We start from the raw sequence: 57,671 nt of genomic DNA, 5'->3' as shown, positions 1-57,671 counted from the left end.
TGAGCTAGATCTATAATTTTGTTCTAATTTTATTACTGTAGCATTTGGAAAATCCTTTTCAAAACGTAATATATTACCGACTTCTGCACCCCGCCAACTATATATAGATTGATCATCATCACCAACACAGCAGATATTTTTTGAGCTATTTGCCAGCATCCTCGCCCAAAGATACTGAACAGCGTTAGTGTCTTGATACTCATCAATCAGAATATATTTATATTGTTCCTGATAATACTTTAATATTATAGGGTTTTTTATAAACAATTCATTATTGTAAAGTAGTAAATCCCCGAAATCTACTACATTAGATGCTAGTAAATTTTGCTGATATTCGTCATAGACAAATTTAGCCACTTTATGAATTGGTAGCTTAATATCAGATTCAGAAAGTTTATACGGCAATAATCCCTGATCTTTCCAACACGAAATAATAATATGTAAAAGTTTGGGGACATATTTTTTGGGATCTATATTTTTCTGCTTAACTATATCTTTAACCAATTTAAGCTGATCATCAGGGCTAATAATAGTAAACCTACTATTCAAGCTAAAATTCAAATGTTCTGCTTGCTGACGCAAAATTTTTGCCGCTATAGAATGAAATGTACCTATATTTAGCCCATAACAATCAATCATCTTGTTGATTCGATCTTGCATTTCTCTAGCAGCTTTATTAGTAAAAGTAACTGCTAGAATATTTTGAGGTAGAATTAACCCTTGCTGGATTATGTTGGCTATTCTAGTCGTTAGCACTTTAGTTTTACCAGTCCCTGCTCCAGCAAGCACAAGAATAGGACCATGTACATGTGACACTGCTAACAGTTGTTGAGGGTTTAATGAGTTTAGGAAACTTTGTTGTGTCATGATCTAGTACTACAGTTGTAGATTAGTGGAGTTATAGTCAGATAGTTTGATATTTTATACCCCAATTCGGGATAAGAATTAGTTAATTTTTATCCCGAATTGGCTTTAATATAAGGAAAAATGCATTCTTAAAGCGGTTTTGTGAATGCATTTTAAACTTTTCCAAAGCTAAAAACATGATTTTAATCTTTTAAAATCATGTTTTTAGCAAAATATTAATTTAACAATCAGATGCAGAGCCGTCTCAAATCTGATTGTTTCTATAATTTCACCGAATTCGGGATAAGAATTTGTCAATTCTTATCCCGAATTCGCATTTTATGGTTAATTAACCTAAATTTGATGTAACAAGTTATCAGTATCATTCCTGTTAGGGGTGACATCAAGCTTGTTCAAGTTGAGATTCATTAGCTATAAGAGTTAATTTTTGGATTTCCTCTATACTCAAACCAGTAGACTCAGCAATGACATCAATTGATAATCCAGCTTTAAGTAAATTTTTAGCTATAACAATTTTTTCTCTAGCTTCACCTCTAGCTTCAGCAGCTTGCAATTCATCTCTATCGTTATAAAGTTTTTTTTGGTAATAGGAGTAGTTTTCCCTCTCTTCTTTGGTCATTTTGAGAATGTTAAGCTTGTCCGCTACTTGGCTCATATAAGGCGAATGATAGTTTGGTGGTACTTCATCATATTTCATGACATGTAGCCAGTCATCAATCTCTTTCTCTAAACGATCATTAAATAAAGGCACTGATATATAAAAATACTCTGGTAGGATGTCAGTAGCATCAAAAACCTCAGAAGTCTCCATATTCTTAATATGCACATTTAATCTTTCATTAGTTTCTATCTCATGAATAATAGTTTTACCATGGTAAATAACTCCATTACCATTTCCTATAGGAAAATAGAGTAGGGATATATGAAATATCTTTATTATTTGGGTATAATCTTCCCTTTGGGCAAGGTTATCAACGATAAGTCTTGAGGTGTTAAAACAGGCCTTATGAATAAAAGAATCCTTAACATTACGCTCGATTTCAATAATATATTTATGGTGATCTTCGTCTTCTACAATTACATCAGCTAGACTTCTTTTACTTTTACTATCTTCTTTGTTACTCTCGGTCTCAAGTAAGGCTACTATTTTAACGTCCTTATAACCCTTGGTCTTAAGAAGAGCTGAGATAAAACCTTCTACTATAGCATAATCGCCTTTATCTTTCAGAAGGTACTTAATAGCATAGTCAAAGGAAATTAACGGTTTGTCGTTACTCATGATAATTATTTATGTTATTAGTAGTGATCAGTTATTAAAGCTAATATAGCATAAAATCAATAGTACTACTAGCTTCATAATTAAATTAACCAGTGTACGCGAATTTGGGATAAGAATTAGTTAATTCTTATCCCGAATGGGGGTAGTGTGGTTGAAGTTAAGTACTAAGATCTATAAATCTACATTGTAGTATTATGATTATCTTTTATAACTGTCAGCAAAGAGTTTTTTAAAGCAAGAGCTTTTTCATTATATTTTTTAATGAAGTCAGGTAGCTTAGAACAGATTATATCAATATTTTGTTGAACCTTTTCTACGGCATTAAATATAGTTAACGGACAGTCAACACGGTTAACCGTTAACATATCACGTAAAAATTCATCATCATAAATATCCGCTGTAGGACCAACTAAGCAAGGCACTCCTAAACCTAGACTTTCCAAAACTATCATAGGGGAACATTCCGAATTAGTAATGTATAAAGTTAAATTAGTATTTGCCATCAATTTTATTAATTCTTTATGTGGTAAATTCTCAGGAAAAACTTTAAGTTCTACATCTTCCATCATCCAAGAAGCATATTTATTGTTATCAAAAGAGAAATTAGTATAACAACAAACCCGATCTTTAAACATACTTATCGCCGCAAATTGAGGGTAGAGATTCTTGATCCATCTGTTTGATGTACTCCATATACCAATTTTAAATTTACCAGTTTCTATTAGAGGCATTTGAACTTCCCCGATTTCACCCTTGCTTCCTACAATGTCATTCCAGCAACGGCGGGAATCTAGAATGTCTAAAGCACCCTTTTGGTCTATGTCTTTAGATTCCCGCCTACGCGGGAATGACATTGGGAGAAGGGTGGATAACATCGTTTCATCGTATATGTCACCCTGCACAGACAGCGGATATAAATTCTTGCTTTCGCTGGAATGACATTGGGAAAAGCGGGAATGTAATGGTATGAAGTTTTGTAATAGATAAGATTGTACACCATTGGCTATAAGAAATTGTTCTAGACCAGTTTTCAGAGTGATAATGGATTTAATTTTATGCTGCTTATATAAATTCAACCATTTGTAAAAAGTTTGGCAATGACCAATACCTACCCATTGGGCAGGGGAACCATGCCATAAGTAGTAGATATTTAAACAATTATCCCCTTTCATTTCATGCAGCTTCTCTACTAATTGAATATGAACATCAAGCCCTCCAGATATAATTAAGTTTTTAATGCCTGTTTTTATAAGTAATTTTGCTATTGGAGTAATAACTTTGTCAGGTAAATACGAGTTAATATAACTTATCAAAACATTGAATTTCCCCATAGGAAAAGGAATTATTTTATCAAATAATCCTTTAGTGGAATTAGCAACTCCAGGAAAAATGCTAGGATAAATTACATAAATATCATCAATATCTTTTTGTCCTAGAGGCATTTGAACTTCTCCGATGTCATCCCTGCTTTCTTCAATGTTATTCCCGTATAGGCGGGAATAACATCGATCTTGTTTTTGTCCCTGATATTTGATTATAAAATTTTTAAAATTATCATAGTCATCTTTTGAAAAAAAAGAATAGAACATAGTAATTATTCGTCTAACAGACAACTTAATCCAAGAATATTTTAGAAGAAATCGTGCTATTTCTTTAAGAAATGGGAGAAAAAGGATTTTTGAGAGCAGTCTATACGTTACAAAGGAAGAATTCTTATTATTAACAAGCTCTATATTTCTTAAAATTTGTTGCTTTGTTTGTAATATCTGTTTTTTGGTATGATTGTTTACTGAATCTTCTATAAATGAATACCATAAGTTTTGCATTTGAGTTTTATTTGCAAAGATTTCCTGATAAGATAGACAGTTTTGTTGTTTAATCTTTGCTAATAGTTCCCTTTCAACATTTAATTTTTTTATTGCATTTATAAATCCTGTATGATTCCTGTTAATTATAAATTCATGTTGCACCTCAGGTAACACCTCCCTAGCAATACCTACATCCGTAGTGATAATTGCACAACCAAATGCCATAGCTTCAATGATGGTTAGCGGCGTTCCTTCTTGCACAGATGCTATTAGCAAAATGTCTGTTTTTTTTAAAATCTCCCAAATTTCTTGTTTAGAACGTATCCGCTCATTTTTATCCACTATACATCTTTTGATATGAATTCCATCTTTATCAAGCTGTTCTAGTGCTGGTATAATTACTGTTTTTAGACCTTTATAATCAGGAGTACTACTATGCCAACTTCCCCAAGAACTATTACCAATCCATGTTACAACTAAACTTGCATGATCTTCATCTTGACTTGATTCTGCATCCTGAATTAGTACATTATCATAAATTACTTGCCAAGGTTTTGGATAATCTATGATATTTGCATAAATATCATATAATCTTTTAGAAGTAGTGTAGTAGTTATCAATAAATTGGAAAGTTGGTAGATTTTTTAATATTTCACTTTCACTTTCAATAAATAGATGATCAGGTATGCTAGTGGTAATGGTAGTATTTAATAATATTCCTCCTGTAGCCTTACTATTACTAGAATTATCTGCTATGCTTCTTAGTAATTCTGTCAGATAGCCACGATAGAAAAAATGTATTAATTTAATAGAAGTATATTGGTTTAATTTGATTAAAAAATCCTTATATGTTTTGTAATCACAGCTGTAAATAATATGACAATCATATTGCTCGTTTAGCAAAGATTGAACATATTGAGCGACGTTATCAAAAGCCCATCCCCTAACATCAGATACTAAAATCAGGGTTTCTTTTGAATTCATAAATTTACACTAAATAACTCTAATAATCCATCTTCTAACTCATATACTGGTATATAATTTAAAAGCTGCTGAGCCAATTCTGTGCTGCCAACAGAACTATTTATACTCCCAGCCTGACTTGGTAGATATTTTATCCCTTTGACAATAGCAATCTTATTAATTAGTTGAATAAGTTCATTTATAGAGTAGGTACGTCCCGTACAAACATTTAGTACAGGGGCTGAGATACTCGCAATAGACAAGGCTCTAACGCACATATTGGTAACATCTGAAACATGTATAAAATCACGACTTTGATTACCATCACCAAAAACAACCAGTTCCTTACCCTCTTCTACTTTCTGTTTAAATATCGATATTACACCAGAGTAATCAGAACCTCTAAGTTGCCCTTTACCATAAACATTAAAAAGGCGTAAACCACAGGTTTTAAGAGATTTAAGCTCACCAAAAACCTTAGCTTGCAGTTCACAGGCTAATTTATCCACTGCATAAGGAGAAAGCGGGTTTACCTTACCATTCTCTTGTAAAGGAAAGTCACTTACTGTGCCATAAACGGCAGCAGATGATGCATATACAACTGGTATATTCTGTTTACTTGCCTGAAGGAATATATTAATAGTTCCCGTTAAATTCACTTGATGATTATGATACCAATTATCAATTGATTCCTGTACATTTGCTATCGCTGCAAGATGGAAGCAACCATCAATATTTCTAAATAGTTTTTCTAAAATATCTTGATCTAAGACATTCCCTTGAACAAATTCAACATTTTTATTAAACGAATTATTGAAATTACCTGTTGAAAGATCATCTAATATTACAACCTGACTGCCTTCTTTTACTAGTAAGTTAACAAGATGTGAACCGATGAAACCAGCACCTCCAGTAACTAAATAATTTGACATATGGTATTAGTGTAGTTAATTTTTATGATATAGTTAAGTGGGTATTTGCTATATGGTATTATTTATAGAATTATTATTAAGAAAAGCAAATGAAAAAAATTATCATTTTCACAAATACAGATTGGCACTTTTATGCCCATCTTCTGCCAATTGCTTTAACCGCTAAAATGCAAGGCTATGAAGTTAAAGTATTAACAAATATTAGTGAATTTAAAGATAAGATAGAACAGCATGGTTTACAAGTAATTCCAATTTCAATAAAGCGTGGAAGTATCAACCCTTTTACTGATTTAGTATTATTAAGCAAGTTAATTAGCATATTAAATAAGGAGAAACCGGATATATTGCATAATTTTACTATAAAACCAATTTTTTATGGGAGTATAACTGCCTTCTTGTGCAGTATATGCTTAAAAAAGAAGAGTTTACCGCAAGTTATTAACACTTTTGTTGGTATGGGTTTAATTTTTATAAGTAGCAATTTTTTGCTAAGATTAGTTAGAAGCATTATAGTTAGTATAATATCCATAATAGGATATTATAGAAGCATGTTATTTGTCGTACAAAATGATGATGATTTAGCCTTACTGGTAAAATTAGCTATAGCACCCAGAAATTTAATTGTTAAACAATGCAGCGTTGGTATAGAAACTGAAAAGTTTCTTTCTCTTCCAGAACCACTAGGTAGTAAAATAGTGGTGGCATTGATAGCTAGAATGATTATTGATAAAGGTATATATGAATTTATATATGCTGCAAAAATATTAAAACAAAAAGGTATAGATGCTGAGTTTTGGTTAGTTGGCGAACCTGATAAAGATAATAAGCAATCAATAGCACAATCAATATTAGAAGACTATCAAAATCTAGGATATATCAAATATCTTGGTTATCAGAAAAATATAGAAGAAATATGGAAAAAAGCACATATTGCAGTATTACCTTCCTACCGTGAAGGGCTAAGCCGTAGTCTTTTAGAGGCTGGGGCATATGGTAGAGCCATTATTACTACTGATGCCCCAGGTGGTAGAGAATTAATACAAGACCAAATAAACGGATTATTAGTTAAACCACAAAATACAGAAGATTTAGCAAGAGCTATGGAGCTATTAATCACTATGCCTCTACTTAGAAAACACCTAGGTAAAAAAATTCGACAAGATATTTTAGAAAAATATGATTGCCAATTAATATCCGAGAAGATGGTTAATTTTTACGACTAACCCGAATAAACCCCAATTCGGGATAAGAATTAGTTAATTCTTATCCCGAATTCGCGTAATAAGTATTTATACCAAACTTACGTCACTACGAAAAGCCTAAAGCAACAAAAGCAACCTAATGAATAGACTTCTTGCAAGACTCTACTTCTGCTGATAATTTCTTAGCATTACCCACAAATATTTTGTCAGCAAGAGTACCACCGTCATTGCGAGAAGCTGCGACGCAGCGACTAAGCAATCAAGAGATAGACATAGGCAAGCCAATCTATTGCCTTGATCCAAAATTAGTAATGACTATTTAACTTGATTATAAAGCATTTGTGATCTTGCGTAGTTAATTGGTTTATTTCTTGGAATTTCTAAAAAATATTCTAGTTGCCATGCTTGAGTTTTTTTAGCTTGCTTATTTATAACAATGTCCCAAGGTGGATATACCCTTATTGCTCTCTTACCACCTTGGTTATTATGCGAGACTATATCATATTTATACAAAACAGATTGTGGAAATATAAATTGACCAAATTTATCTCCTTTACGTGTTGCCACAATAAAAAGATCAATTGAATCTGCAATATCATATGGCTGAATTGATCCATTCCCAATTCTCTTCCATAGTGTTACAAATTGACCAATCTTTGTAGGAGTAATCTTAGCAACACGGAATCTAACATTCATAGAATTTAACTTAAACATGTAGGCCCCATATGCAATACTTTCACTTTCCATTACTGGTTCAGAACATATAAACTGACATGGATTATATATTAGATCTCTCGATGTAATAAGTTCCGAGTGGATTAAATCATTAGTACTCCAAGGTTTGCTGGTAGGATTACAAATAAGATTATTCATATAGTACCACAAATTTGTTAAAAGTTGAGAATAGCTTTTGAATTAGCACCCCTTTGCTCATAAATATCCAGCTATTCAACGAGAGGATATAATGAACAAAGAGTCATTACAACGAGTATTATACATAAAAGTAACCAAAAATAGATTGCTTCGTCGGTTTATGCCTTTTCGCTAATAGACGTAGTAATTTGCATAATTATTCCCATAATTAATTTCCATATTTATGGTCATCCACCCTTAGCCTGCCCTACTCCCTTTCCTCCACTACTAATTCGAAATGCCTCACTTTTATTTTTACCTAGAAAATCATTAAAATCTTCTTTTGTAAACTTAAATTCAGTAATATTCTTTGCTGGACTTTTACTTGTATCAAATCTCTGATCTTGTTTTTTATCAATAGCTAATAATTCTACAAAATCATTTTTAATTTTACTCGGTGTTGTTGGATTATTTAAGGTCTTAATCAGCGATTCTATAGACTTGGTATCATTTCTGACTTCATTATTGCGTGCAGTTGCTGCAACTATTACATACTCTTTTAATACAGTATTGTTATCTTTTCTCTGCCAGCGTTCTTCCGTACAAAAAGATAACAATGTGTCAGCTTTTTCTTGATGATTTCGCATAACATCACGATCTTGCCAAGAGTTTTTTTTCTTAGTTTCTTCCGGTGGGGCTATATGATCTAATAGCTTATTAAAAAAAGTTTTATTCAAATTTTCATTATCATAAACTTCATAAACATTTAGGAGAAATTTTTGTTGTTCAAACGCTTTATCTACCCCTTTACCAAGTTCAAAATTATCTAAATACTCCAAAGTCTGAAAACGACCTTTAATATGTAAGTAACCTGCATATTTTTCAGCATCATCAAAGCTGAGAGTAGATATACCTTGAGTATCTAATGTAACCGTATTTAATGCATTCTCACGTAAATCATCAAAAGTCTTTTCATTAGTTTTTGTGTATATAAAATTTCCACCAACTTTAGCTAGCATTTTATATACTACATCAAGTAAAAATTTCACTAGGACATTTGGACCTTCAAAATTCTTGGCACTATATATAGCAATATTTGCTGAATCATCCATGCCACTACCGAAGGCAAGAGCCAAAACCCTACCTTGCTTTTTTGCTAGGGTAACATTCTCAAAACCATCCAACTCTTCCGCAATATCGACTTTACTGTCATTTTCAGGGAAATAGCCTATAGGAGTATTGTCTCTATACCCCCCATCGACATATTCGACACCATCAATTTTCACAGGTTGAAAAACTAAAGGAAGAGAAGCGGAAGCATGGCAAGCTCTAGCAATTGGAACATTAGGAGTATTTTCAGCACTAAAAATTTGTAAAGTACTATCATCTCGCCTTACTGCAGTAATTAATAAGTCTTTAAATTGCACTGGATCAAGAAGTCTTAAAAGAGCTAAATCCTTAAAAAGGATTTCGCCACCCTTTTGACATTTGTCTGTTAATTCAATGAATTCTTTACCATTAGATTCTATTATAGCTTGAATTTTCTTGGATTGTTTTTTAAAATCTTGTTCCTGAAAATCTAAACCTCGAATATTTTCATTTATATCAGCAATCTGCTGACTATTATTATCATCTTGTTGTTTTAATGTTTCAATCGTATTTAAAAGATCTTGCCTTTTTTTGTCCAACTCTCCTAGTTCTTCTGAAATCCTTTCATGTCTCGCTGTAGCAAGCTCCCCAAAGTTCTTGCCCTTTAAAAAATTATAAGCACTTTTTCTTATAGTCTTATCTACAAGTTCGTATAATGGAGTACCATCTTTGCTAAGCGGCACCGGACCAATTGAAAATCCTTGAGTCCCAAGTAAATCTTTGAAGTTTGTATTTTTTGAAATAGCTTCATATTCTTTAGGTGGTGTACCAAATGCGGTCACTGCTGCAGCTATTGCACCTGCCGATGATCCTGCAACTGCTTCTACCCCTTCAATTACTTTAGATTCATTCAAGCCCTCATAAACACCAGAATATCCAGCACCCTTAGCTCCACCACCACTAAAAACCACATACTTAAAAGGACTTTGCTGCCTTTCTTGCATTTCTTTTTGTAATTTACTCATAATCTTTACTCAATTATTTGTATTAGATGTTAATTATATCTTATAGGGTATAATTTCACCTTCTAGTATAGTCTCTCCGCTTAGTAAATTTAGCAGAAGATAAGAATATTCCAGTTCCTATGCCTACCAATACTGAAACAGTGAAAATACTGGCAATCATAAAATGCCCCAACACAGCCAAAACTACAATAGTAATACAGACCATTATCATGAATATAATGCTACTTATTCTACCTTTTTTTGTTACGCTTTCATAAACCTCAATACTTTTAATATCCATCTGATGTCTATGTGCTTGCTCTTTTTCTGCCATGACCATTAGTTTTGTCAATGTTCCTGGATAAATATCTTCATATTCTGCCATTAAATCTATAGGTGGCAAAACATGTGCAAACTTCTTACTATAGAAGCTATTATCAGACTCCTTAGGATTACTAACTTTTAAATATCCTTTATTCAACCTATTGTTATTAGCAAAAAAACTTTTACTATCTTTCATATTCTTTTTTTATTTCTTGAAATGTTGAATTAATATCTTTTTCTATTTTAATAAAGTACTCAAGCAAATCTGTCTCTGGCTTTTTTCTTATTGTCGTTTGAGATATTTTAAATACACTAAAAAAGCCTATTAGGAAATGTCTTACAAATTCTTTATTCATTTATTCTCATATTAAATTATAAGATTTAAGTATACTAACCTCAACTATCGATGTAATAAATTAATAGTAGGCTCAAGTAATCATCGCCATTATGGGTTATGTCAACCCCTGCCGCCATTATGTCATCCCCGCTTCCCTTTATGTCATTCCCGCGTAGGCGGGAATCTAGAATATCTACACCCTTCCTATCTATTTCTTTAAATTCCTGCTTTCGTAGGAATGACATCGTTTCATCGTATATGTCATCCCAGCGAAAGCTGGGATATAAAACTATATAACATACCTTGTATGCTATTTTTTTAGACCCCGCTACCTTCGCAGGAATGACATCAACCCTCACGGGGATGATTACTTGAGCCTATTATTAACTTATTACTATCAAATTCAGGTTAATTAAGAGTGATTATAACAAAGCTTTAAGAAAAAGGGGAGAAATAATCTTTAGTTTTGATGAAAATTATTTTCTAACCTCAAGTATCGATGTAATAAATTAATAGTAGGCTTAAGTAATCATCGCCATTAGGGGTGATGTCACCCCTGCCGCCATTATATCATTCCTGCGAAAGCTGGGATATAGAAAATCAAGTAGTTAGCATTAATTATCGTAAGTAACCTAAATTCGATGTAACTTGTTACATCGAACTTTCGTGTTATATATAGAAACAATCAGGTTTGAAGAGGTTCTACACCTGATTGTTAAAATATAACACTCCATTCAATACACGTCAATTCGGGATAAGGATATTGAGAACATGTAGATTAAAATCAAATTTTGTTGAAGGTTTATTTTTCTTTAATGAATAAGCAACAAGAGTAGATAATATATGGACAAAGGCATTTATTGGTGATCTATGTCTAGTATGTTCAAGGTTCATTTTATTTTTTAGATAATCAAAAACTGTTTCAATTAAGTTACGCTTTCGAAGTAAGATTTTTTCTTTCAAATCCATTAATTTATTTTCCATATTCTTCTTAATTCCATGAATCATTTTTAAGCCTCTTTCATATAAATTTAAGAACAAATTTTGCTTAATATAACCTTTATCAGCTGCTATAATTCCAGTTAATCTTTTTGTTAACTCCGGTACTGGAACCCTATCATCTACATTGCCTTTGGTCACTTTTAATGCCATAAACTCCCCTTTATTATTGATTATTACATGTAATTTAAAACCATAAAAATACCCCATAGAGGATTTACTATGTTTGGCTAATCCTTTAAAAACTTTATTGCTATAACGCCTTTTATTGTGACAAGCTTTAATCGTTGTAGAGTCAATAAAATAAATACCTGTTTCTTCACCAAACAACAAATGAATCAACATATTTAGCGGTATGAATAATCGTGCCATTAATTCAACAAATCTATTATAACTCAAGGCTTTAGGGAAATCATCCTTATGCATGCACTCTATATAACTTTTATAGAAAAATTTAAAATTCTTAGCATAGGATGTATGAAACATAATTATTATTGTTAACATTTCACTTAAACTCATGCTACAACAGCGATTTCTCTGCTTATTTGATGGTAATAACTTTCTCTGTTCATACTCCAAATAAATTTTACAAAAATCATCTATAAAACTATATAATTCTGTGATATCTTTTTTCATGCCTGTAGTTTGTTTTTTTGTTTAAAAATATAAATACTGCAGGCACTCCTTTTTGACAATCCTTTTATCTATTACTATTTCATCTATATCTTATCCCGAACTGACGTTTATCCCGAATTAACGTCATATAGACTTAATGCTGATTATTTGATTTTTGAATATGCAGCATTAAAGTCAGATATTATGATAAAGAATATTTGGTTAAAGAAAGTATGGGAAATTTGCTGCCCATCAGAAAGATCAGCATTAAAAATCCAATGGAAACAAAATCAAATATTTAATATTAGACCAGCAACTTGGTATGCAAAGAATCCATCATATACACCTTTTAATAGTCGTCTTGAATTTGTAACTGCACTAAAAAAAGTTCTTGCTACTCACCCGGTAGGGGGTGAGTGGCGTAATAAATGGTTTCAGAATGTTTGTAATTTGTACAAAAAGCAAACAGGGGATGATTTATAAATATAGCCAACTAAAACCCCCGTATTCTCACTGTTGCTTTGTTAGATTGTTTCTTTATAAAATTCAAAAATTGGCTGACTGAATCAACTATGTCATCATTTTTGCAATGTGGAAAACTTAACAATTCGTTAAGTAGTGTAGTATTAAAAGCCGATTGTTTTGGTAAAACTACGGTTGAAGATTGGAATAAAGCTAAAACTGAGGAGAATCTAGTGATTTTATCAAGTTTTGGTTTTATGGCAACTATGTTAATAACTCCGTCTAATCTTAGATCTTGTATAACTTGCTGACCACTTGCTTTATCTTCAATTAATATATATTTAGGACAATATTTCTTGGCTAATTTCTCTACTTGACTCTTTAACTCTGGATAAGTAAGTTTTTGCCTGAACATTGATACAAGATAATATTTTTTATCTAAAATGCCCCAAGAGGTACAAACACTATAATCAGCATTTTCTGAAATTTTAATGGCAGTATCCCAGCTCTGCACGAAATAATCAAATTTCTCCGGCAATATTTCATAAAAGCTAATATCCTCCATATTCAATAATATACAATTATTAGCTATTGGTTCTTGCAAATATTGAGCAGCATAATTATGTATACCAATTTCCTGTTCTAATTTTATAAGATATTCAGGATTATCTCGAAAACCATGTAAAATATCACCTTTAACATATTGATATTTATAATTATTAATAGAATATACTTGATCTCGTTTGGCCATAGCTGGAATTTTCAAGTGATGCCAAGAATTGGAATTAAGAAGCAAATACCCACTTAAATCTTCTTCGTGTAATCTCTGCATAACTAATACTATTGCTCCTGTATTCTTATTGTTAAGTCTAGTGACAAAAGTTTGTTCAAACCATTCAACTACTCGCTTTCGCATTTTTGGTGAGTTGATTTGACTCGGGTTATGAGGATCATCTATAATAAGTATATCACCCCCCTCGCCTGTTGCTGAACCTCCAACTGACGTAGCAAATCTAAAACCATTATCCTTTGTCATAAACTTACTTTTTTGATTATGTTTTTTACTTAAAACGGTCTTAGGAAAAACTTGGCTGTACCAGTCGGAAGTAAGTACAAAACGACAATCTAAAGAGTGTTTTACACTTAACACTTGAGAATAGCTGGCAGACATGATCCTTTTTGCTGGATCATGTCCCAATATCCAAGCTGGCCATGCCACTCCAATACACACAGATTTTAGAGACCTAGGCGGCATATTGATTATTAACCTTTTAATATCACCCTTTTGTACTGCTTGTAAATATTCAGCAATAAGCTCAATATGCCAATTGGCTTGATATTCTATCCCAGGATTAATTGTATTAAACACTTTATTTATGAAACTATTAAAGTCTTGTCTCAATATTGCATGTAATAACTTCTTTGGATAAGTCATTGATATTTGCGTCATATGCCGTCATCCTTACGCTCAGTATCATCCCCGCCTCCAATGTCATTTCTGCTCCCAATGTCATCCTCGCGAAGGCGAGGATCTAGATTCCCGTCGCGGGAATGACATTGAAGAAACTCGGAGATGATTGCTTCATCCTCTTCTTTCACTATAGTGTTTTCATTTACATCCTCATCTTTGCTGAGCTTATTTAACTGAATAATTAAATTGACTAATTTATTCAGCGTTTCCGTAATATTTTTCTTAATTATTATCTCCCCCTTGGATTTCTTTGATCCTAGTTCGTCTAGTTCATCTTCGAGGAGGGAAACAATTCTAGCAATAAAACTATATAACGTAGTAATTGTGTCTTTTGTCATAATCTATCCCCACCATCTATTGGTTTAAGACCGACAAGAGACCTTTTCTCGTTCAAAGTCATAAAACTAGCATTCGAGATTTTAGCCCATAAATTTTCGCGTTTTTCTGTTAATGCTGAAATACTATCACGATCAAAATCAATAATAATTTCCTCTTGATACCAGTGTGACAACCAGTTACTTAAGGCATCTGATAATTTATCAAGTAAAGGAATTAACGTCTCTTCCCAAAGAGCTAATCTAGCTTCTTGCATATTACTATAGGTATTATCGCCATTAATACCTAGCAATTGAGGGGGAATACCAAAAGCTAAAGCTATTTCCCTAGCTGCCGAATTTTTTGCCTCAATAAAATCCATATCTTTTGGATTAATGCTCATTTCTTGCCAATCAAGTCCTCCTTCCAAAAGAAGAGGCTTACCAGAATTATTACTACTGGTAAATTTCTCCGTAAGCTGCTCGTGTAGCCTATCAAACTGTTCGTCACTAAGATAACCATTACTCTCTTTGACTATCAACGCCCCGCTTGGACGAGCTCCATTCCTTAATAAAGAGCTATTCCAGCTAGTAGCTTGTGAATGCAAATCAATTGATAAAGAAGCAGCATCAAGGCAAGATAATCCATAACACGAATTAGTAGGATGATAATTTTTTAAATGTAATACCTTACTCATTCGATTAATTGCTGAGATAGGATAAATTTTCTCTCCACTAGTACTCATATATCTATACGCTACTGGATAGTTCTTATCTAACACTAACTCAGTTGCATTGCTAGGCAGTAAGTAAATTTCCCGGGGACGATTATTCATTAACGTAGCTAAAATATAGGCATTACCATATAACAGCTTACTTGCTATCACTTCACCGAAAAAATCTGCCCCTGCTTTTTCTGGATTAGGCCTTTTCAATAAATTATAAACAGGATGATTTGCTATTCTTTCAAAAGATCCTCGATTATTTTTACTAACTATCCAAGGCACATGGCTTGCTGACTGTGCTATTAAATTCACACATCGATAAACTATAACATTTTTACGATATGCCTCTATACCAACTTTTACATCCCTAAATTCCGAATTCCCTAGAGTAGTAAAATCAATAAATGTATGTGATTTACAGGACTTAGCTTTAAAGATTTTTTTAAAATATTTTGTTATCATATTCACCTAAAATAAATAATAATTATCACTTATAACATATTTTGTACTTGCACTAAGTATTTTGGTGCATAAATAACTTCCAAATCTTTAAATTTTACAATAGAATAAGTATAATCTTAAGTTCGATGTAAGACATCGGTTTAATAGCCTAGGGTGTCATCCCAGCGAAAGCTGGTATCTAGAAAAGTCTAACAAACCTTCTTGGTCTATTTTTTTAGATTCCTGCCTACGCAGGAATGACATCAACCCTAACAGGGATGGCACTGAGTCTAGTGTTAACTTGTTACATCGAATTTAGGGATATATAAAGAATTCAAACTAATAGAGTTATATTAATGTCTGCTCAAATAATAGAGTTGTTAATTTTTGCTGGAGTCGCTTTTATTATTATAAATAGGCTAATTGCTACTCTTGGCTCTACATCAGAGGATGATCCAGCTAAACGCAAATCTTCCTTTTTCGGTGAAACAGGAATCAAAGACGTTACTTATACAGCAAAAACTGCTGCTGGTAATATTTTTAAGAATAATTTGCCTCATAGCGTGGTAAAAATCCATCCTATTAACCCTATGGAGCTTGATGGGTTAATAGTTGAAGAGAATTCCACTGCTATAATAGCTGGTCTTGCAGCTGTATCGGCTAAACTTCCATCATTTAAAGCAAGAAAATTTTTACATAGTGCAAAAGCAGCTTTGGAACTGATCATTGAAGCCTCTAATGATGATGATATTGAAGATTTACTTACATTGGTGGATAAAAGATATATACAAGAATTCCATATTTTTTCTGAAACCTATGGAGAATTTGTCAATGGCAGCGTACTAGATGCCAAAATTTCTGAAGCGTATACATTTGCTAATAATATTTTCATAAAAGTATTATTCACAGGTGAAAAAATAACTAGTAGTATAAAATATATGCAAGAAGAATGGACATTTTCTAGAAGCCTTATCTCTAAAAATACAGATTGGTTCTTAACTAAGGTTGATCGCCTAGAAGAGGAGAAACAGCCAGTTTCCTAGCTTACCCCAATTCGGGATAAGAATTAGTTAATTCTTATCCCGAATTGGCTTTAATGTAAGGAAAAATGCATTCTTAAAGCGGTTTTGCGAATGCATTTTAAACCTTTCTAAAGCTAAAAACATGATTTTAATTTTTTAAAATCATGTTTTTAGCAAAATATTAATTTAACAATCAGATACAGAGCCGTCTCAAATCTGATTGTTTCTATAATTTTACCGAATTTGGGATAAGAATTGACAAATTCTTATCCCGAATTCGCGTTAGCTTCTATTGATCACCACCAAATTTGAATATCCAATGAAGTTTCAACAAGAGTCTATTATTTTAAACAATGAACAAGACTCTATATCGTTTGCACAAACTATTGCTAAAAATTTAGAATCTAGTGACATTATAACTTTTTCCGGTGATTTAGGCTGCGGAAAAACATTTATATGTCGAGAGATTATAAAGTATTTTTGTGGTCCTGCTACTCATATCATCAGCCCTACTTTTAATTTACTACAAATTTATACAACATCAAAATTCACGATTTATCATTTTGATCTTTATCGTTTAAACTGCTTAGAAGAAATTTATGAACTAGGTATAGAAGAAGCCTTTCAGGGTAATCTTTGTCTAATTGAATGGCCAGAACTAATTGAAAAAATATTGCCTAGACCTATAACCAAAATTCACTTACAAATACTCGAAGGCAACAAACGATCTTGTAGCATTGCTTGTTTCTGATATCCCTTGACAAAGTGATGTAAAAGTGTTACACTACACTTATCCTAAAACTCGATAATCAAGTTTTTTAGCATTATTAAAAAATACGTCATTGCGAGAAGCCGCTGAAAGCGGCGACGCGGCAATCCATGATACACGAAGCATACTAGAAAAAACAGCTTCGCTGTTTACTTGGATCGCCACGGCATCTAAAGATGCCTCGCGATGACGGTTAAGGAAAAACTTGATTATCGAGTAAAACATTAATAAAACTATACATCATGGCAACAAAAAACCCAAGAATCAATGTAACTTTTGAAGAAACAACTGCTGGTTTACTTTCACATTTAGCTCATCAGGAGCATAAGTCTGTTGCGAGTTTAGTGCGTGAATTAGCTCTTGAAGCTTTAGAAATGCGTGAGGACTTCTATCTATCTAAAGTAGCAGAGAAACTTGATAAGGACGGTGTCAAAACTTATAGCCATGATGATGCATGGAAGTAAAATATCAAGTACGTTATTTAGAAGAAGTAATAAACAAACACATTCCTTCTCTCTCTACAAAAGCTAAGGCACTTATTAAAAAAGCTATTGAAGAGCGTTTGATAATCGATCCTATTGGTTTTGGAAAACCTTTACGTTACAGCCTGAAAGGCCATAGACGCCTCCGAGTTAGCGATTATCGTATTGTCTATAGAATTGATCCAAAAATTAAAATGATTTTCATAGTCGCTATAAAACATAGAAAAGATATATATAAAGATGATTGCAGTTATTGAATACGCAAATATACATAAACCCTAATTCGCGTCATAAGGATGATATTATACCATTTCCCATTATTAACTACGCTATTTAGTGCTACAGTTGTAGTACTAATGTCAAAACGATGTCATCCCAGCGAAAGCTGGGATCTAATAATGTTTAATAGTCTTTTAGGCTATTTTTTTAGATTCCCGCCTACGCGGGAATGACACCTTTGGGTAATGACTACAACTGTAGTATTAGCGTAGTTAATAATGGGAAATGGTATTACCCCTAGAACTCCAAACATATAAGTGTACTTTAAGTAATACAAAAAAGTTTTTTTGTACTATACTCTGCCACTTTCAATAAAAATAGTTAGAATGACCCTTGATAATATTATTGTATTAGTATACTTGGTATCGATACTTGTTGTTGGTACATACTACAGATCTAAACTTATAAGTTTTACAGATTATGCTACCGTTCAAGGTAAGACTAGCAATAGTAAACTATTATTGGTTGCAACTATTTTCGCTTCATCTGTTGGGGGAGGTGCTACTTTTGGTATTGCTGAAAAAGCCTTTTCCGGTGATTTATCGTATAGCTACGGACTAATACTCACTCTACCAATCGATATACTCATAGCTATTTATCTTGTACCCCAAATAACTAAACATTATGGAGCAGAAAGTGTCGGCGATATAATGGTAAAATATTATAGTACATCAGGCCGTTTTATTGCTGGCACTGCGTCTGTTATGGTATCTATAGGCTTTGTTGCTGCCCAAATTAGCGTTAGTGGTTATATTTTTCAATATATTTTAAAGATTAATTATTTAGAAGGAGTAATATTAAGTTATGGAATTGTTATCATCTACACAACTATTGGAGGATTACAATCGATTATGTTTACTAATTTATTACAATTCTTTGCAATGATAATGGCTATTCCAGTTATTGCCATATGTGGTCTCAATAAAGTTGGCATCAGTGAATTTATCCAACAACTACCTAGTGAAAAAGTGTATTTTATCTATAATAATAATTTTGCCAGTGAGATATTTATTAATACGATAACTGCCATGCTAGGTTTTTGTGTAATGAACTTATATCCTAATTTTATTCAGAGGGCTCTAATTAATAATAATGCAAAAAAGACTAGTACCGCTATATATATAAAATCAGTTATATATGCTATATTCTTAATATTTATCACCTTAAATGGTCTGATTGCCTATAATCTTTATCCCAACTATTCTTCTAATCTTGCATTACCACACCTAATTGATCAAATAGTACCCTCAGGGTTACAAGGCTTTGTGATAGTTGGCTTACTTGCAGCAGTTATGTCTACCGCTGATTCTGATTTAAATGTCACCTCAATAGCCTTAGTGAAGGACTTATTAAATCCTATTTTTAAAATACAAAATCAAAAGAAATTATTGTTAATTGCTAGAATTACTAATGTCGTAATTGGTAGCTTTGCAATAATTATTGCCTTAAAATTTAATAATGTAATTGATTTAGTAATGTTTATTACCGGATTTTGGGGACCACTAATATTAGTCCCTCTAATATTTGCTCTTTTCAACATTACTATAACACAAAGAATGATGGTTTTATGTGGATTAAGCGGGATCACATCTTTTCTCATTTGGACATATTTTTTCACTCATAATTCTCGTCTAAAGGGGGTCTTTGTTGGTACTATGTGCAGTTTGTTAGTCTTCTGCATAGGATTAATTACCAAAAAGCTAGGTTCTATGGGACGATAGAACTAAATCTGAATTCGATGTAACAAGTTAATACTAGGCTTAGTATCATCTCTATTATCGAACTTTCGATAGTTGTGATGATGTCCCTGCGAAAGATCCATGTCATTCCTGCGTAGGCAGGAATCTAGAAAAATAGACCGAGAGGGTTTGTTAGACTTTTTTAGACCCCTGCCTACGCAGGGGTGACATCAGGGCTATTAAACCATCCTTACATCGATACTTGAGGTTAAATTAAATTATGTTACAAAAATCTAAACTTATAGGTAGTAAATTAATAAAATCTCATCTTGAGAATGCTCCTAATCTTCCTGGGGTTTATAAAATGCTGGGTGCTGATCAGCAAGTTATCTATGTGGGGAAAGCTAAGAATCTAAAAAAACGCCTTACTAACTATATTAAAACTGATCTTGACAATAAAACAATACGCATGGTATCTCTAACACATCATTTAGAGTATAATGTTACTAACTCCGAAATTGAAGCTTTATTACTTGAAGCACAATTAATCAAAAAGTTTCAGCCAAAATTTAACATATTACTTAAAGATGATAAATCTTTTCCCTATGTCAAATTACGTTTGGATACTGATTACCCACAATTAATTAAATATAGAGGAAAAAATTTATCTAGTGGTGAATTCTTTGGTCCGTTTGTTTCTTCAGAGCAAGTAGATACTACCCTAAAAGAATTACAAAAAATTTTTAAACTACGTTCTTGTAGTGATAATTATTTTAAGAACCGCAAGCGTCCTTGTTTACAATACCAAATTGGTAGATGCTCTGCCCCATGCGTTGGCAAAATTGGTAAAGAAGATTATAGTGAGCTGGTTAGCCAAGTAAGAGACTTCTTAACTGGCAAAACTAAGGAACTACAAAAAACTCTGTCTGACAAAATGGAACAATTAAGTCTACAATTACGTTTTGAAGCTGCTGCTGAAATACGAGACCGAATAAAGGCACTGAGTTATATCCAACTAAAATCAACCTTATCTAGTAATTCTATAAAAAATGCTGACGTTATAGCCATTGTTGAAAAGAATAATTGTTATTGTATTCAACTGTTTGTATACAGGTTTGGTCAATCTTATGGAAATATAGCATACTTTCCGTTTCAAACGGATGAAAGCAGCAAAGCTGAAATTCTAACACAATTTATCAATCAGTTTTATCAAACTAATCCAGTTCCAGATGAGATAATTATAAATCATCCAATCATTGATCTAGAATTAGTAACTAAAGCTATTAAACAACTTAGTGGTAATAATAAATTGTCTATAATACACCCTATCCGCGGTAATAAAGTAAAATTATTAGAAAATGCTGAATTGAATGGCCAGCTAGCACTTGATCAGCATTTAAAACAATTTGCTAAAAATCAAATGATCTTCCAACAAATACAACAATTATTCAACCTACCACTACTACCAGATAGAATCGAAGTTTATGATAATAGTCACATTATGGGAACATTTGCCGTAGGTAGTATGATCGTTGCGACTAAATCCGGATTCGATAAAAAAGAATATAGGATTTTTAATATAGCTGTTGCCAAGGGAGATGCCAATGGGGGTGATGCCAAAGGAGGTGATGATTATGAAATGCTAAGAACAGTCCTAACAAGAAGATTTACAAGATTAAAAAAAGAACATCTAAAGAGTATAGTTAGTTTAATGATTATTGATGGAGGTAAAGGACATCTATCAGTAGTACAAAAAATAATGGCAGAATTTGACCTTGCAATTCCATTTGTTTGTATGTCAAAAGGACCTGACAGAAATGCTGGATGCGAACAATTTCATATGCCTGGTAAAGAGTCTTTTACAATCGATAAAAACCTGCCAGTTATGAAATATTTACAGATTCTGCGTGATGAAGCACATAATTTTGCTATAAAAAATCATAGGCTACGCCGTTCCAAAGCCATTAAAGTTTCTAGTCTAGATGACATAAATTCAGTTGGTCTTATCCGAAAAAAAGCCTTGTTACATTATTTTGGCTCATATAAAGCAATATGCGATGCTACTATTGAGGAATTATCTAAAGTAAAAGGTATCAGCCAAACTCTTGCAAAGCATATTTTTACATCATTACATAATAAATAACCTAAATGTAAAATAACCTAATACTACAGTTGTAGTTACTCACAACATTGTCACCCCTGCGAAAGTAGGGGTGACATCGTTTTTACTACTGATAATCTAGTGATACTACAACTATAGTACTAAATTTGATTATAATTCTTCTAAGTAGTTTTTATAAAATTCATTAACAAAAATCATCTTTGAATCATATTTATTCTTTATTGTTTTAAATTGATGAAATTTTGGGTAAGCTTGCATAAACTGCGACCTTATTTGATAAGGCCTATAAGGAAGATAATAACTGCCGTTTAACTGTAAAGCTTTATTAGTTATCTTAATTGCCACTCTGCCTATATCTTGATCAAATTTCTCAGTTTTAGGACCGCGTAATAACATCACAAAGCATAACATCTCTTCTTTTGCATAATTTAGCAAGGTTTCAGAATCTCCCTCAATATGTCTCAAGGTAAGATTCATAAGATAAGGGCTAATATCCTTTTGAAGAGTCTGCAAGAAACTGACAAATTCATTAAAACGGTTTATAGGAATAAAATATTCTTGTAACAGATCTATTTTTTGGGGATCTTTAGTAGTATAGACTTTTGTAGACTGGTATAATAATTGATTTCGTGATGCTGTTTTAAAAACTTTGTTAGCCGCTTTACTTGTCTCAATATACCAACGAATCTTCTTAAAAAATTGGTTATTATAAGTGGAGGCAAATAATAAGCTAACAAATTCATCGTTTCCGTTTAAAACGGAAAGAGAGGAATTAGCAATTGGTAAATCATAATCTTCATATATCTTTACAATAAGCCTCTTTAAAAAGTATCTTTTGCTAATAGAAAACCTACCAAAGAACATATGGGCTTTTGAATTATCTTTAACCTCTCTCTGAAAGTAGCTAGGAAATTCACCTATATTAAAAATCTCTTGTTTCAGCCGATATAATCTATTTGGAACTATTTTAAGATCAACATCTATGATAACTCCAAACATTCCATAACCACCTATTGCAGCTTTAAACAAATCATAATTCTCGCTTCGATTACAGTAAATTACCTTTCCTTCAGAAGTTAAAATATGAAAACCATGAATGGTAGAAACCATTGGCGGTTTATTAGCTTGCCAACCATGAACATTAGTTGAGACTGTACCCCCTATGCTAAAATCATAATCTGATTGCATAACAGCAATAGATAAACCTAGAGGATTTAGGAATTCAATCACTTGTTTCCATGTTGCTCCAGCTTGTATCCTCACTAAGCTAGTCCCTAAAAGTTCTATATTATTAAGATTAGATAAGTCTAGAACTATACCCCCTCGGCTATAGCTGTGTCCTCCTTGGCTATGCTGTGTTCCTTTCACAGTAATATGAGTCTTTTTATCCTGTGCTTTGTTAATTATTTTTTTTATATACTCAATACTATCCTCTCTAGGAATAACTTCGTACCTAGAGATTTCAGTATCATGTAAGCTACCTGTATCATGAGTAACAGGTAAAGCTTGTACTTTAACTACAAAAAAACATGTTAAAATTAAGATGATTCGAATAATCATTATTGTCTCATGGCATATTTTTAGCAGGGTAATTTATATCTATAACAACTATTAATTATGACTCTTACATTACCCTGTTAACTACGGGTAAATCCACCTTTAATATTTGGTTTTAGATGTTGAGGAGAAGTTACATTATCTGCTTTACCTGTTATTGCTTTTATTTTTGTCTCTTGATGTGAATCATTGGAAGGAACTTTATTAATATTGTTGGTGCTATAACTAGCTAAAGTCGATTTAATATTTTTTAAATATTCACCTAACTCCTTACTATCAACAAATAGTGTATTAATATTTTTCTGGAATTCTTTTTTCTTTTCAATAGCCTCCGGTTTATTGGTAAGAATAGCAGAAACAAGTGAAACAGCAGAAGAAATTATTTTTTGAAATTTTTTAAACACTGGTGTTTTTATCTCTGCTTCCTTTTTTTCACACCACTCAGTTAATTTTATTAATTCTTTTTCAACACCCTTTTTATCAAACTTGTAGTATTGGTCAGATATTAATTTAGTGTGCTCTTGCAATTCTTGTATATTTTGTACAGCAATTTGGGCAGATAATCCTGGAGAATGACTTATATTATACAGTACATTAACTATCTCCTCAATCTCAAGTAATTCTTTAGATATAGTAATATTAACACCATTTTCTTTCAGAGCTTTGTATGTTGAAGCTTTTATAACATTAGACCTTTCCTCTGTTGCGTCAGTACAAATTTGCTCAAAGCCTGCAGCTATATCCGTAGCTACAGGCTTAAGTTGAGGATAGTTTGATAGCATACTACTTAAACCTCTTTCATATTTTTGTATAACTAACTCATCTTTATTTGTAATAGGGTCACTTTTTTTACCTATGATATCAACTGCATGAATCATTTCCTTTAATGTTCCATCACTAACTTCATTAAGTATTATACCTTTCTCATTAAAAATTTTTGTAATTACACTATAAGCAATTTCTTTTTCATTTGTTCCCATTTTATACCTCCTGTTATTTAGGGTAATTTAAAATTCACACTCTAGAGTTGAAATAAGTAATTATTAAGAACATCAAACGTCATTGCGAGAAGGCACGAAGTGCCGCCGAAGCAATCTAGGAAACAAAAAAAATTAAATTACCGTATTTTTGCTGGATTGCTTTGGCGGTTGCAGCAAGTAACCTCCTCGCAATGACGTTTGTAAGCACATATCCACCTAAAATTATTTCGGTTTTTCAACTTTAAAGCGTGACTTGTAAATTACCCTAATGCCTAAGGAGAATAATTCTCATCATGCTTAGTTAATAACTCACGAGCTATGAATATATTACCTGATAACTTACCTACAGCTACTATCCCTTGATTCTCACGAAATAAGGCGGGTAAAACCCCTTGGTAAGATATTTCTAGGTCTTTAATGTTATCTGTAATGACAAAATGCACTTTATCAGCAGTCACTTTTCTGATTGAACCTACTTTAACTAAGCCCCCTACCCTCAATTCTTTGCCAAGTTTTGACTCGTTAATTTTTGACGGAGGGTAAAAAAATACTATACTATCTTCAAGATTGTATAATATCATATATATTCCCCCAGCACTGCATAAAAGGTAAAATAATATAAACTTTAACCTATTTTTTACCTTTTTTTGCATTACTTGATCTAACTTTAATTTTATTATAATCTAGCCAACTTGTTATTAACAATAAGGCAAGAGCAGCAAGAGCAAACAGGTATGAGGCTAGTAGATAATTAAACATCTTAATATCTTTTTTGATTTTGCTGCTTCACTCTAACAAAATCTATAATCTCTTGAGCAGGAGTATTTAAGTAAAAATGCTTTATATATTTCCCTTGTTGATCCATTAAATAACTAAAAGAAGAATGATCAATCATATAATTTTCACCATCATTTGCTCTAGCATAATACACTTTAAACTTATCAGCAACCTCTTTAATTTGTTGTTCATTACCCGTTAAACCAATAAATTTAGGATTAAAATGCTTTAAATATTCTTTAAGCGCTGTAGGAGTATCACGCTGAGGATCTACAGTAATAAAAACAAATTCAACATCAATTTTATATTTATCAAGAGTATTAATAACCTCTGTTAATTTTTGCAAAGAAGTAGGACAAATATCAGGGCAATAAGTAAAACCAAAATAAATTAAACTTAATTTTCCTTTCAAACTATCACTATTGAAAGTCTTACCATCTTGATCAGTTAGCTCAAAATTTCCACCAATTTGCACGTCAATATTATCCCCTCCCCCTTTTCCAGCAAGGGGTTTCTGCGGTACATCAAAAGATAACCAAAGATACAATGACGTAATAGTTATCAATAAACCTACTGCTAAAATAATTTTTATAATAATATTAGCCTGACATTTCTTAGTCTGACATCTCTCTTGCATTAGATCCTTCATTTATAGGGTTATTATAAGCTCAATTTGGTATAAAATATTTAACTCACCTTACGCATAACCCCCATGGCAATTTAAAAATTGCAGAAAAGTACAAGACGTCATTGCGAGCGAACGTATGTGAGCGTGGCAATCCATGAAACTTGTCATATGGATTGCTTCGCTTACGCTCGCAATGACGTATAGGGAAGCTGTATTTACTAACTTTCGACAGTTGTGCTACGGTCTCCTCGCAATGACGTTTTATAGACGTATGATGTTATGCATTCAATATTTGTGCTACTTCTAATGCAGCGTAAGTAACAATGCTACTAGCACCAGCACGCTTAAAACATAATAATGATTCTATTATGCTTGCTTGCCAATTTAAGGCATTGGCATCTGCCGCAAATCGTAACATAGAATATTCACCACTTACCTGATAGGCAAATATAGTAGTATTAAAGTTATTGACCGCTTGTGCTATGACGTCCAAAAACATCATACCAGGTTTAATCATAATCATATCTGCACCTTCGGCAAGATCATGTTCTATCTCTAACATAGCTTCCCTGCTATTACGTACATCCATCTGATAGGTCGCTTTATTTAGATAAGTTGTCTTATTATTGTTCAATGCATCTCTGAATGGGGCATAAAAACTTGAAGCATATTTTGCCGCATAAGATAGTATATTAACGTTAATAAACCCTTGTGAATCTAGTATTTGACGTATGCCCATAATCCTACCATCCATCATATCAGATGGGGCTACAATATCTACCCCAGCTTTTGCTAAAACTAGAGCTTGGTTGCACAAAGCTTTAACAGTTCTATCATTATCTACATCCCCATTATGTAGAATACCATCATGTGCATGGGTAGTGTAAGGATCTAGGGCAACATCGCATATTATACCAATATCGATGTTGGCATTTTTTATACTTCGTATAGTTCTACACATTAAATTGTCTAGATTATATGCCTCATCAGCATTATCGCTTTTTAATTTTGCATCTATACAAGGGAAGAGTATTATAGCATTTATGCCATTTTCATAAGCTTGCCTAGCCGTCAACACTACTTGATCAATAGATAATCTATATACGCCAGGCATAGTTTTGATCTCTTGACGCTGGTTCTCGCCCTCAACCACAAATAATGCTAGCACCAAATCATCCACGCCAAGCCTATTCTCCGCTACTAATTCTCTTAGCCACCACGTTTTTCTATTTCTTCTTAATCGTACTGTTGGATACATCACTTTTCCACGTTTTTTTGTTTAATATCACTAGTCTATTATTTTTCATTCAAAGCCGCAAGTAGGTTTTTAACAGGGCAATTTAAAAGTCGGGTTGTAAGGCTAATAGATAAGGGGAAAAGTGCTTAATATGTACTCGATGTCATTCCCGCGTAGGCGGGAATCTAAAAAAAATAGCCTAAAAGACTATTAAGTAATATAGATACCTGCTTTCGCAGGGATGACATCTGTAGTAGTTAAACTTGCATCTATAACAACTAATGACTGTGACTTTTAAATTACCCTATCTAGTGTTTACCTCATAGCTTCTAATTACTACTTATATCACAATTAATGCACCCACTAAGCGATATTTAACATTTAATCGATAAAAATTATCATTCTCTTCACTTAATACTGATAATTCAGTTATTTTTAGTCTTTAAAGACTCTCTTGCCATAGTGTCCTACATTTTTTGTGTAATCGCACCTACAGACACCACAATCGTCATTGCGAGGAGCTGCGATAGCAGCGACGTGGCAATCTTCATGCAGTATTACGCCTCACTTTACTAGATCGCCACGGCACCTAAAGGTGCCTCGCGATGACGATTATACAAAAAATGTAGGGTATTATGCTCTCCTGCTCTTAACTGCTTTGTTTTTATTATAGTAAGATTAAGCCAAATCACGTTACTTCTTTTCCACTAATCCTTTCCAAGCAAATTTTTTCCGTCACTGTTTTTAACTTCTTTACTCGATCAATAAGGTAAAGTAGTTGTTCTTTAGTTATCTTATAATCTTTGTTATAGCGAGCTTCAATGTAAGCCTGTTCAAGTAATTTAAAACATTGCCTTTGCTCAACGCTAGAATGAGGAAATATCTGCCATAATTCTTCATTGTAATTTCCGGCTATACTACCTAATTTTCTTATATCGTGTAACTTTGGCTTATAACCAGAGAAAACTAACAGGATAGCATTATAAAAACTTTCGGTAGATTGGTGTAACTCAAAAGCAGACAAAGCAAAATCTTTTCTTGTTAGTTGATATTTACAAGCAAGAAAAAAACCTGTGCCTCTTGCAAACCAGTATTCATAATCTTCTTTAGCTATCTCTCTTCTTTCTCCCCAGGGTAAGTTTTTAGCTTCCGCCAGCTGAAACTCACCACTATCATATAAAAGAATTCCTTCTTTTTTTATATCAGAAAAGAAATAATGCCCCTTCTCTAACTGACTATTTACCGTCTTGATTGATTCTAGCACCAAAGTTACCCATAACTCAAAAGGACTTCTTAATGATTTTTTTTCCAACCTTTTTTCTATTTTATCTTCTATGGATAAGGCGGCAAGACCGGCATGTTTGCCTTTCTTCATCACCAACATAAGATCGAGATCACTTTGATAACTATAAGTAATGTGTCCTTTTTTATATTCATCTTGTACCCAATCTCCCCTAGCATAAGAACCAAATAAAATAATCATCGCTATCTTATCTTTTCCAACTACTAAGATTTCTTTTACAATCTCATCAAGCTTTTCTTGAATTATCATAGAACGGCTAGGTAAGGTAGTTTTCATATACATTTATCGTCATATTTTGAGAATATATTAACCTCAGTTCGATATAAGAATTATTAATTCTTATATCGAACTGGCTTTGTTATAAGGAAAAATGCACTCTTGAAGCGGCTGACGCAAATGCATTTTAACTTTTTTCATCATTCAATATGTGATTTTAATTATTAAAATCACATATTGAATGGAGTGTTATATAATTTTACCGAATTAGTATGTTTTAGCATAAACTTGTTGATATATATCAAAGCCGGCTGGATTTAGCTTATAATCAATTTCTGCTTGCTCCAAATGTTTCAATGTTTTAATGCAATCTTCTAAGTTAACCTTATTTAGAGCTTGCTTAAAACTTGGCACATATTTATAGAAAATTGGTGGAGATAGTGATTTTATAGCCATATCTATATTAACACCCATTGCTAATTTATTCAATACGGTGTATAGATTTAGATAATACCTGATTAATGCTCTGATAATTAGCACTTCATTAATATTTTGTTGTTTTAGTTTGGTGAATTCTTGTAAAAAATTATCAAGATTTCCTGAGGAAAAATAAACACATAAATTATCCCCATTCCCTGTAAAATCATCACTAACTACAGCTAGTGCGTCATCCAAGGTGATTTGATCTTTATCAAATGTAAAATATATTAACTTATTGATTTCATTAACTAGTGTTTGATGGTCACCTTTTAAACGAGCTGTTAAATAGTTAACAGTATCTTCACTTATAACCTTACCAACACTGTTACATTTTTGTAAAATTATCTTAGTAATTTTGTGTTCATCATCGTGATAGCAAGCTAGAGAAGCCAAATAAGTTTCAGTTTCAAAAAACTTACGTATACTAGAAGTAGCTGATAATTCATCAGCAATAAAAACTAAGAAATGCAATGAGTCTTTACCAAGAGCCAGTTTTAAAGATTTATCTATAGACTCGCCAACTGACCTTACTATAATCAATTGTTTTTGCATAAAGAAATTTTGGGTATTAACTAACGTCTCGAGCGATCGATTTTTAATTTCAGAATATTCTATAGAGGTTTTTAGTAAGTCAAATTTCTTCACTAAACTCTTACAAACTTTATCAATATACCCTTTATCTGGACCATAAAGCAACAGAGCCTTAATTTGTCCATTTTCTACCTTATCAAGTAGCTGAATGATTTGTGATAGATAAAGCTTCATCTTTAATTCTATTTTGTTAAAACGAACTGATTCTTTTTGGTAATTTTGTCGTCAAAATTTGCTTCCGTTCCTCACAGACATATAAGTATGCTGCGGTATACTCGATGAAAATCAATAATTGCGTTGTCGTTGTCCAAGACCTGCGGTGCTCACGTACTAATGTACGCTGTGCTCCTCGGCTTGGACACTCCTAGCACTTGTTGATTTTGATTCTATCGTCTACCAACTCTTCATTTACGAGCAGTATACTCAGCTACATTTTTCCTAAAAATTCCTCAAAAATTATTCAGTTCGTAGGCACTCTCTTAAAATATAAAATTAATCTCGCTAGGATCTCATCTGCCCCTTGTTTTGTAAGATCTTTCAATGCTACCTCTTCATCTATATAGCTATGATATGGTAAAGAAGCTGTACTATAAGAGGTTATATGACTAAATGTTCCTGTTGTCACTTCTTGATTAGTAACAATATCAACTAACCTATATTGAACAGTTTGACTGATTGTTTCTCTTAATACATCAGAATTCTTTTGAAGAATAAGTGGTAAAGTTTTGTTGGTAAATTTTACCTTTAATAAATATTTTGTTGTAGCTGTTGTAGAATTTGGTAAAATACTAGATAAATAGTAACAAAATTCTGCACCTTCAATAGATGCTATTGGCTCAATTTCAATGCTACTTAATTGGCTTAATTCCTGCGTGCTATATTTATTACTATATACAGGTTTTAAACTACAAGAGGTACATAAAAATAAGTAAGCAAGAGATAATAATAAATTTGAACGTACCATATTATATTTACCATTTTCAACTATTAGTTACCTCCTGAGATTGTCCACTATCATTGTCATCTACCTTACGTTTATTATAGTTACGTACTCTAGAGGGGCGAGAATAATTTGATTTTTTCTCAATATATTTACGGCTTGACTTATTGGTGTCAAGGTCATTATCTCCGTTATCCGATTCATTTACCACTACTGGTTTATTAGTTTCTTGAATAGAATCAATTACCTCTTTATCAATTTTTTCTATACCTTTATTTGATTCACTACTAGTTTCTAATTTATCAGGTATTTTCCATTTTTGCTTCTTCTTGTTAGGAGCAGGAGTCTCTTTAGTACTCTTTTCTTCTTGATAATTAGAGGACTGATTCTGAATTAATGGCTTATTACCAGCTTCTATATGGCTAGATTTCTTCGGCAATTTTATTTTTTCAATTGAATAATTATCAGAAGTGGCAGAAGGATCAACGTGGAATTTTAACTTTAAATTATATTTTTCTTCAATTAGAGATATTTCTGAACGTTTATTATTCAGTAAATAGATAACTGAATGAATATTAGCAAAAATATTTACTAAATCAATATTTTCATTAAAAATTTCATTTTCTACCGTGCGTAGAATCAACATAGCATTTGACTCATCTGCCCTAACAAGACCCTTACCGTTACAATATGAACAAATCGATGAATTTGATTCCAAAAATGATGGTCTTAATCTTTGACGAGACATCTCAAGCAAACCAAATTGGCTAATATGAGCAGTTTGAATTCTTGCACGATCTCTACTTAGAAATTCCTTAAAAGACCTCTCGACAATCCTACGATTTCTAGCCTCATACATATCGATAAAATCAATAACCACTAAGCCTGATAAATCTCTTAATTTAATTTGCCTAGCAATTTCTCTAGCAGCTTCTAAGTTGGTCTTTAATGCCGTTTCTTCAATATTTTTTTCAGAAGTTGCTTTTCCTGAATTAACATCAATTGAAATAAGTGCTTCTGTTGGATTTATCACTATATAACCACCAGAAGGTAAAGCAAAAACTGGTTGGTATAGTTTTGCTAGTTGTTCCTCAACAGCAAATTTTGTAAAAATTGGCACCTTATTTTTGTATTCTTTGAGCTTAGCTAAATCAATAGGTAATATATCCTTCATGAATTTCACAGCATTTTGATAAGCCCCACTACCTTGTATTATCAACTCTTTAACAGTATGATCACACATATCTCTTATGACTTTTTGAATTAGGCCATCTTCTTCATGTATAAAACAGGGAGCTACAGATTTAAGAGTACTCTCCCTAATTTTATTCCATAATCTTGCTAAATAATCATAATCTCTTTTTATGTCTAAAGTAGTACAGCCAGCACCAGCTGTACGAATTATGATACTTGACCCACTACTGTTATTATTTGCAGTTATGTTACTGACTATATTCTTAAGCCTTTTTCGCTCATCAGCATTGGATATCTTACGCGATACACCATTCTGCAATGGAGTATTAGCCATCAGAACGCAATACTTTCCCGCAAGAGATATAAAGGTTGTAAATGATGCACCTTTATTAGCTCTTTCCTCCTTTGTAACTTGAACAAGCATAACTTGTCCTTTTTTTATTACTTCTTGAATTTTGTATTGCTTTTGTTTATTGTCTTCTTCTCTATCACTTTTGTCTACACTTATTGTTTCAATGTCATTATCTAGGACATCTAAATTAAATTCCACCTGAATTTTTTCGTCCACTAATCTTTCTATGGCATTTAAATCAATTTCTTCACTATCTATTATCGGATTATAATCCCTCTTTGTTTCAGATTCTACAAAATCATCTTGGGTAATATCTAAAAGAGAAATTTCTTGTAATTTATTTATAGAAGTCAAAGATTTAAGATCAGATACTGGTATATTATAATAATATGGATGAATTTCATTGAAAGGTAAAAATCCGCTTTTGTCCGGACCATAATCTATAAAGGCAGCCTGCAACGCTGGCTCAACTCTTATAACTTTTGCAAGATATATATTACCTTTGATTTGTTGTTTTATGGCTGTTTCATATTCAATATCCTCGATATTGTTACTATGATTCAGTAAAACCACCCTTGTTTCATTAGGGAAGTTAGCATCAACTATAATTTTTTTACTCATTAATTTTTTACTCGTAAATTTCTAGGTATATCTCTAAGCTCCGTAAATTAGCAATATTAGAGAATATTATAACAAATTTAAAACTTAATATTAAGTTTTTATGAGAAAACATTTAACAAGTACATTAACCTAACAAATAACTAAAAAACTCTACTTAACCTAAATTCGATATAACATAATACTAGTATGGTACTTACAGGATCAAAAGCGATGTCATTCCTAGCTAAAAGCGGGAATCCAAAAAATAACCTGCAAAGGTTATTATATATTATAGATTCCGCTACCTGTGCGGGAATGACATACTAGTGATCCATAGACGTATCGGTGTCAACTTAACCAATCTAGGTAGCATCCCAATCAGGGTTGATGGCATTCCTAGCTAAAAGCGAAAATCCATGATACCTAACAGTCATTCAGGCTGTTTTTTGGATTCTGCAGCGAAGCGGGGATGACATCGAGAACTAATTATACCTACTTAGTTATATAATATTTTATTAATGGTCAAAATAATAAATTAATTAGACAAATCATAATGAGTGATATAATGTACTTTTGGTTATATAAAAACCTCTTAAACGCCTCTCAACTAACAAATTTATATACGATGTAATCTAGTTTAGCAAACAATTATTTATGACCCAAAATAATCATTTAAAAACAGTTTTGCTATTGTTTCTTAGCGTATTTCTTTTTGCATGTATCACTTACATCAATGCACTTATAATGCCAAGTTTTCTGCTAAGTAAAGGCTTATCAGGGGAGCAACTAGACCATATCGAATCAATCGAAATGTTAGGTTATATAATAGCCGGTTTATTCTTAACCCCATTAATTAACAAAATCAGCGATAACAAAACTACTATTGTTAGCTTAATCTTACTTATAATAGGCATGTTAAACCTAATTATGATTAAGGATTACACCATTCTTAAAATCAATTTTATTGTAATGGCATCTGCCTACTACACTTACATAACCACAACTATCATCAAAATAGTAGAGTTAACCAATAACTATAAATATTATAAATATTTTGCTCTTATTATCTTTTCTTTGTTATGGATAGCTGGACAGTTTACCGTTGATTTACTAACTGTATTTCTAGAATCAGCTATAAATGGGTTATTATTATGCACATTACTTTATAGCTTCATTATTATAACTTGCTTACAAAGAGAGAATATTAATAAAAATACAACTTTAGTTTCTAGATTTTCATTCTTAATTGAGAATATAGAATTACAGGTCCTAACAGGCTTTATGGTATCTTATATTACTTTCGATATATTGTGGTATTATGAAGAATTTGCCTTAGAGAAAAACTTTCCTGTATCAAAGATAGACACTATTAGTCATTATACTCTTATAAGTATATTTTTCTTGATATCACCTGTTATTTTATCATTAAAAATAATCAATAAATATCTTGCGAACTTAATATTGATAATTATCCTCCTAGCCAGTTTTATTCTTTTACCATATTATGGGGTCACTTTAATAGGTAACATCTATCTCCTTTCTATAATTGGTGTATGTTTATGTGCTATTTTTATTTGTAATATATTAATATTATCCGGTAAATTTGAAGCACAAGATTTGAGAACCGCACTGGCAATATATTTCACTATGTGTGCTATTGGTATTTATTCTGGAGCTTTATCTTCTTATATATCCCATGGACTCTATGATGGGCAGGGTTTTCTATTTTCTACATACAGTGTTGTTGGAACTTTTGTACTTTATTATTCTTGGTATTTTTTTAAACGAAAGTTATACAGATTTCCTACTTAAAGCGATTAAATAAATCTCTACTGACTCTTTACGACTAGAAGATGGTTTAAAATGCTTGACCTTATGAAAATTAAGTTTAACTCTGTTTAGCACATTATTCTCCGTACCACCTCGAAAAATTTTAGCAATAAAATGCCCCCCCGGCCTTAAAATTTTTAAGGCAAAGTCAATCGCATGCTCACATAAGTCAAGAGTCCGAATATGGTCAGTTGTTGCATGACCCGTCGTGTTAGCAGCCATATCACTCATTACTACATCAGCACTACCATCAAGCATCTTTATAATAATCTCTTTGGTATCTTCAGCATAAAAGTCTTTTTGTAAGCAATGTACACCAATAATTGGCTCGATATCAAGCAAATCAACTGCAATTATCGTGCTATTATTACCAGCCGATTCATCAGATTTAATAATTTTGCTAGCTACTTGACTCCATCCACCTGGTGCAGCACCTAAATCGACTAATTTCATCCCTGGTTTTAACAGATTAAATTTTTCATGGATTTCCAGCAACTTATAAGCTGACCTAGATCTATAACCATCAAGCTTTGCTTTAGAAACATATGGATCATTTAATTGACGCGAGAGCCACTGTTTTGACGAATTTTTACGCTTTTTTGTAGTTTTAACGGCAACAAATTTACCTCTAAACCCTAATATATTAGATGTCATGACACATGATCTCGCTAGATTTTTTAGCAATTCTATCCAATACAGAATTAACAAAACCAACTTCGTTCTCATTCAACATATCACTTGTAATGTCGGTGAATTCATTAATTACCACTTTACTTGGAACATTTGGAAGAAATTGTAATTCACAAATTGCCACACGCAAGAGAGCAAGAAGCAGAATAGGTAAGCTGGTAATTTGCCATTCCGATGTCAAATGCCTTGATATCATCTTATCAATTTGAGGTAAATTTACAACTACAGACTTTACTAACAATTCAAAATAACTTATACTTAACTTCACTTTTATTGGTTTATTGAAATTGGTTGTTAAATCATTAGCTACTCGTTCATCTTGATAGAATTGAACAATTTGCTGCATAATCCGGTCTATGTTTTGATCAGGACTCTCCGGTTTATACTGATAAATTGCCTGTACCGCAGCAATACGTGCTATCGTTTTGGTACTAATCTTGGTTGAGGTCATAAAAACTTTGATCTATTGGTAACATATTTAATCTATTAGCTATAGCAAAAAAGCATAATTTAGTAAACCTATTTAAAAAATAATGAGTTGTATGTTATCAATATTCGGATTTATTCTAACAATCAGCTTATTAGTCTTTATTCATGAGTTTGGTCATTATTACATAGCTAAAATATTTGGAGTAAAGGTTGAGGAATTCTCGATAGGTTTTGGTAAGGAACTCTTCTCTAAAATAGACAAAGATGGCGTAAAATGGAAAATTTGCACCCTACCCTTCGGTGGTTACGTTAAAATTTATGGATTTGACTCTGCAACACTTAAAAATACCCAAGATAATAGACCTCTAGCTTTTCTTAGCAAGCCTCTATGGGTTCAATTCTTAATTATAGCTGCTGGACCTATAGCTAATTACTTGTTAGCCATCATCATATTCACAACTATTTATTGTTTTCATGGTCAAGTAGAGATACCTCCTATAATTGGTGAAGTGGTGGCTAATTCACCCGCTGAATTAGCTGGGCTTATAGAAAATGATAAAGTTATTATGATTGGCACTAATAAAATTAATAGTTTTGTCGATTTACAGAGAAATATATTCATGAGCGGGACTAAACCCATCAATCTTTTAGTTGAAAGGCATGATGAGATTATTGATATTGTTATAACTCCAAAGGAGATTAGTCAAAAACTGGATAATCAACCTGAGATAAAAAGACCTTATATAGGAGTTATTGCTAAGAATGAACCTATTTTTATAAAAATGAATATTTTTCAAAGTATCTATCAAGGATCGAAAGATGTTATTTATATTTCCAACTTAATTTTAAGAAACTTTGGACAAATGCTGATGGGTACAAGATCTTTAAATGAGATGGGAGGACCAATTGCTATTGCTAAGGAGTCAGGGAAATCTTTAGAACAAGGGGTAGCAAATTTTGCACTATTTGTAGCCATGATATCAATTAATCTAGGTTTACTTAATTTGTTACCGATTCCAGTTCTTGATGGTGGACATTTAATGTTCATAATATATCAAATAATTTTTGGAAAAACACTTAGTGGGGCAATAAAAAATGTTATACTAAGACTAGGTATGGGGATAATTATTTTTCTTATTGTAATTTCCCTGTCAAATGATATAAAAAACTTAGTATTTTAAATAATTAAGTTAACCGAGATTTATTTCTTGGTCTAGTAGAAATAGGTAATTTATTCCTGTTCAGTATGACTTATAAAACCAAACAAAAGAAGGTTCTTGTGAAAACAAACGTCAAATCAACTATTAAACTAGCTATTTTGGCAACAACTGTTTTATATAATACATCAGCTTTATCGGCTGAGTATATTAAAAAAATAACTATTCAAGGTAATAAAATAATCGAAAACTCGACTATTGAAAATTACTTAAAGCTTCAAGTAGGAGAAGAATATACTTCATACAAAGGAGATGAAGCAATCAAAAACCTTTACTCAACGTCTTTGTTTGAAAATATAAGTATTACACTAGTCAATGGTGGCAATTTGATAGTTACTGTATCAGAAACTCCGTTTATTACTAAAATAGTGTTTACAGGTAATTCTAAAATCAAAACATCTTCATTATCGAAAGAATTGCTTACTAGGTCTGGTGAATCAATGAGTTTAGCATCAATCCAACTAGATGTGGAAAAAATTAAAGAACTCTACAAACGTTCAGGTCGTTTCTCTACAACCGTAACGCCAAAAATTGAGAGGCTTGAAAATGACAGAGTAAAAGTTACTTTTGATATTGCAGAAGGACCTAAAACAACTGTTAAACAAATCTATTTCAGTGGAAATAATAATTACCGTAGTACAGAACTACAATCTGTTATCCTAACAAAACAGTCAAAATGGTTTAACTTTTTAGAAACAAATGATACCTACGATCCAGACCGCTTAGAGTATGATAAAGAATTGTTAAAGGAATTCTATCAGTCAGTAGGATTTGCCGATTTTCGTGTTATTTCTGTTACAGCAGAACTCAATCCAACCAAAGAATATTTTACCATCACTTACTCTATTGAAGAAGGGGCAAAATATAATTTTGGCAACATTACTATTGACAATAAATTACCTAATATTGATATAAATGAAATTAAAAAATATATTAATGTTAAGTCGGGTGATACATTTAATATTAATAGTTTGAATAAAATAGCAAATAAAATCTCTTCACATTTTGCAAGTAAAGGTTATCCAGGAATTAATGTTTACCCTGATATAAGTAGTAAAAACCCTGATCATACTGCCGATATTAAATTCGTTATAGATAAGGCAGAAAAAGTATTTATTAATCAAATTAATATTACGAATAATCTAAAAACTGAAGATAAAGTTATTAGACGAGAATTTAAAATCTCTGAAGGAGATATATTTAACCGTTCTTATATAGAAAAAGGTAATCAGAATTTACGCAATTTGGATTATTTTGAAAAAGTACTTATTAGCGTTACACCAACAACACGAAAAGACAAATATGATATTAATATTGATGTTGAAGAAAAATCAACATCTTCAATTAGTTTTGATGCTGGCTATAACACAGCGGGAGGGCCATTTGGACGTATATCATTTTTAGAACGCAATTTTATTGGTACTGGAAAAGTGTTAAATGCTGGAGTACAAGTAGGAAAAAAGAGTATTAGTTACTATGGTGGCATAACCGAACCTCATTTTCTTGATAAAGATTTATCGCTAGGTTTTAATGTTTTCAATAATTATAGCGGTCGTGGGACTTCATTTCTTTCACAAGTAGATCAAAATTATACGTTAAAATCTATAGGACTCAAAACTTCTCTTGGTTATGATATTGCGGAAGACTTAAGTCATGAAATTGACTATACTATTAAGAGAGATGTATTAAGCTCTCCAGGCAATTCAAGTTCTATATTCTTAACTGAACAGATGGGAAAATTTATCACATCCGCCATCGGACATACTATCACTTATGATCAGCTTGATAGTAGGATTATTCCTAAAAATGGTTATGTTATTAGCGGCACTCAGGAATTTGCTGGGGTTGGGGGTAATAATAAATATTTAAAACATGAACTAGACGGTAAATATTTTAAATCTTTTATCAATAATAAACTCACTTTAAAACTTTCAAGTAGTGTCGGTGATATTATGGGTGTAGGAGGTAAAACTGTAAGAATTTCTGATCGGTTTAATTTGGGTGATTATAGCCTTAGAGGATTTGCTGCTAGTGGAATAGGTCCTAGAGAAAAAACAACAAATGAAGGTCTTGGCGGAGAAAAATATTATACATTTTCAACAGAACTCAACTTTCCAACTGGTTTACCAGAAGATTTTAATTTGACTGGAGCTGTTTTTATGGATGCTGGTAGTCTTTGGGGTGTAGGATTAAATTCTAAAAGTATTTATAAATCTGATAGTTTTTATAATGATAAGTCACTTCGTGCTTCTGTTGGGGTGGGGTTTATATGGGTCACTCGCTTTGCCCCTATCAGAATGGATTGGGCTTGGCCAATTAAAAAGAGACCTTATGATGAAAAGCAAATTTTTCATCTAAAGTTTTCTACACATTTTTAATATTGTATGAGTTCGATGACATCCGAGGGTACAGGGATGACACCCTAGGCTATTAAACCGATATCTTACATCGAATTGAGGTTTTTTAGGGAAGCAAAGACGTGGTGTAATTAAAGAATATATAGAACTCAGGTGAAAGATAGGTATAGTTTGCCCCATAGTACCCTACATTTTTTATATAACCACTATTAAAATGTCTACTGATCGTCTATTAGCGAGGAGTCGCTGAAAGCGGCGACGCGGCAATCTAGGATATGCGAAGCGTACTAGAAAAAACAGCTTCGCTGTTTACCTAGATCGCCACGGCATCTAAAGAGCCTTGCTATGACGATTATAGAAAAATGTAGGGTACTATGAGTTTGCCCTATTACTCATTAAATTGCTCCTTAATAATTCGATTTTCAAGGCTATTTTTTTTATCAAATAGTAACTTTATCTTCTTGTTTTTTACCGATTTAATTAATACTGACTTAATATTATCAAACTCTTGAAAATCTGCAGCTGCATTTACTGGTCTTTTATTACTTTCTAAGATTTCAAACTTTATAGTAGTAGAAAATGGTAGTAACGCACCATGCCAGCGTCTTGGACGGAAAGGACAAATTGGTGTTAGGCATAATACGTTTGACTCAAGTGGCAAAATAGGACCTCCAGCAGATAAGTTGTACGCACTACTACCAGCTGGGGTTGCAACCATTGCCCCATCGGCTACTAATTCACTCATACGCTCAACTTGATCAATTTCGATCCTAAATTTAGCAGCTTGGTTGGTTTTACGAAATATTGATACTTCATTAATAGCTAGGGCAGTATAAATTTTATTGTCTATACTTTCTGCTTGCATTTTTAAAGGGTATAAATGAGAAATTATAGATTCTTGTAAATTATCCATTAACTTTTCAACAATAACTGGATTCATTAAAAACCCAATATTACCAGAATTAATTCCATAAAAAGAAACATCAAGATGCATATAACGGTGTATCGCATGTAGTAATTCTCCGTCCCCTCCAACTACAACAATTATTTCTGCTTCTTCTACCTTACAAAACTTATAAACTAGTTCAAGCTGTCTAACTAGTTCTAATGATTTTGTAGAACTATTATAAACAATCGCAATTTTATTTAAATTAATTTTAGTTTTTGCCAACATAAATACAATAAATGATTAATTGTTAATATAACAACACAAGAAGCCAGTACATCACTTAAAAAATGTCCTCCCATTAATATACGACTTAGCCCAACTAATGTACCAAAAATCAATGTGATACTGTAAATTCTTGAGAAAAATATCAAAGGAGCAACATAAGCAAGACTAGTTAAGCTATACCCCATAGCTGCATGACCTGATGAAAATGAGCAATTATGTAAACATTCATTAGAGATTGAGAAGGCTCTAGTAAAATTTTTTGTACCATTAAACTCTTTAATCTGCAGCGGACGAGCCCTACCAAAATTTTCTTTAAATATATAATTTACTAGTAGTCCAGGACCTATTGCTGTAGATAAAATTATATAAAAGCCCCCTGAAATAATAAGCCTATTAAAAGTTTTGTACTTAACAATTAAGTAAAGTAGGTATAATAATATTACTATAGTCAGTAGTTTACTTAATATTGGAATAACTTCAAATAATAATTGTACAATATTATTGTTACGATAGATAAATCCATTATTGCTGTCGTAGAATAATTTTGAAAAATCTATATCCAAATTAGGAAATAGTATAGTTAATAATAAAACTATACCAAAGGTGAATATACTAGTATAAACTAAATTAGTATTAATCATAGACTACAAGCCAAAAATAAGTTATAAAAGTATACTCAAACCCTACATAATATAGAAGTTAATATGCCATTCAACATTAAAAACCATAAAAATGATTTACTATTTTTACCACTTGGTGGTGCAAATGAAATAGGCATAAATGTCAATCTATATCATTATCAAGGAAAATGGTTGATGGTTGATTGCGGTAGTGGTTTTCCCGATGAATATTTACCAGGTGTTGATATGATAATTGCTGATATTAGCTTTATTAAAAAACACAAAAAAGATTTGTTGGCTTTAGTGCTAACTCACGCTCATGAAGACCATTTGGGAGCAATCCAATATTTGTGGAGTAGCCTAGAATGCCCAATATATGCCACTACCTTTACAGCCAATTTTCTAAAACTTAGATTAGCAGAATATGATTTTGCTAAAACTATAAAAATTCATGAAGTAAAACCTTCGGCAAAAATAAATCTTGATCCATTCCAGCTAGAAATGATACCATTAACCCATTCAGCTCCAGAAATGCAAGCAATTATGATACGTACAGAAGCTGGCAATATTCTCCATACAGGAGACTGGAAATTTGATGATGATCCAGTACTTGGTAAGAAAGCTGATGAAAATCTACTAAAATCTTATGGTGATGAAGGGGTTCTAGCTTTAGTCTGTGACTCAACTAATGTATTTAATGAAGGAACTTCTGGCTCAGAAGGAGAAGTACGTAAAAGTTTAGTAGATATTATAGCAGGTTGTCCTCAAATGGTCGTGGTAACAACTTTTGCCTCAAATTTGGCTCGTCTTGAGACTCTAATTCACGCAGGTCAGATGGCAAAAAGAAAAGTTGTCCTATCAGGAAGAAGTTTGCATAGAATTTTGCTTGCAGCACAGGAAAGTGGTTATATGAAAGATATTGCCCCTTTGATCGATGAACGAGATATAGCAAGATTTAAAAGGCAAGAACTTTTAGTTATTGCTACTGGATGTCAAGGTGAGCCTCTAGCAGCTACTGCAAAAATGGCAAATAATAGTCACCATAGTATAAAGTTAGCTCCTAAAGATACAATTATATTTTCTTCAAAAATTATTCCTGGCAATGAAAAGAAAATTTTCCGTATGTTTAATATTTTTGTAAGGTCAGGAGTTGAAGTGATAACTGAACGAGATCACTTTGTACATGTTTCTGGGCATCCATCAATTGACGAACTCAAACACATGTACTCCCTAATTAGACCTCAGATTTGTGTGCCAGTGCATGGTGAACCAGTACATATACATGAGCAAGCAAAATTAGCTCGTAAAAATGGTATAAAACACGCTATTGAGGTGGAAAATGGTAGCTTATTATTACTTGATCCTCATAACCCTCATATTTTATCCAAGGTAACAACAGGCTATTTAGCCGTTGACGGCAATTATCTTTTACCAGCAGAATCATCAATTTTTAGAACTCGTAGACGTATGCGTGATGCTGGTATAGTAGTGGCAAGTTTGGTAATAAATAAAAATGGTAGACTTAGTTGCAAACCTATTTTATCTATGCCGGGGCTTCTTGACTCTGACGATGATGCACAGCTAATTAATATGATTAAAGATGATATTACTGAAACGATAGAAATTCAGAGAAAATCAAAAGGTAGCATTCTCAATGAACAGATTGAGAATGCTGTAAGGTCGGCTATTCGTAAAACATTGAAACATGAGATAAATAAATCACCCATTATCATAGTCAATGTGGAAAAAACTATTGAAAACTAGTTTATTGTGACATAACATGAGTTAATTAAGGAAGTATTATGAAATCACATAGTTTTACATCTGATGATGCTATACAAAATACAGATAAAGTCTTACAATATATAGCAGAGTCCTTTGATCCTAAACATGACAAAGATTATCGAGAAAATCCTAGATCTAGTGAAAAACAGGTTAACAAGGATATAAACCGCGGTGTCTTTTATCTTGAAACCCAAGGTGGAGAGCTAGTAAACTTACTAGCTAAGTGTAAGTTAGGTAAAGATCCGGACTATAAGGTAACTTATCAAGATATGCATGATATGTTAACAAAAGATTATCATTTATCAAAAAAACAAACAGAATATATTTTAGCTGCAAATCACCAAGGTAGTATAGCTGGTGCTATGGCTGGATTCACTGAACTAAAAGTGAAAGCAGTTAATAATGATAGATATGATCTTGGGAGTGAATGGATAAGAGATGGTAGTATGTCCAAGATCACTATAGATAAAGATCATAACGTATCATATATCGGCGGACAAAATTTCATATTTGATTGTAGTATGGATGCTTTCTCCCCACATAGTGACCTTAGGAAGATGATGGGTACGAAATTTAATAGCCAAGATTATATGGCTGTAAATATTACCGCTTCGTTGGGAACAGTAGGATATCCTGACCCAAAAACGCAGGTAGTAATTGATGTGGCTGGTACTGGTAAGATTGCTGATCGATTTATTAGTGATATACAAGCAATCCAAACAAAGTGTGAGCCAAAAGACCCTCAAGCAATTATTGATAGTAATAAGGCTTTATCAAAAGAATTATTAACTCCTCCTTTTACTGATGAACAATATAAAACTTATTTGGAAGAAAGAGTTTCAGAAATCATATCCTCTGAGGAAAATAAGCCTAAAGTAATACCCACATTTAAAAAAGCAGAGGGTGCTACAGAGGCTTTAGCTGACATATTGATAGAGCAAGTTGATCAAGCAATCGTAGCTCAAAAAGATACAAAGACAGGGAAATTAAGTTCACAGTCCATTAATGACATTGCTAAAAAAGCTGCGGAACAGTTAAATAAGTTTATCGATAATCCAAATAAATATACAGTAAAGAAATTTACTAAGCAATTAGTAAATGATCAAGCTAAATTATCGAAGACGATAATGCCAAGGAAAAATTTTATTAAAAGAATTTGTGAATATTTAAAAGATAAATGGCATGGATATTCTGATGACAAGAGCAAACTACCATTGGCTGAACAATTGAAGAATGAAGCAAAATTTGTCGGACAAAAAGTAAAATCACATATGTCATCTAAAGCACCAACGTCACCACCCCCACATAATGAAAAGACGGAAGGTAAAGGAAGAAGTTAGGAAATTTTTTAATAGACTTCTTGTAGCAGTAGAATTATGTAAGAAGTCTAATCTTCGCATCAGCTGGTCTAATATATAGCGGCTCTATGGAGTTAGAAAAATTGTGCTTCCTTATTTTATCGACCATATATTTACATATATGCAGTGCCTTAACTCTAGTAAAACGAGGTAAAATTGTTAAATTTTTTATATCCCTAATCTTGTCGTATATCATCTCTACCCCGCTACCTGCACAGACATTAATAGTAGCATCTTCTGTATTTAATAACTCCACAGCTTGGTCATAATTTATCAGTGAAGGAATAGAAGCTTGTTCATTTTGGTCAAAAACTTGGCTATATAATTGTCCTCTATATGCATTGAGAAAAATAAAAATTTTATTATAATTTTTTACTTGCCTGCTAGCCATCCACCAGGAAAACTCAAAATTAGATATAGTAGTGCCTATTATATCTGTACTTAGCAAAATGCCTTTTGCCACTGATAACCCTATTCTAATGCCTGTAAAACTGCCAGGACCGTTTGTAACGACCAAATAGTCTAGGTCATGATAAGAAAGCTTTGCTATTTTCAGAGCTTCTTCAATCATTGGCACTATAGTTTCAGCCTGCATAGAAGACCTTAATTCCTCAATATAGGCTAGAATAATCTGATCTTCAGAAATTGCAACAGATGCACTATTATTTGCCGTATCAAATGCTAAAATTTTCATTTATAATATAATCAATATTTCAAGTTTTGTAAGTATACTCAATTATAATGACAATGGAAATAAATAGAACAATTTTTAGACTGTACGACATTCGTGGCAGCAGTCTAATAGATATTAATCCAACTATTGCTTATAAAATTGGCTTTTGTTTTACCAAAATGCATATATCCAAGCAAGGGAACGAAATATTTATAGGACGTGATGGTAGATTAAGCTCCCCTGCCCTTTACCATGCTTTGGTTAATGGCATTATTTCAGCTAAGGGAAAGGTTACCTCAATAGGCATTGTCCCCTCCCCTGTTTTATATTTTGCTGATAAAATATTTAAGCCACAAGCTAGCATAATGATAACAGGATCCCATAACCACAAAGATGATAATGGCTTTAAGTTGTTATCACAAGGAAAGTCTTTTTTCAACCAACAAATACAAGATTTACTGAATAATATTCTAAGTCAAGATTGGTCCACCAATCTTATTATACCAAAAAAATTTCTAGCACTAAGTAATATACGCAATTTAAATGTTACCGATAAATATCTAGATAGGATTTTGCAAGGAATAACTATAGATCCTCAAATAAAAGTCGCATGGGATCCTGCCAATGGTGCAGCTGGAAATATTATTGACTTATTAGCATTAAGGTTACCTAACAAAAATATCGTTATCAATTCGCAAATTGATGGTAATTTCCCTAATCACCATCCAGATCCAACTATTCCCAAGAATCTAGAACAACTAATAGAGATAGTGAAGACTCAGGGTTGCGATATTGGTATTGCATTCGATGGGGATGGAGATCGTATAGGCATTATAAGTAAGAAAGGACGAATAATTTTAGGCGACCAAATCCTTGGTATATTGGCAAAAGATGTAATTGATCAAAATCCAAATGCCACTATTATAATGGATATCAAATCAAGCAGTAGCATATTTAATCAGATTAAGTCATATGGCGGAAACGTGATAATGTGGAAAACAGGGCATTCCTTTATCAAAGATAAGATGCAAACAACTAAGGCGTTACTTGGCGGTGAAACTAGTGGTCATATATTTTTTGCTGATAAATATTATGGATATGATGATGCAATTTATGCCGCCCTACGGTTTGTTGATTTACTATCAAGGTCAAAAAAAACTTTGGACGATATGATAGATGAGTTACCTAAATGTTATAGTACCCCTGAAATTAAGATTTCTGTACCAGATAACCTTAAATTTGATATTATTCAGCAAATAAAAGAGGATTTAAACAGCAGAAATATCACTTTTAACGATATTGATGGTATAAGGGTTGACTCACATAATATACCTGATAAATTTCAAGGGTATGCATGGTGGTTACTAAGAGCTTCGAATACTGAAGCTAAAATTATTGCTAGATATGAATCAGATAGTTTGGAAAAACTAAATAGTATAAAATTAGAGCTTTCATCTTTACTAGCCAAATATGGTTTGAAGCTATAGCTAACCCGAAAAACCCGAATTTGGGATAAGAATTGACAAATTCTTATCCCAAATTCGCGTAGGTTAAATTACAATGAATCTACAAGACCCAAATATTTTAAAGAGTCAAGCTACTTTGCCTAAGGTTATCATATACACTGATGGAGCTTGCTCAGGTAATCCTGGGCCAGGTGGCTGGGGGGCATTGTTACAGTTTCATGGAGCTAGTGTAGAGCTAGACCCAAATGCTTTGAAGAACTGGTATAACAAAAAAAAGTTAAACGTGTTAGATATATGCGAGAACTCCACGAAGTTTTGTGATATAGTCAATTCAGGAGAATTTGATGCTAGGAACGATGGAGCGAAGCCTATAGATAATAGGCGAGCGACGAGTGACGACGTCACCAAATTCTTATCAATTGACTATAGCTTTTCTTTAAAGCAGAAGAGCATATTTGGTCATGAACTATATACCACTAATAATCGCATGGAAATGACAGCAGTAATTGAAGCATTAAAAGTTCTTAAAAAATCATGCTATGTAGAACTTTACACAGATAGTAAGTATTTACAGCTTGGAATAACACAGTGGATTAACACATGGATAAAAAATAACTGGCATAAAAACAACAATGATCCCGTCAAGAATGTTGATTTATGGAAAAAATTGTACGAAGAGTTAAGTAAACACTATATTATTTGGAATTGGGTTAAAGGTCACAATAATAATGAAGGTAATGAAATGGCTGATAGACTAGCTGTGAAAGGAAAAGAAACTGCTATAAAAATACTTAAATGTCATTCATAGATAATTTTTTTATACCTATTTTCTCTAAGGAAATTGGAAAAGATCAATTTGGTAACAAATATTATCAAAGTAAAAAGCAGAATTATTTAGGTCAAGCTAGAAGACAGGTGGTTTATAAAGGTAAAGTGGAAGCATCGAAAGTTCCTCCTATGTGGCATGCTTGGTTGCATTATATGACTAATGAAGTGCCAACTAACAATAATAAATTTGACTGGCAACAAAATTATCTCCCTAATATCACTGGCACTAGCTTATCTCATAACCTAATAAAAAATAGTACAACTGAAGCTAAATATAGTAGCTGGAAACCTTTAGATAAATCAAAATAATGAAACAGAATGTTATAGAAACTTTAGTTGGCTTTATAGTAATACTAGTTGCTTTAGGCTTTTTTGTTTTTGCTTATAAAATTGGTAACTCATCAAAAGTTGAATCTGGGTATATACTTAAGGCAAATTTTCAGAATGCGGAAGGGATAGTTCAAGGCAGTAGCGTGATGTTAGCTGGTATAAAAATCGGATCAGTAACCAACATAACTCTAGATAAAACTAGCTTTTTTGCCTTATTAACCATTAGCATCAATAATGATATAAAGTTACCTAAAGACACTAGTGTAGCAATAGTCACAAGTGGGATACTTGGTAGTAGATACATATCCGTAAACCCCGGTTCATCTGAAGAAAATTTGGCTGGAGGTGATCAGATAAAATACACTCAATCAGCAGTTAATATTGAATCCTTAATAGGTAAATTAATTTATTCCTTTGGTAGTGGTCGTAAGTAACTTGAATTCGATGTAACTTGTTACATCGAACTTTCGTGTTATATATAGAAACAATCAGGTTTGAAGCCCACCTGATTGTTAAAATATAACACTCCATTCAATATACCCCCATTCGATATAAGAATTATTAATTCTTATATCGAACTGAGGTTAAGTAATATTTTTGAATTATGACAAATAACCTATTAGTGTAGCTCGAAATTAGTGTATACTGCAAAAATATTGAGAATTGATGAATTATATTGTCAATGTTTTTGTTATGAAATAAGTTATGATCATAATGTTTGAATTAATTTATTCACTAACTTGTCTTAGGTTTTACAAGTAGTGGGGATGTATAATGTTTAAGTTAGCTAATATATTAAATATACTAAAATCACCTTCTAATGCGGTAGAGGATCAAAGCGTTCAGTCTAATAACTTTGTTAAAGTTACTAGGAATTGGTACGAAGAAAGATCTGATAGGTTAATTGTACAACGTAATATCTTGTTGGTATTATCTATATTACTAATAATACTTATAATGGCATCTATAGCAGCGGTAACTATAGTGGTAAATTCAAGAGAGTTTAGTCCTTTTGTTATCCAAATTGATGATAGTACGGGGATGGCAACGATTGTAAATCCAATATCTTCGGAGATACTAAACGGTGATGAGGCACTTTCAAGGTATTTTATTAAAAAATACCTCATAGCTAGAGAAACATATAACCCTGTTGATTTTGATACTGAAGCAAGGAAAAGCGTTAGATTATTATCTTCAAGTTCAGTATATTATAACTATCTCGGATATATACAAAATAAAGAGGTAAATCCAGTTTTAATGTATGGTCAAAACAACACAACTTTTTTAATAATTAAATCTTGGTCAGGAGTAGAAAAAAATAAATATATGGTTAGGTTCTCTATTAATGAAACAGCAGGCAATAAAACGGTTTTCAATAAAATAGCTGTGGTAAGTTACGCATATATTCCAATGGAATTAACAGATGCAGATCGAGATATTAACCCAGTAGGTTTTCAAATTAATGATTATAGGGTAGATGATGATAATAGTTAGACTTCTTTTCGTAGCGGCAATATTAGTACATTCGGTTATTGCCAACGCTTGTGCAGGTAATATGCATATAGATAATGATATAGATGATCTAGCCATAACTACTGATAACAGAATTAAAACTTATATACATAATCCTAATGAAGTTTACTTATTAGTTCTGCATTTTGGTTTTCAGTCAAGTATAGAATTCGCCAAAAATGAGGAGATCCAAAATATTGTTCTAGGAGAATCCTACGCTTGGAAAATGACTCCGTTGGCAAATAGATTATTCATTAAACCATTGGAAAAAAACATTAGAACAAATATGACTATCATAACTAATAAAAGGACTTACCAATTCGATGTTGTGTCCAAAGAATTGGAAGAAGGACGTGAAAAAGACTTGGTGTATGTAGTTAGGTTTTATTATCCTAAAAAAAGGTTTAGTACTTCACAATAATACCCCAATTCGGGATAAGAATTAGTTAATTCTTATCCCGAATTGGCTTTAATATAAGGAAAAATACATTCTTAAAGCGGCTAACGCGAATGCATTTTAAACCTTTCTAAAGCTAAAAATATTAATTTAACAATCAGATGCAGAGCCGTCTCAAATCTGATTGTTTCTATAATTTCGCGTAATAATGATATTAATTTAACTATGGCAAAGCAAAATAATACCTCTTCTCAAATCAGTACACAGAGTGCAGAGGAACAAGACATACCAGAAGTTCAAAATGAACTATCAAAAGTTGCCACTAATCCTAAGCAAAGCATTCTGATTCTACTTGTCATTTCTGCTGTCTTTATATTTATTTTTTTTAAACTTTTTATTACTGATAATAAACCAGCTGAGGTGGTAGCTCCATCAGCACCTACTGATATTACTAAACCGACACAAGATAATTCTCAAAATCTACCAGAGATTCCAAAATTACCAGAAGCACCTAAACTCGAAACACCTGTGGAGCTTCCACCGCCTCCACCACCTCCTCCCCCTAAGGTTGCTGATGTACCAAAGCTTCCTTTACCTACTGCTTCAGTAGATAATAATAGTGCTGACAAAGTTTCTCTTCCTTCCGTTGTATCATCACCCCTTCCTGGAGGAGCTGAAAGTGACGAGGAAAAGAAACGCCGTGAAGCAAAGAGAAAATCTTCTATAGTATTAATTGCAGGAGTTCCAGAGAAAAAAACACCAAGTCAAATTGCCGAAGAAGCAAATTTTCAAGATCGTGGAGATATGGCATTTGTTCTTGGTCGTGGTAAGATAATTGAAGCGGTACTAGAGACTGCTATTAATAGTGATTTAGGTGGGGAAGTAAGGGCAATAATTAGCAGAGATGTATTTTCTGAAAGGGAGAAGATTATTTTAGTTCCTAAAGGATCAAAGATTTTTGGTACTTATACAACTGGTATTAATGGAGCGTATGGTCGAATTGCAATAATATGGAATCGTATTGATCTGTCAAACGGTTATACCATTACCTTAGATGCTGTAGCTGTTGATAATCTTGGAAGGAAAGGTGAGCAAGGAAGAGTAGATAATAAATATAGAGAACGATTAACCAATGCTGTATTATTATCGGCATTTAATATTGGACTTGCCAATGCCCTTGACAAAGTGGTAGCTCCGCCAGTTAATTCACAAGCTGCTGCCGCTAATACTGCTGCCGCTACTAATATACAAAATTTAGCACAAAGTATTAATAATGGTCCTGGTACTGAGGATGTTAAAATTTCACAGATATGTTCTGCTGTCATGAACGCCATTCCCGATAAGACCTCAACAGCCTATACTGCCATGATGCAGGCTTGTAATACTGCACAAAATCCAACTGGATCACAGCCTGGTCAAAGGATTATTGCATTAATGACTGCAGTAACTAATGCAGCAGCTAGTTTGCTAACTAGCACTGCAACTGCTAGCACTCCAACCCAGGCACAAACAGCTTCAAAACAAGCTTTTACTGATATCAGTGATACTATGAAAGGTATGATGCAGCAACATGAATTTAACCCAACTATTACCATAGATCAAGGTACGGTAATTAAAATTTATGTCAATAAAGATTATAAATTTCCTCAAGCTGTACTAAGAAAATCAAGATTGATAAAATGAGTGATAATTTTGCTGCATTAGAGACTTTTCTATTACCATTTAAAGAACTGTTCGCAGAAGATGGTGTTAATGAGATCATGGTAAATAAACCAGGAGAAGTATGGATTGAGAAGAAAGGAGATCAGTTTTGTAAATTAGTACCTGAACTTGATTTTGAACATCTTATATCGCTTGGTAGGCTTGTAGCTCAGTCAACTGATCAGACAATTTCTGAGGAAAAACCTTTACTTTCTGCATCCCTGCCAAATGGCTACCGTATCCAAATAGTGTTTCCTCCTGCTTGTGAACCAGGTCATGTCGGGTATGCTATCAGGAAAGGTAGTGCAATGAATCTTACATTAGATCAATATGATAAAATGGGAGCTTTTGATTCAACATCTACTGGAGAATTAATTGACGAGAATGCAAAAATCTTAAACAATTATTTAAAAGAAAATAAAATAAAAGAATTTATTCGACATGCTGTAATTTCTAAAAAAAATATTATTATTAGTGGTGGTACATCAACTGGTAAAACAACCTTTACTAATGCTGCTTTAGCAGAAATTCCAGATAGCGAGCGATTAATTACTGTTGAAGATGCTAGGGAGGTAATCTTAGCAAATCACCCTAATAAATTACATCTCCTCGCTTCAAAAGGGGGGCAAGGTCGTGCAAAAGTTACTACTCAGGATTTGATTGAGGCGTGTTTACGTCTAAGACCTGACAGAATTATTGTAGGTGAACTTAGAGGAGCTGAGGCATTTAGTTTCTTACGAGCAATTAATACAGGCCATCCTGGCTCTATATCTACTTTACATGCTGATGCACCAGCAATGGCTATAGAACAACTTAAGCTAATGGTTATGCAAGCTAGTTTAGGCATGCCACCAGATGAAGTGAAAAAATATATATTAGCGGTCGTCGATATTGTGATACAATTAAAACGTGGTAGTGGTGGGAAGAGATATGTCTCAGAAATATATTATAGTAAGAATAGGCAAGACTAATGATGGGATTGGAGAGAATAGTAAACCTTGCCCGTAACCTCTTGGGTCATTTTATAATACATCCTTTGGTAGTATTTTGTACGATATGGATTAGTGGAGTACTAGTTGCATTTACTACTAACGAGATTAGAGCTATAAATATTGACTTAACAGCCATAGATATAGCTTATAAGTGGGCTTATTGGCTAGTTAGTGTATGGTCGCAATTAACTTTTCAAGCATATAACTACTTAAAAGTTAAGTTAATATTATCCCTTACTATACCGACAATTACAGTTATCATATTTTACTGGAAAAATTTTAAAAGAATAAAGAATTTACAATTTTTTATTCAACCGGAAAAAGTTTATGGTGATGCTAGTTGGGCTACTGAAGCTGATGTAGATAAAGCTGGTCTACGTTCAAAACATGGTATGTTGCTTGGTACCAATAGCGGAGGATATTTTGTTGCTGATGGATTTCAGCACGCTTTGCTTTTTGCCCCAACTGGTTCAGGTAAGGGGGTAGGATTTGTAATTCCCAATTTATTATTTTGGGAACACTCTATTATAGTACATGACATTAAGCTAGAAAATCATGGTCTTACAAGTGGCTGGCGGCAGAAACAAGGACAACGAGTATTTGTTTGGGAACCTTCCAATCCTGATGGGATAACTCATTGTTACAATCCTATAGACTGGGTAAGTACCAAACCAGGTCAAATGGTGGATGACGTACAAAAAATCTCAAATCTGATTATGCCTGAAAAAGATTTTTGGAATAATGAAGCACGCAGTTTATTTCTTGGTGTGGTACTATACTTAATTGCTGACCCGACAAAAACTAAATCCTTTGGCGAAGTGGTCAGGACAATGCGTAGTGATGACGTGGTGTACAACTTGGCAGTAGTTCTAGACACTTTAGGCAAGGTAATACATCCTGTGGCCTATATGAATATTGCTGCATTTCTACAAAAAGCAGATAAAGAGCGTTCAGGTGTTATCTCTACAATGAACTCTTCTTTAGAATTATGGGCAAACCCGCTAATCGATTCAGCTACTGCATCATCTGACTTTAATATACTTGAGTTTAAGAAGATTAAAACAACAGTTTATGTTGGTTTAACTCCAGATAATATACAGCGTTTACAAAAATTGATGCAGGTTTTTTACCAGCAAGCTACAGAGTTTTTAAGCCGCAAAATGCCTGATTTAAAAGAAGAACCTTATGGGGTTATGTTCCTGCTTGATGAATTCCCTACTTTAGGCAAAATGGATACATTTAAGGCTGGTATCGCATTTTTCAGGGGATATAGAGTTCGCCTGTTCTTGATTATACAAGATACTCAACAGCTCAAAGGAACTTATGAGGATGCTGGAATGAACTCGTTCTTGTCAAATGCTACATATCGTATTACTTTTGCAGCTAATAACTATGAAACAGCTAACCTAATATCACAGCTAGTGGGTAATAAAACAGTTGAACAACGATCTTATAGTAAACCACTATTTTTTGATCTTAATATTTCAACAAGAACGCAGAATGTATCACAAGTTTCAAGGGCTCTGCTTTTACCTCAAGAAGTAATTCAATTACCAAAAGATGAACAAATCGTTTTAATTGAATCTTTTCCACCTATTAAATCTTTAAAAATTAAGTATTATGAAGATAAGTTCTTTACAAATAGGTTATTACCGCCTACATTTGTTCCAACTCAAAAACCTTATGATCCTAATAAAAATAATGTAGATGAGGAGAAAGAAAATACAGATTCTACTACTAAAGAAGATTAATTTTTAAGTAAGAAATAAGATAAACCTCTATGCGTTCAGCCATTATTGATATTGGCTATAATGCCATAAGAGCTGTAGTTTATGAATGTGATAGACTTGGAGCTCCAGAAATTTTCAATGATAAATTTAAAAGTGATGTTATCAATTTACTTAATCTAGATGACCTAGAAGTAAAGCATCAAGCATATCTGTCACTACAATATTTTGTACATATTTTTGATAGGTTATCAGTAACAGATGTTAAATGCGTTGCTACTGCTGTACTTAGAGGTCATCCAAGAGCTGAAGAATTTAGAGAAATAGTTAAAAGAAAATTTAATATTAATATTGAAATTATTTCTGGTGATCGCGAGGCCTATCTTACAGCTGCCGGATTAATTTCTGGTATCAATGATGCTTGTGGTATAGCAGCAGACCTAGGTGGAGGCAGTCTTGAGCTTGTCCAAATCAAAGACAGAAAAGTGGGTATCTTAAAGTCTCTACCTTTAGGCACTAGCCTAATCACTAATAATCATTTTGATGATATTAATATAATTAGCCAAATAATCAACAAAGAGTTTGGAGAGGTATACTCAAATCATTCGGGTATACAACAATGTCAACAAGGGTACCATTGTCCAAACTTATACTTAATAGGAGGAGCTTTAAGGCTAATTGGACGTTCTTACATGGAGTTTGTTCATTATCCTCTTAAGAACTTACATAACCTTGAAATAAATCGTAGAGAATTTGAACTATATCTCGAAAAATTGGCTCATGCTCATAGTATGAGAACACAATATAAATCAAGAATTCATTCTAACGCAATTTTGGTGGCAAAATCTATGCTAAATGTTTTTTTACCTGAAAAGGTAATAATTTCAAATTATGGTTTAAAAGAAGGTGTTAGATTTACTTGTCTCCCTAAAGAAGAACAGGAGAAAGATATTATTTATGAAAGAATCAAGACATTAGTAAATTTTGATGAAACTACTTGTAATATCAAAAATTATACAGAAGTCATTAAGCCTATCTTAATTCAACCAGATACAACAACAATTAGTATAATTACTTTGGTCATAATGCTTGCACAATATAATAAAAATATCGATAAAACTCTTCGCTCTAATTTTATTGTTGAATTTATTTTAGCTTCAGATATTCCTTTTAGTCATCGTCAAAGGTTGATGCTTAGTATTGCTCTTGCACTTACCTATACAGCAAGAAGTGATACATATATTAATAGATTAGCAAAAAGAATGATTAATTCATACGATTATTGTAACAGCCATATAATAGGTAATTTTATAAAAATTGCTAGGGCAATTGATGGACCAAGATTTCAGTCACCATCTTTTTCTCTTGAGTTAAAAGATAATAGATATATTGAAATTTCTACACTAAATATTTTACCAAAAGCGATGTTTGAAAAAGTATGCGAACGTCTGAAAGCTATAGGTTTCGCCCGAAAAAATATTTATTGAAATAAAATGATAACAGCCTTATATTGCAAGGGTACAAGCTTTTTTAGAGTACGTGAGTCTCTCATTGTCAAAAAACAATTCTTCAAAGCAGAAGAGTATACAATAACCTGAATTCGATGTAACAAGTTACATCGAACTTTCGTGTTATATATAGAAACAATCAGGTTTGAAGCGGCTGCCCACCTGATTGTTAAAATATAACACTCCATTCAATATGTGATTTTAATTATTAAAATCACATATTGAATGATGAAAAAAGTTAAAATGCACTTGCAGAACCGCTTCAAGAGTGCATTTTTCCTTATAACAAAGCCAGTTCGATATAAGAATTATTAATTCTTATATCGAACTGAGGTTACAATAAATAATACAACTACTTTTACATAATACGTCAGGAGATATATATGTTTATAGAAAATGCCTATGCAGATAACAAAGATACAATATCAATAACAGAAACTGAGGAAGTAGCTCCAGTAGCTGAATCATCATCTACTCAATCAATATTAACAAGCCTTGTACCGATGGTATTAATCTTCGTTGTATTCTATTTTTTTCTAATTAGACCACAAGATAAACGTCGTCGTGAGAAAGAGGCTGTAGTTGGTAGCGTTAAGAAAGGAGAAGAGGTGGTAACTAATAGTGGAATCTTCGGGGTAGTAAGCAAGATTAACGATGCTGACAACACGATAGATCTTGAAATAGCTGAAAATATACGAATCAAAATTCTGAAATCTTCAATACTTGATATTACAAGTCGTCATAAAACAGAAGTTACTGCCAAAAGTAAAAAAGATAAAGGGAAATAAGCTGTGTATAATATTCCTAAATGGAAAATATTCCTTTCTATTTTATGTACAATAGCAGCCTTTATTTGTGCTTTACCTAATTTTACAACTATAGATTCTAAAATACTGCCAAACCATAAGGTGAATCTTGGTCTTGATTTAAGAGGTGGTGCTCATCTATTGCTAGATGTAGATTTTGATAGTTACTTAAATGATGTAATGGACAGTCTAGCTGACCATTTACGGAAATATTTACGGGAAGATAAAATAGGTTATAAAAATCTTGTTGTTAAGAACAAGGCGGTGCAGTTTGAATTAAGAAACCTAGAAGATTATAAACAGGTCAAAAAGATCTTAGGTAAAGTTGACCGAGAAATTACTGTGGAAAATGATAATACTAATATTAAGTTTAGCTATAGTGATTCGAAGCTTGCTGAATTAAGGTATCAAGTTATTGCCCAATCAATTGAAATAATCAGAATGAGAGTGGATAGCACCGGTACAACAGAACCTAACATACAAAGGCAAGGTGATAAACATATATTACTGCAAGTACCAGGTGAGGAAAATCCACAACAACTCAAAAATATTCTTGGCAAAACTGCAAAACTAACCTTTCATTTAGTAGATGAAACTGCCAACATACAACAAGCATTAAATGGACATTTACCCTTTGGTTCAATTTTAGTGAAAGGGGAAAATGAAAATAAACAAGAATATTACGTAGTTGTTAAGAAAAAAGTTATTGTTAGTGGTGACCAGCTAACAACTGCCCAAGCTTCTTTCAATCAAAATTCTCAGCCTGCTGTTGCTTTTTCTTTTAATAATCTTGGTAGTAAATTATTTGCAGAAATAACCAAGAATAATTCTGGCAAGAGGCTTGCTATCGTGCTTGATAACAAATTATTAAGTGCACCAGTAATTAATGAACCAATTCTTGGAGGAAGCGGGATAATTTCAGGTAATTTTACTGTTGAATCAGCAAATGAATTAGCGTTATTACTTAGAGCTGGTTCGCTGCCAGCCCCTTTAAAAATAATAGAGGAAAGAACCGTAGGACCAAATCTTGGAGCAGATTCAATAGAGGCAGGCAAGAAAGCAGGTATGATTGGTTTTGTTAGTGTGGTGATATTCATGATTTGGTCTTACGGAATTCTTGGCATTTTTGCCAATATAGCATTAAGCCTAGCTTTACTTTATATTTTAGCGTTATTGTCACTTTTTCAAGCTACATTAACTCTGCCAGGAATTGCTGGTATAATCCTAACTATTGGTATGGCAGTTGATGCCAATGTACTCATTTATGAAAGGATAAGAGAAGAACTTAAAAAAGGTGCATCTAATCTATATGCCATAAGGATGGGATTTGAATCAGCTTTTGCTACAATCCTTGATTCAAATGTTACAACTTTGATTGC

At 32.6% G+C, this 57,671-nt stretch carries 52 protein-coding genes and 3 pseudogenes (2 of these 55 cut by a window edge); 27 read left to right on the top strand and 28 right to left on the bottom strand.

Features of this window, described 5'->3' with window-relative positions; genetic code table 11:
- From ACN1AG_RS06230 to ACN1AG_RS06215, 4 genes are all read right to left on the bottom strand, one after another.
- Window positions 1–867, bottom strand: partial view of a UvrD-helicase domain-containing protein gene (locus tag ACN1AG_RS06230; protein WP_417904728.1) — the beginning only. 1,107 nt of this gene lie to the left of the window's left edge; the window shows 867 of its 1,974 coding nt (coding positions 1–867); its start codon is at window positions 865–867; the stop codon falls past the left edge of the window.
- A gap of 382 nt (window positions 868–1,249) precedes the next feature.
- Window positions 1,250–2,146: an Rpn family recombination-promoting nuclease/putative transposase gene (locus ACN1AG_RS06225; RefSeq protein ID WP_417904727.1), complete on the bottom strand. Its 897-nt coding sequence runs from the start codon at window positions 2,144–2,146 to the stop codon at window positions 1,250–1,252.
- Window positions 2,147–2,325: 179 nt separating this feature from the next.
- Entirely contained in the window at window positions 2,326–4,938 is a 2,613-nt protein-coding gene (locus ACN1AG_RS06220) for a glycosyltransferase (RefSeq protein ID WP_417904726.1), read from the bottom strand.
- Window positions 4,935–5,849 (bottom strand): NAD-dependent epimerase/dehydratase family protein, encoded by a 915-nt coding sequence (locus ACN1AG_RS06215; RefSeq protein ID WP_417904725.1) that lies wholly within the window; start codon window positions 5,847–5,849, stop codon window positions 4,935–4,937. The genes ACN1AG_RS06220 and ACN1AG_RS06215 overlap by 4 nt, the downstream gene beginning before the upstream one ends.
- Window positions 5,850–5,938: 89 nt before the next feature.
- Between ACN1AG_RS06215 and ACN1AG_RS06210 the strand changes: the two genes are divergently transcribed.
- Window positions 5,939–7,072 carry a glycosyltransferase family 4 protein gene (locus ACN1AG_RS06210; RefSeq protein WP_417904724.1) on the top strand — a complete coding sequence of 378 codons (1,134 nt, stop codon included), beginning with the start codon at window positions 5,939–5,941 and terminating at the stop codon, window positions 7,070–7,072.
- A 131-nt stretch (window positions 7,073–7,203) separates the two neighbouring features.
- Window positions 7,204–7,374, top strand: a complete 171-nt coding sequence (locus ACN1AG_RS06205) for a hypothetical protein (protein WP_417904723.1) — start codon at window positions 7,204–7,206, stop codon at window positions 7,372–7,374.
- Here ACN1AG_RS06205 and ACN1AG_RS06200 read toward each other — a convergent pair.
- From ACN1AG_RS06200 to ACN1AG_RS06175, 6 genes and pseudogenes are all read right to left on the bottom strand, one after another.
- The gene (locus tag ACN1AG_RS06200) at window positions 7,367–7,924 is read right to left on the bottom strand and encodes a MepB family protein (RefSeq protein ID WP_417904722.1); all 558 of its coding nucleotides are present in this window, start codon (window positions 7,922–7,924) and stop codon (window positions 7,367–7,369) included. The two genes, ACN1AG_RS06205 and ACN1AG_RS06200, sit on opposite strands and share 8 nt — an antisense overlap.
- 227 nt (window positions 7,925–8,151) lie before the next feature.
- Complete coding sequence (locus tag ACN1AG_RS06195; RefSeq protein WP_417904721.1) at window positions 8,152–10,017, bottom strand: patatin-like phospholipase family protein; 1,866 nt, start codon at window positions 10,015–10,017, stop codon at window positions 8,152–8,154.
- A gap of 187 nt (window positions 10,018–10,204) precedes the next feature.
- Window positions 10,205–10,516 (bottom strand): annotated as a pseudogene (locus ACN1AG_RS06190) (DUF2335 domain-containing protein); the annotation flags it as partial.
- Window positions 10,506–10,676, bottom strand: coding sequence for a hypothetical protein (locus ACN1AG_RS06185; RefSeq protein ID WP_341758338.1), 171 nt, complete (start codon window positions 10,674–10,676; stop codon window positions 10,506–10,508). The pseudogene ACN1AG_RS06190 and the gene ACN1AG_RS06185, both read right to left, overlap by 11 nt.
- A 40-nt stretch (window positions 10,677–10,716) precedes the next feature.
- Window positions 10,717–11,016, bottom strand: coding sequence for a hypothetical protein (locus ACN1AG_RS06180; protein WP_417904720.1), 300 nt, complete (start codon window positions 11,014–11,016; stop codon window positions 10,717–10,719).
- Between the two features lie 385 nt (window positions 11,017–11,401).
- Window positions 11,402–12,292 (bottom strand): IS982 family transposase, encoded by an 891-nt coding sequence (locus tag ACN1AG_RS06175; RefSeq protein WP_367363772.1) that lies wholly within the window; start codon window positions 12,290–12,292, stop codon window positions 11,402–11,404.
- A gap of 147 nt (window positions 12,293–12,439) precedes the next feature.
- On the opposite strand from ACN1AG_RS06175, the gene ACN1AG_RS06170 reads away from it, so the two are divergent.
- Window positions 12,440–12,754: an NgoBV family restriction endonuclease gene (locus ACN1AG_RS06170; RefSeq protein ID WP_417904719.1), complete on the top strand. Its 315-nt coding sequence runs from the start codon at window positions 12,440–12,442 to the stop codon at window positions 12,752–12,754.
- Between the two features lie 10 nt (window positions 12,755–12,764).
- On the opposite strand, the gene terL is transcribed toward ACN1AG_RS06170, so the two are convergent.
- From terL to ACN1AG_RS06155, 3 genes are read right to left on the bottom strand one after another with little or no spacing between them, the layout of a single operon-like run.
- A complete protein-coding gene (terL, locus tag ACN1AG_RS06165; protein WP_417904718.1) occupies window positions 12,765–14,183 on the bottom strand; it encodes a phage terminase large subunit in 1,419 nt (472 codons plus the stop codon).
- Complete coding sequence (locus tag ACN1AG_RS06160) at window positions 14,180–14,542, bottom strand: hypothetical protein (RefSeq protein WP_417904717.1); 363 nt, start codon at window positions 14,540–14,542, stop codon at window positions 14,180–14,182. The genes terL and ACN1AG_RS06160 overlap by 4 nt, the downstream gene beginning before the upstream one ends.
- Complete coding sequence (locus ACN1AG_RS06155) at window positions 14,539–15,705, bottom strand: phage portal protein (RefSeq protein ID WP_417904716.1); 1,167 nt, start codon at window positions 15,703–15,705, stop codon at window positions 14,539–14,541. Before ACN1AG_RS06155 ends, ACN1AG_RS06160 begins: the two co-directional genes overlap by 4 nt.
- Window positions 15,706–16,040: 335 nt before the next feature.
- On the opposite strand from ACN1AG_RS06155, the gene ACN1AG_RS06150 reads away from it, so the two are divergent.
- From ACN1AG_RS06150 to uvrC, 6 genes are all read left to right on the top strand, one after another.
- Window positions 16,041–16,727: a hypothetical protein gene (locus ACN1AG_RS06150; RefSeq protein WP_417904715.1), complete on the top strand. Its 687-nt coding sequence runs from the start codon at window positions 16,041–16,043 to the stop codon at window positions 16,725–16,727.
- A gap of 298 nt (window positions 16,728–17,025) precedes the next feature.
- On the top strand, window positions 17,026–17,457 hold the full coding sequence (gene tsaE, locus ACN1AG_RS06145) for a tRNA (adenosine(37)-N6)-threonylcarbamoyltransferase complex ATPase subunit type 1 TsaE (protein WP_417904714.1): 432 nt from the start codon (window positions 17,026–17,028) through the stop codon (window positions 17,455–17,457).
- Window positions 17,458–17,717: 260 nt separating this feature from the next.
- Window positions 17,718–17,939: a DUF6290 family protein gene (locus ACN1AG_RS06140; RefSeq protein WP_341754689.1), complete on the top strand. Its 222-nt coding sequence runs from the start codon at window positions 17,718–17,720 to the stop codon at window positions 17,937–17,939.
- Window positions 17,930–18,214, top strand: a complete 285-nt coding sequence (locus ACN1AG_RS06135; protein WP_417904713.1) for a type II toxin-antitoxin system RelE family toxin — start codon at window positions 17,930–17,932, stop codon at window positions 18,212–18,214. The genes ACN1AG_RS06140 and ACN1AG_RS06135 overlap by 10 nt, the downstream gene beginning before the upstream one ends.
- 348 nt (window positions 18,215–18,562) lie before the next feature.
- On the top strand, window positions 18,563–19,957 hold the full coding sequence (locus ACN1AG_RS06130; RefSeq protein WP_417904712.1) for a sodium:solute symporter family protein: 1,395 nt from the start codon (window positions 18,563–18,565) through the stop codon (window positions 19,955–19,957).
- A 238-nt stretch (window positions 19,958–20,195) separates the two neighbouring features.
- Entirely contained in the window at window positions 20,196–22,058 is a 1,863-nt protein-coding gene (gene uvrC / locus ACN1AG_RS06125) for an excinuclease ABC subunit UvrC (RefSeq protein ID WP_417904711.1), read from the top strand.
- Window positions 22,059–22,187: 129 nt separating this feature from the next.
- On the opposite strand, the gene ACN1AG_RS06120 is transcribed toward uvrC, so the two are convergent.
- The 10 genes from ACN1AG_RS06120 to ACN1AG_RS06075 all read right to left on the bottom strand — a co-directional run bounded on the left by ACN1AG_RS06120 (window position 22,188) and on the right by ACN1AG_RS06075 (window position 32,913).
- A complete protein-coding gene (locus ACN1AG_RS06120; RefSeq protein WP_417904710.1) occupies window positions 22,188–23,597 on the bottom strand; it encodes an FAD-binding oxidoreductase in 1,410 nt (469 codons plus the stop codon).
- 77 nt (window positions 23,598–23,674) lie between these two features.
- The gene (locus tag ACN1AG_RS06115) at window positions 23,675–24,574 is read right to left on the bottom strand and encodes a hypothetical protein (RefSeq protein ID WP_417904709.1); all 900 of its coding nucleotides are present in this window, start codon (window positions 24,572–24,574) and stop codon (window positions 23,675–23,677) included.
- A gap of 272 nt (window positions 24,575–24,846) precedes the next feature.
- A complete protein-coding gene (gene ccmE / locus ACN1AG_RS06110; RefSeq protein ID WP_341753758.1) occupies window positions 24,847–25,227 on the bottom strand; it encodes a cytochrome c maturation protein CcmE in 381 nt (126 codons plus the stop codon).
- Complete coding sequence (locus ACN1AG_RS06105; protein ID WP_341758824.1) at window positions 25,205–25,333, bottom strand: hypothetical protein; 129 nt, start codon at window positions 25,331–25,333, stop codon at window positions 25,205–25,207. The genes ccmE and ACN1AG_RS06105 overlap by 23 nt, the downstream gene beginning before the upstream one ends.
- Before the next feature lies 1 nt (window position 25,334).
- A complete protein-coding gene (locus ACN1AG_RS06100; protein ID WP_417904708.1) occupies window positions 25,335–25,988 on the bottom strand; it encodes an SCO family protein in 654 nt (217 codons plus the stop codon).
- A 268-nt stretch (window positions 25,989–26,256) separates the two neighbouring features.
- Window positions 26,257–27,237 (bottom strand): porphobilinogen synthase, encoded by a 981-nt coding sequence (hemB, locus tag ACN1AG_RS06095; RefSeq protein ID WP_417904707.1) that lies wholly within the window; start codon window positions 27,235–27,237, stop codon window positions 26,257–26,259.
- Window positions 27,238–27,904: 667 nt separating this feature from the next.
- Window positions 27,905–28,795 (bottom strand): HEPN domain-containing protein, encoded by an 891-nt coding sequence (locus ACN1AG_RS06090; protein ID WP_417904706.1) that lies wholly within the window; start codon window positions 28,793–28,795, stop codon window positions 27,905–27,907.
- A gap of 207 nt (window positions 28,796–29,002) precedes the next feature.
- Entirely contained in the window at window positions 29,003–29,980 is a 978-nt protein-coding gene (gene holA / locus ACN1AG_RS06085) for a DNA polymerase III subunit delta (protein ID WP_367364079.1), read from the bottom strand.
- 286 nt (window positions 29,981–30,266) lie between these two features.
- Window positions 30,267–30,770: a hypothetical protein gene (locus tag ACN1AG_RS06080; protein ID WP_417904705.1), complete on the bottom strand. Its 504-nt coding sequence runs from the start codon at window positions 30,768–30,770 to the stop codon at window positions 30,267–30,269.
- Window positions 30,771–30,786: 16 nt separating this feature from the next.
- Window positions 30,787–32,913, bottom strand: a complete 2,127-nt coding sequence (locus ACN1AG_RS06075) for an Rne/Rng family ribonuclease (protein ID WP_367364081.1) — start codon at window positions 32,911–32,913, stop codon at window positions 30,787–30,789.
- 633 nt (window positions 32,914–33,546) lie between these two features.
- Between ACN1AG_RS06075 and ACN1AG_RS06070 the strand changes: the two genes are divergently transcribed.
- A complete protein-coding gene (locus tag ACN1AG_RS06070) occupies window positions 33,547–34,704 on the top strand; it encodes a hypothetical protein (RefSeq protein ID WP_367364082.1) in 1,158 nt (385 codons plus the stop codon).
- Here ACN1AG_RS06070 and ACN1AG_RS06065 read toward each other — a convergent pair.
- Together ACN1AG_RS06065 and nusB are read right to left on the bottom strand one after the other, a co-directional pair.
- Window positions 34,684–35,376, bottom strand: coding sequence for an RlmE family RNA methyltransferase (locus ACN1AG_RS06065; protein ID WP_417904704.1), 693 nt, complete (start codon window positions 35,374–35,376; stop codon window positions 34,684–34,686). The genes ACN1AG_RS06070 and ACN1AG_RS06065 overlap by 21 nt on opposite strands.
- Window positions 35,366–35,863, bottom strand: coding sequence for a transcription antitermination factor NusB (gene nusB, locus ACN1AG_RS06060; RefSeq protein WP_367364084.1), 498 nt, complete (start codon window positions 35,861–35,863; stop codon window positions 35,366–35,368). The genes ACN1AG_RS06065 and nusB overlap by 11 nt, the downstream gene beginning before the upstream one ends.
- A gap of 91 nt (window positions 35,864–35,954) precedes the next feature.
- Here nusB and rseP point away from each other — a divergent pair, with 91 nt between their 5' ends.
- On the top strand, window positions 35,955–37,022 hold the full coding sequence (gene rseP / locus ACN1AG_RS06055) for an RIP metalloprotease RseP (protein WP_367364085.1): 1,068 nt from the start codon (window positions 35,955–35,957) through the stop codon (window positions 37,020–37,022).
- Between the two features lie 98 nt (window positions 37,023–37,120).
- Window positions 37,121–39,436, top strand: a complete 2,316-nt coding sequence (bamA, locus tag ACN1AG_RS06050; RefSeq protein ID WP_417904703.1) for an outer membrane protein assembly factor BamA — start codon at window positions 37,121–37,123, stop codon at window positions 39,434–39,436.
- Window positions 39,437–39,803: 367 nt separating this feature from the next.
- Here bamA and ACN1AG_RS06045 read toward each other — a convergent pair whose 3' ends face one another.
- The gene (locus ACN1AG_RS06045) at window positions 39,804–40,571 is read right to left on the bottom strand and encodes an NAD kinase (protein ID WP_417905605.1); all 768 of its coding nucleotides are present in this window, start codon (window positions 40,569–40,571) and stop codon (window positions 39,804–39,806) included.
- Complete coding sequence (locus ACN1AG_RS06040; protein WP_367364087.1) at window positions 40,562–41,230, bottom strand: phosphatase PAP2 family protein; 669 nt, start codon at window positions 41,228–41,230, stop codon at window positions 40,562–40,564. Before ACN1AG_RS06040 ends, ACN1AG_RS06045 begins: the two co-directional genes overlap by 10 nt.
- Before the next feature lie 63 nt (window positions 41,231–41,293).
- On the opposite strand from ACN1AG_RS06040, the gene ACN1AG_RS06035 reads away from it, so the two are divergent.
- Window positions 41,294–42,973 (top strand): ribonuclease J, encoded by a 1,680-nt coding sequence (locus ACN1AG_RS06035; RefSeq protein ID WP_367364088.1) that lies wholly within the window; start codon window positions 41,294–41,296, stop codon window positions 42,971–42,973.
- A gap of 38 nt (window positions 42,974–43,011) precedes the next feature.
- A complete protein-coding gene (locus ACN1AG_RS06030) occupies window positions 43,012–44,334 on the top strand; it encodes a hypothetical protein (protein WP_417904702.1) in 1,323 nt (440 codons plus the stop codon).
- Window positions 44,335–44,368: 34 nt separating this feature from the next.
- Here ACN1AG_RS06030 and tsaB read toward each other — a convergent pair whose 3' ends face one another.
- Entirely contained in the window at window positions 44,369–45,046 is a 678-nt protein-coding gene (tsaB, locus tag ACN1AG_RS06025) for a tRNA (adenosine(37)-N6)-threonylcarbamoyltransferase complex dimerization subunit type 1 TsaB (RefSeq protein WP_417904701.1), read from the bottom strand.
- A gap of 53 nt (window positions 45,047–45,099) precedes the next feature.
- Here tsaB and ACN1AG_RS06020 point away from each other — a divergent pair, with 53 nt between their 5' ends.
- From ACN1AG_RS06020 to secD, 13 genes and pseudogenes are all read left to right on the top strand, one after another.
- Window positions 45,100–46,512 (top strand): phosphomannomutase/phosphoglucomutase, encoded by a 1,413-nt coding sequence (locus ACN1AG_RS06020; protein ID WP_417904700.1) that lies wholly within the window; start codon window positions 45,100–45,102, stop codon window positions 46,510–46,512.
- A gap of 73 nt (window positions 46,513–46,585) precedes the next feature.
- A pseudogene (locus tag ACN1AG_RS06015) lies at window positions 46,586–46,720 on the top strand (RNase H family protein); the annotation flags it as partial.
- A 216-nt stretch (window positions 46,721–46,936) separates the two neighbouring features.
- A pseudogene (locus ACN1AG_RS06010) lies at window positions 46,937–47,299 on the top strand (RNase H family protein); the annotation flags it as partial.
- Complete coding sequence (locus ACN1AG_RS06005) at window positions 47,287–47,628, top strand: complex I NDUFA12 subunit family protein (RefSeq protein ID WP_341748339.1); 342 nt, start codon at window positions 47,287–47,289, stop codon at window positions 47,626–47,628. The pseudogene ACN1AG_RS06010 and the gene ACN1AG_RS06005, both read left to right, overlap by 13 nt.
- Window positions 47,628–48,083 (top strand): outer membrane lipid asymmetry maintenance protein MlaD, encoded by a 456-nt coding sequence (gene mlaD / locus ACN1AG_RS06000; protein WP_417904699.1) that lies wholly within the window; start codon window positions 47,628–47,630, stop codon window positions 48,081–48,083. The genes ACN1AG_RS06005 and mlaD overlap by 1 nt, the downstream gene beginning before the upstream one ends.
- 340 nt (window positions 48,084–48,423) lie before the next feature.
- On the top strand, window positions 48,424–49,143 hold the full coding sequence (locus ACN1AG_RS05995) for a virB8 family protein (RefSeq protein WP_417904698.1): 720 nt from the start codon (window positions 48,424–48,426) through the stop codon (window positions 49,141–49,143).
- 61 nt (window positions 49,144–49,204) lie between these two features.
- Window positions 49,205–49,582 carry a TrbG/VirB9 family P-type conjugative transfer protein gene (locus ACN1AG_RS05990; protein WP_410521219.1) on the top strand — a complete coding sequence of 126 codons (378 nt, stop codon included), beginning with the start codon at window positions 49,205–49,207 and terminating at the stop codon, window positions 49,580–49,582.
- A 201-nt stretch (window positions 49,583–49,783) separates the two neighbouring features.
- The gene (locus ACN1AG_RS05985; protein WP_417904697.1) at window positions 49,784–51,241 is read left to right on the top strand and encodes a TrbI/VirB10 family protein; all 1,458 of its coding nucleotides are present in this window, start codon (window positions 49,784–49,786) and stop codon (window positions 51,239–51,241) included.
- Window positions 51,238–52,230 carry a P-type DNA transfer ATPase VirB11 gene (virB11, locus tag ACN1AG_RS05980; protein ID WP_341758157.1) on the top strand — a complete coding sequence of 331 codons (993 nt, stop codon included), beginning with the start codon at window positions 51,238–51,240 and terminating at the stop codon, window positions 52,228–52,230. Before ACN1AG_RS05985 ends, virB11 begins: the two co-directional genes overlap by 4 nt.
- A 2-nt stretch (window positions 52,231–52,232) precedes the next feature.
- Window positions 52,233–54,002, top strand: a complete 1,770-nt coding sequence (locus ACN1AG_RS05975; RefSeq protein WP_367364840.1) for a type IV secretory system conjugative DNA transfer family protein — start codon at window positions 52,233–52,235, stop codon at window positions 54,000–54,002.
- A gap of 29 nt (window positions 54,003–54,031) precedes the next feature.
- A complete protein-coding gene (locus ACN1AG_RS05970; protein ID WP_417904696.1) occupies window positions 54,032–55,465 on the top strand; it encodes a Ppx/GppA family phosphatase in 1,434 nt (477 codons plus the stop codon).
- 404 nt (window positions 55,466–55,869) lie between these two features.
- The gene (gene yajC / locus ACN1AG_RS05965; protein WP_417904695.1) at window positions 55,870–56,274 is read left to right on the top strand and encodes a preprotein translocase subunit YajC; all 405 of its coding nucleotides are present in this window, start codon (window positions 55,870–55,872) and stop codon (window positions 56,272–56,274) included.
- A 3-nt stretch (window positions 56,275–56,277) separates the two neighbouring features.
- Window positions 56,278–57,671, top strand: partial view of a protein translocase subunit SecD gene (secD, locus tag ACN1AG_RS05960; protein ID WP_417904694.1) — the 5' portion only. The gene runs 160 nt beyond the window's last position; only the first 1,394 of its 1,554 coding nucleotides appear in the window; the start codon lies at window positions 56,278–56,280; its stop codon lies beyond the right edge, outside the window.

It is taken from the genome of Candidatus Tisiphia endosymbiont of Micropterix aruncella (assembly GCF_965178575.1).
Taxonomy (GTDB): Bacteria; Pseudomonadota; Alphaproteobacteria; order Rickettsiales; family Rickettsiaceae; genus Tisiphia.
The sequence above is the reverse complement of the archived record's forward strand: the minus strand, read 5'-3'. Positions and strand labels throughout refer to the sequence as shown.

What these genes read in the sequence shown, in the direction of transcription:
- ACN1AG_RS06070 (WP_367364082.1), top strand. Translation starts at nt 33,547, where the DNA reads ATGACCCAAAATAATCATTTAAAAACAGTTTTGCTATTGTTTCTTAGC.
- ACN1AG_RS05970 (WP_417904696.1), top strand. Translation starts at nt 54,032, where the DNA reads ATGCGTTCAGCCATTATTGATATTGGCTATAATGCCATAAGAGCTGTA.
- ACN1AG_RS06130 (WP_417904712.1), top strand. Translation starts at nt 18,563, where the DNA reads ATGACCCTTGATAATATTATTGTATTAGTATACTTGGTATCGATACTT.
- ACN1AG_RS05975 (WP_367364840.1), top strand. Translation starts at nt 52,233, where the DNA reads ATGGGATTGGAGAGAATAGTAAACCTTGCCCGTAACCTCTTGGGTCAT.
- ACN1AG_RS06220 (WP_417904726.1), bottom strand. Translation starts at nt 4,938, where the DNA reads ATGAATTCAAAAGAAACCCTGATTTTAGTATCTGATGTTAGGGGATGG.
- ACN1AG_RS06005 (WP_341748339.1), top strand. Translation starts at nt 47,287, where the DNA reads ATGTCATTCATAGATAATTTTTTTATACCTATTTTCTCTAAGGAAATT.
- virB11 (WP_341758157.1), top strand. Translation starts at nt 51,238, where the DNA reads ATGAGTGATAATTTTGCTGCATTAGAGACTTTTCTATTACCATTTAAA.
- ACN1AG_RS06080 (WP_417904705.1), bottom strand. Translation starts at nt 30,770, where the DNA reads ATGGTACGTTCAAATTTATTATTATCTCTTGCTTACTTATTTTTATGT.
- ACN1AG_RS06035 (WP_367364088.1), top strand. Translation starts at nt 41,294, where the DNA reads ATGCCATTCAACATTAAAAACCATAAAAATGATTTACTATTTTTACCA.
- nusB (WP_367364084.1), bottom strand. Translation starts at nt 35,863, where the DNA reads ATGACCTCAACCAAGATTAGTACCAAAACGATAGCACGTATTGCTGCG.
- uvrC (WP_417904711.1), top strand. Translation starts at nt 20,196, where the DNA reads ATGTTACAAAAATCTAAACTTATAGGTAGTAAATTAATAAAATCTCAT.
- terL (WP_417904718.1), bottom strand. Translation starts at nt 14,183, where the DNA reads ATGACGCAAATATCAATGACTTATCCAAAGAAGTTATTACATGCAATA.
- ACN1AG_RS06100 (WP_417904708.1), bottom strand. Translation starts at nt 25,988, where the DNA reads ATGCAAGAGAGATGTCAGACTAAGAAATGTCAGGCTAATATTATTATA.
- ACN1AG_RS05990 (WP_410521219.1), top strand. Translation starts at nt 49,205, where the DNA reads ATGCATATAGATAATGATATAGATGATCTAGCCATAACTACTGATAAC.
- ACN1AG_RS06040 (WP_367364087.1), bottom strand. Translation starts at nt 41,230, where the DNA reads ATGATTAATACTAATTTAGTTTATACTAGTATATTCACCTTTGGTATA.
- ACN1AG_RS06140 (WP_341754689.1), top strand. Translation starts at nt 17,718, where the DNA reads ATGGCAACAAAAAACCCAAGAATCAATGTAACTTTTGAAGAAACAACT.
- ccmE (WP_341753758.1), bottom strand. Translation starts at nt 25,227, where the DNA reads ATGCAAAAAAAGGTAAAAAATAGGTTAAAGTTTATATTATTTTACCTT.
- tsaE (WP_417904714.1), top strand. Translation starts at nt 17,026, where the DNA reads ATGAAGTTTCAACAAGAGTCTATTATTTTAAACAATGAACAAGACTCT.
- ACN1AG_RS06210 (WP_417904724.1), top strand. Translation starts at nt 5,939, where the DNA reads ATGAAAAAAATTATCATTTTCACAAATACAGATTGGCACTTTTATGCC.
- ACN1AG_RS06120 (WP_417904710.1), bottom strand. Translation starts at nt 23,597, where the DNA reads ATGATTATTCGAATCATCTTAATTTTAACATGTTTTTTTGTAGTTAAA.
- mlaD (WP_417904699.1), top strand. Translation starts at nt 47,628, where the DNA reads ATGAAACAGAATGTTATAGAAACTTTAGTTGGCTTTATAGTAATACTA.
- ACN1AG_RS06065 (WP_417904704.1), bottom strand. Translation starts at nt 35,376, where the DNA reads ATGACATCTAATATATTAGGGTTTAGAGGTAAATTTGTTGCCGTTAAA.
- ACN1AG_RS06195 (WP_417904721.1), bottom strand. Translation starts at nt 10,017, where the DNA reads ATGAGTAAATTACAAAAAGAAATGCAAGAAAGGCAGCAAAGTCCTTTT.
- ACN1AG_RS06075 (WP_367364081.1), bottom strand. Translation starts at nt 32,913, where the DNA reads ATGAGTAAAAAAATTATAGTTGATGCTAACTTCCCTAATGAAACAAGG.
- holA (WP_367364079.1), bottom strand. Translation starts at nt 29,980, where the DNA reads ATGAAGCTTTATCTATCACAAATCATTCAGCTACTTGATAAGGTAGAA.
- hemB (WP_417904707.1), bottom strand. Translation starts at nt 27,237, where the DNA reads ATGTATCCAACAGTACGATTAAGAAGAAATAGAAAAACGTGGTGGCTA.
- ACN1AG_RS05995 (WP_417904698.1), top strand. Translation starts at nt 48,424, where the DNA reads ATGTTTAAGTTAGCTAATATATTAAATATACTAAAATCACCTTCTAAT.
- ACN1AG_RS06215 (WP_417904725.1), bottom strand. Translation starts at nt 5,849, where the DNA reads ATGTCAAATTATTTAGTTACTGGAGGTGCTGGTTTCATCGGTTCACAT.
- ACN1AG_RS06160 (WP_417904717.1), bottom strand. Translation starts at nt 14,542, where the DNA reads ATGACAAAAGACACAATTACTACGTTATATAGTTTTATTGCTAGAATT.
- tsaB (WP_417904701.1), bottom strand. Translation starts at nt 45,046, where the DNA reads ATGAAAATTTTAGCATTTGATACGGCAAATAATAGTGCATCTGTTGCA.
- yajC (WP_417904695.1), top strand. Translation starts at nt 55,870, where the DNA reads ATGTTTATAGAAAATGCCTATGCAGATAACAAAGATACAATATCAATA.
- ACN1AG_RS06200 (WP_417904722.1), bottom strand. Translation starts at nt 7,924, where the DNA reads ATGAATAATCTTATTTGTAATCCTACCAGCAAACCTTGGAGTACTAAT.
- ACN1AG_RS06115 (WP_417904709.1), bottom strand. Translation starts at nt 24,574, where the DNA reads ATGGGAACAAATGAAAAAGAAATTGCTTATAGTGTAATTACAAAAATT.
- ACN1AG_RS06175 (WP_367363772.1), bottom strand. Translation starts at nt 12,292, where the DNA reads ATGAAAAAAGATATCACAGAATTATATAGTTTTATAGATGATTTTTGT.
- ACN1AG_RS06155 (WP_417904716.1), bottom strand. Translation starts at nt 15,705, where the DNA reads ATGATAACAAAATATTTTAAAAAAATCTTTAAAGCTAAGTCCTGTAAA.
- ACN1AG_RS06185 (WP_341758338.1), bottom strand. Translation starts at nt 10,676, where the DNA reads ATGAATAAAGAATTTGTAAGACATTTCCTAATAGGCTTTTTTAGTGTA.
- ACN1AG_RS06105 (WP_341758824.1), bottom strand. Translation starts at nt 25,333, where the DNA reads ATGTTTAATTATCTACTAGCCTCATACCTGTTTGCTCTTGCTGCTCTT.
- ACN1AG_RS06030 (WP_417904702.1), top strand. Translation starts at nt 43,012, where the DNA reads ATGAAATCACATAGTTTTACATCTGATGATGCTATACAAAATACAGAT.
- rseP (WP_367364085.1), top strand. Translation starts at nt 35,955, where the DNA reads ATGTTATCAATATTCGGATTTATTCTAACAATCAGCTTATTAGTCTTT.
- ACN1AG_RS06135 (WP_417904713.1), top strand. Translation starts at nt 17,930, where the DNA reads ATGGAAGTAAAATATCAAGTACGTTATTTAGAAGAAGTAATAAACAAA.
- ACN1AG_RS05985 (WP_417904697.1), top strand. Translation starts at nt 49,784, where the DNA reads ATGGCAAAGCAAAATAATACCTCTTCTCAAATCAGTACACAGAGTGCA.
- ACN1AG_RS06150 (WP_417904715.1), top strand. Translation starts at nt 16,041, where the DNA reads ATGTCTGCTCAAATAATAGAGTTGTTAATTTTTGCTGGAGTCGCTTTT.
- ACN1AG_RS06225 (WP_417904727.1), bottom strand. Translation starts at nt 2,146, where the DNA reads ATGAGTAACGACAAACCGTTAATTTCCTTTGACTATGCTATTAAGTAC.
- ACN1AG_RS06020 (WP_417904700.1), top strand. Translation starts at nt 45,100, where the DNA reads ATGGAAATAAATAGAACAATTTTTAGACTGTACGACATTCGTGGCAGC.
- ACN1AG_RS06090 (WP_417904706.1), bottom strand. Translation starts at nt 28,795, where the DNA reads ATGAAAACTACCTTACCTAGCCGTTCTATGATAATTCAAGAAAAGCTT.